At 67.6% G+C, this 56,362-nt stretch carries 58 protein-coding genes (2 of these 58 only partly in view); 29 read left to right on the top strand and 29 right to left on the bottom strand.

The window, feature by feature from the left end; genetic code table 11:
• From phoU to BM337_RS06485, 10 genes are all read left to right on the top strand, one after another.
• Positions 1-99, top strand: partial view of a phosphate signaling complex protein PhoU gene (phoU, locus tag BM337_RS06530; RefSeq protein WP_089815074.1) — the 3' end only. 582 nt of this gene lie to the left of the window's left edge; the window shows 99 of its 681 coding nt (coding positions 583-681); its start codon lies beyond the left edge, outside the window; the stop codon is at positions 97-99.
• Between the two features lie 108 nt (positions 100-207).
• A complete protein-coding gene (acs, locus tag BM337_RS06525; RefSeq protein WP_089815072.1) occupies positions 208-2,133 on the top strand; it encodes an acetate--CoA ligase in 1,926 nt (641 codons plus the stop codon).
• Between the two features lie 182 nt (positions 2,134-2,315).
• Positions 2,316-4,478: a bacterio-opsin activator domain-containing protein gene (locus BM337_RS06520; RefSeq protein WP_089815070.1), complete on the top strand. Its 2,163-nt coding sequence runs from the start codon at positions 2,316-2,318 to the stop codon at positions 4,476-4,478.
• A 193-nt stretch (positions 4,479-4,671) separates the two neighbouring features.
• The gene (gene acs, locus BM337_RS06515) at positions 4,672-6,684 is read left to right on the top strand and encodes an acetate--CoA ligase (protein ID WP_089815068.1); all 2,013 of its coding nucleotides are present in this window, start codon (positions 4,672-4,674) and stop codon (positions 6,682-6,684) included.
• 128 nt (positions 6,685-6,812) lie between these two features.
• The gene (locus BM337_RS06510; RefSeq protein WP_089815066.1) at positions 6,813-8,165 is read left to right on the top strand and encodes a substrate-binding protein; all 1,353 of its coding nucleotides are present in this window, start codon (positions 6,813-6,815) and stop codon (positions 8,163-8,165) included.
• Between the two features lie 134 nt (positions 8,166-8,299).
• Positions 8,300-9,289 carry a branched-chain amino acid ABC transporter permease gene (locus tag BM337_RS06505; protein ID WP_089815065.1) on the top strand — a complete coding sequence of 330 codons (990 nt, stop codon included), beginning with the start codon at positions 8,300-8,302 and terminating at the stop codon, positions 9,287-9,289.
• Entirely contained in the window at positions 9,286-10,476 is a 1,191-nt protein-coding gene (locus tag BM337_RS06500; RefSeq protein WP_089815063.1) for a branched-chain amino acid ABC transporter permease, read from the top strand. Before BM337_RS06505 ends, BM337_RS06500 begins: the two co-directional genes overlap by 4 nt.
• Complete coding sequence (locus tag BM337_RS06495; protein ID WP_089815061.1) at positions 10,473-11,234, top strand: ABC transporter ATP-binding protein; 762 nt, start codon at positions 10,473-10,475, stop codon at positions 11,232-11,234. The genes BM337_RS06500 and BM337_RS06495 overlap by 4 nt, the downstream gene beginning before the upstream one ends.
• Entirely contained in the window at positions 11,231-11,974 is a 744-nt protein-coding gene (locus BM337_RS06490; protein ID WP_089815059.1) for an ABC transporter ATP-binding protein, read from the top strand. Before BM337_RS06495 ends, BM337_RS06490 begins: the two co-directional genes overlap by 4 nt.
• Positions 11,975-11,978: 4 nt before the next feature.
• Positions 11,979-12,659, top strand: coding sequence for a thioredoxin family protein (locus tag BM337_RS06485; protein ID WP_089815057.1), 681 nt, complete (start codon positions 11,979-11,981; stop codon positions 12,657-12,659).
• A gap of 195 nt (positions 12,660-12,854) precedes the next feature.
• Here the strand turns inward: BM337_RS06485 and BM337_RS06480 are convergent, their stop codons facing one another.
• The 4 genes from BM337_RS06480 to BM337_RS06465 all read right to left on the bottom strand — a co-directional run bounded on the left by BM337_RS06480 (position 12,855) and on the right by BM337_RS06465 (position 18,779).
• Positions 12,855-14,810 (bottom strand): methyl-accepting chemotaxis protein, encoded by a 1,956-nt coding sequence (locus tag BM337_RS06480; protein WP_089815055.1) that lies wholly within the window; start codon positions 14,808-14,810, stop codon positions 12,855-12,857.
• Between the two features lie 136 nt (positions 14,811-14,946).
• Entirely contained in the window at positions 14,947-15,654 is a 708-nt protein-coding gene (gene radB, locus BM337_RS06475; protein WP_089815053.1) for a DNA repair and recombination protein RadB, read from the bottom strand.
• 41 nt (positions 15,655-15,695) lie between these two features.
• Positions 15,696-16,538 carry a PH domain-containing protein gene (locus BM337_RS06470; protein ID WP_089815051.1) on the bottom strand — a complete coding sequence of 281 codons (843 nt, stop codon included), beginning with the start codon at positions 16,536-16,538 and terminating at the stop codon, positions 15,696-15,698.
• Positions 16,539-16,607: 69 nt separating this feature from the next.
• Positions 16,608-18,779: a sensor histidine kinase gene (locus BM337_RS06465; protein WP_089815049.1), complete on the bottom strand. Its 2,172-nt coding sequence runs from the start codon at positions 18,777-18,779 to the stop codon at positions 16,608-16,610.
• 184 nt (positions 18,780-18,963) lie between these two features.
• On the opposite strand from BM337_RS06465, the gene BM337_RS06460 reads away from it, so the two are divergent.
• From BM337_RS06460 to BM337_RS06450, 3 genes are all read left to right on the top strand, one after another.
• Positions 18,964-19,839 (top strand): homoserine kinase, encoded by an 876-nt coding sequence (locus tag BM337_RS06460; RefSeq protein WP_089815046.1) that lies wholly within the window; start codon positions 18,964-18,966, stop codon positions 19,837-19,839.
• Between the two features lie 128 nt (positions 19,840-19,967).
• Positions 19,968-20,336: a hypothetical protein gene (locus BM337_RS06455; RefSeq protein WP_089815042.1), complete on the top strand. Its 369-nt coding sequence runs from the start codon at positions 19,968-19,970 to the stop codon at positions 20,334-20,336.
• 170 nt (positions 20,337-20,506) lie between these two features.
• A complete protein-coding gene (locus tag BM337_RS06450; RefSeq protein WP_089815040.1) occupies positions 20,507-20,824 on the top strand; it encodes a hypothetical protein in 318 nt (105 codons plus the stop codon).
• Here BM337_RS06450 and BM337_RS06445 read toward each other — a convergent pair.
• Positions 20,821-22,152, bottom strand: a complete 1,332-nt coding sequence (locus tag BM337_RS06445) for a mechanosensitive ion channel family protein (protein ID WP_089815038.1) — start codon at positions 22,150-22,152, stop codon at positions 20,821-20,823. The two genes, BM337_RS06450 and BM337_RS06445, sit on opposite strands and share 4 nt — an antisense overlap.
• Before the next feature lie 127 nt (positions 22,153-22,279).
• Here BM337_RS06445 and BM337_RS06440 point away from each other — a divergent pair, with 127 nt between their 5' ends.
• The gene (locus tag BM337_RS06440; RefSeq protein ID WP_089815036.1) at positions 22,280-23,236 is read left to right on the top strand and encodes a DUF7983 family protein; all 957 of its coding nucleotides are present in this window, start codon (positions 22,280-22,282) and stop codon (positions 23,234-23,236) included.
• Between the two features lie 83 nt (positions 23,237-23,319).
• Here BM337_RS06440 and BM337_RS06435 read toward each other — a convergent pair whose 3' ends face one another.
• On the bottom strand, positions 23,320-24,657 hold the full coding sequence (locus BM337_RS06435) for a hypothetical protein (RefSeq protein ID WP_089815032.1): 1,338 nt from the start codon (positions 24,655-24,657) through the stop codon (positions 23,320-23,322).
• Between the two features lie 82 nt (positions 24,658-24,739).
• Positions 24,740-25,645: a pyridoxal 5'-phosphate synthase lyase subunit PdxS gene (gene pdxS, locus BM337_RS06430; protein WP_089815029.1), complete on the bottom strand. Its 906-nt coding sequence runs from the start codon at positions 25,643-25,645 to the stop codon at positions 24,740-24,742.
• A gap of 805 nt (positions 25,646-26,450) precedes the next feature.
• On the opposite strand from pdxS, the gene BM337_RS06425 reads away from it, so the two are divergent.
• From BM337_RS06425 to sfsA, 3 genes are all read left to right on the top strand, one after another.
• Complete coding sequence (locus BM337_RS06425) at positions 26,451-27,215, top strand: DUF1405 domain-containing protein (protein ID WP_089815027.1); 765 nt, start codon at positions 26,451-26,453, stop codon at positions 27,213-27,215.
• A 62-nt stretch (positions 27,216-27,277) separates the two neighbouring features.
• Positions 27,278-27,709, top strand: a complete 432-nt coding sequence (locus tag BM337_RS06420; RefSeq protein WP_089815025.1) for a hypothetical protein — start codon at positions 27,278-27,280, stop codon at positions 27,707-27,709.
• Between the two features lie 81 nt (positions 27,710-27,790).
• Positions 27,791-28,543 (top strand): DNA/RNA nuclease SfsA, encoded by a 753-nt coding sequence (gene sfsA, locus BM337_RS06415; protein WP_089815023.1) that lies wholly within the window; start codon positions 27,791-27,793, stop codon positions 28,541-28,543.
• A 26-nt stretch (positions 28,544-28,569) separates the two neighbouring features.
• On the opposite strand, the gene BM337_RS06410 is transcribed toward sfsA, so the two are convergent.
• The 7 genes from BM337_RS06410 to BM337_RS06385 form a co-directional block, all read right to left on the bottom strand.
• Positions 28,570-29,802, bottom strand: a complete 1,233-nt coding sequence (locus tag BM337_RS06410; protein WP_089815021.1) for a hypothetical protein — start codon at positions 29,800-29,802, stop codon at positions 28,570-28,572.
• A gap of 226 nt (positions 29,803-30,028) precedes the next feature.
• Positions 30,029-30,952: an HFX_2341 family transcriptional regulator gene (locus tag BM337_RS06405; RefSeq protein ID WP_089815019.1), complete on the bottom strand. Its 924-nt coding sequence runs from the start codon at positions 30,950-30,952 to the stop codon at positions 30,029-30,031.
• A gap of 46 nt (positions 30,953-30,998) precedes the next feature.
• Complete coding sequence (locus BM337_RS06400) at positions 30,999-31,247, bottom strand: hypothetical protein (RefSeq protein ID WP_089815017.1); 249 nt, start codon at positions 31,245-31,247, stop codon at positions 30,999-31,001.
• A gap of 95 nt (positions 31,248-31,342) precedes the next feature.
• Positions 31,343-31,510, bottom strand: a complete 168-nt coding sequence (locus tag BM337_RS21015) for a hypothetical protein (protein ID WP_177227220.1) — start codon at positions 31,508-31,510, stop codon at positions 31,343-31,345.
• Between the two features lie 114 nt (positions 31,511-31,624).
• Entirely contained in the window at positions 31,625-33,130 is a 1,506-nt protein-coding gene (locus BM337_RS06395) for a sodium:solute symporter family protein (protein WP_089815015.1), read from the bottom strand.
• On the bottom strand, positions 33,123-33,440 hold the full coding sequence (locus BM337_RS06390; RefSeq protein WP_089815602.1) for a DUF3311 domain-containing protein: 318 nt from the start codon (positions 33,438-33,440) through the stop codon (positions 33,123-33,125). The genes BM337_RS06395 and BM337_RS06390 overlap by 8 nt, the downstream gene beginning before the upstream one ends.
• A gap of 109 nt (positions 33,441-33,549) precedes the next feature.
• Positions 33,550-33,897 (bottom strand): tRNA-binding protein, encoded by a 348-nt coding sequence (locus tag BM337_RS06385; protein WP_089815013.1) that lies wholly within the window; start codon positions 33,895-33,897, stop codon positions 33,550-33,552.
• Positions 33,898-33,999: 102 nt separating this feature from the next.
• On the opposite strand from BM337_RS06385, the gene BM337_RS06380 reads away from it, so the two are divergent.
• A complete protein-coding gene (locus BM337_RS06380) occupies positions 34,000-34,728 on the top strand; it encodes a sugar phosphate isomerase/epimerase family protein (protein ID WP_089815010.1) in 729 nt (242 codons plus the stop codon).
• A 227-nt stretch (positions 34,729-34,955) separates the two neighbouring features.
• Entirely contained in the window at positions 34,956-36,419 is a 1,464-nt protein-coding gene (gene dnaG / locus BM337_RS06375; RefSeq protein WP_089815008.1) for a DNA primase DnaG, read from the top strand.
• Between the two features lie 20 nt (positions 36,420-36,439).
• On the opposite strand, the gene BM337_RS06370 is transcribed toward dnaG, so the two are convergent.
• Positions 36,440-36,856, bottom strand: coding sequence for a GNAT family N-acetyltransferase (locus BM337_RS06370; RefSeq protein ID WP_089815006.1), 417 nt, complete (start codon positions 36,854-36,856; stop codon positions 36,440-36,442).
• Positions 36,853-38,244: a DUF92 domain-containing protein gene (locus BM337_RS06365; protein WP_089815004.1), complete on the bottom strand. Its 1,392-nt coding sequence runs from the start codon at positions 38,242-38,244 to the stop codon at positions 36,853-36,855. Before BM337_RS06365 ends, BM337_RS06370 begins: the two co-directional genes overlap by 4 nt.
• Before the next feature lie 170 nt (positions 38,245-38,414).
• Here BM337_RS06365 and BM337_RS06360 point away from each other — a divergent pair, with 170 nt between their 5' ends.
• The gene (locus BM337_RS06360; protein WP_089815002.1) at positions 38,415-39,023 is read left to right on the top strand and encodes an undecaprenyl diphosphate synthase family protein; all 609 of its coding nucleotides are present in this window, start codon (positions 38,415-38,417) and stop codon (positions 39,021-39,023) included.
• A 140-nt stretch (positions 39,024-39,163) separates the two neighbouring features.
• Here the strand turns inward: BM337_RS06360 and uppS are convergent, their stop codons facing one another.
• Positions 39,164-40,081 (bottom strand): polyprenyl diphosphate synthase, encoded by a 918-nt coding sequence (gene uppS, locus BM337_RS06355; RefSeq protein WP_089815000.1) that lies wholly within the window; start codon positions 40,079-40,081, stop codon positions 39,164-39,166.
• A gap of 128 nt (positions 40,082-40,209) precedes the next feature.
• Between uppS and BM337_RS06350 the strand changes: the two genes are divergently transcribed.
• From BM337_RS06350 to BM337_RS06340, 3 genes are all read left to right on the top strand, one after another.
• On the top strand, positions 40,210-40,404 hold the full coding sequence (locus tag BM337_RS06350) for a cold-shock protein (protein ID WP_089814998.1): 195 nt from the start codon (positions 40,210-40,212) through the stop codon (positions 40,402-40,404).
• A 2-nt stretch (positions 40,405-40,406) separates the two neighbouring features.
• The gene (locus BM337_RS06345) at positions 40,407-40,601 is read left to right on the top strand and encodes a cold-shock protein (RefSeq protein WP_089814996.1); all 195 of its coding nucleotides are present in this window, start codon (positions 40,407-40,409) and stop codon (positions 40,599-40,601) included.
• A 152-nt stretch (positions 40,602-40,753) separates the two neighbouring features.
• The gene (locus tag BM337_RS06340) at positions 40,754-41,188 is read left to right on the top strand and encodes a DUF5778 family protein (RefSeq protein WP_089814994.1); all 435 of its coding nucleotides are present in this window, start codon (positions 40,754-40,756) and stop codon (positions 41,186-41,188) included.
• A gap of 93 nt (positions 41,189-41,281) precedes the next feature.
• Here BM337_RS06340 and BM337_RS06335 read toward each other — a convergent pair whose 3' ends face one another.
• Positions 41,282-41,560, bottom strand: coding sequence for a zinc ribbon domain-containing protein (locus tag BM337_RS06335; RefSeq protein ID WP_089814993.1), 279 nt, complete (start codon positions 41,558-41,560; stop codon positions 41,282-41,284).
• Positions 41,561-41,753: 193 nt separating this feature from the next.
• Between BM337_RS06335 and ahbB the strand changes: the two genes are divergently transcribed.
• The 3 genes from ahbB to hemA are packed head-to-tail and all read left to right on the top strand — an operon-like array spanning position 41,754 to position 44,876.
• A complete protein-coding gene (gene ahbB / locus BM337_RS06330; RefSeq protein ID WP_089814991.1) occupies positions 41,754-42,830 on the top strand; it encodes a siroheme decarboxylase subunit beta in 1,077 nt (358 codons plus the stop codon).
• Between the two features lie 55 nt (positions 42,831-42,885).
• Positions 42,886-43,533: a precorrin-2 dehydrogenase/sirohydrochlorin ferrochelatase family protein gene (locus BM337_RS06325; protein WP_089815600.1), complete on the top strand. Its 648-nt coding sequence runs from the start codon at positions 42,886-42,888 to the stop codon at positions 43,531-43,533.
• Positions 43,530-44,876 (top strand): glutamyl-tRNA reductase, encoded by a 1,347-nt coding sequence (gene hemA / locus BM337_RS06320; protein ID WP_089814989.1) that lies wholly within the window; start codon positions 43,530-43,532, stop codon positions 44,874-44,876. The genes BM337_RS06325 and hemA overlap by 4 nt, the downstream gene beginning before the upstream one ends.
• 36 nt (positions 44,877-44,912) lie before the next feature.
• Here the strand turns inward: hemA and BM337_RS06315 are convergent, their stop codons facing one another.
• Complete coding sequence (locus BM337_RS06315) at positions 44,913-45,671, bottom strand: sugar phosphate isomerase/epimerase family protein (protein WP_089814987.1); 759 nt, start codon at positions 45,669-45,671, stop codon at positions 44,913-44,915.
• Positions 45,672-45,781: 110 nt separating this feature from the next.
• Here BM337_RS06315 and BM337_RS06310 point away from each other — a divergent pair, with 110 nt between their 5' ends.
• A complete protein-coding gene (locus tag BM337_RS06310) occupies positions 45,782-46,786 on the top strand; it encodes an NAD-dependent epimerase/dehydratase family protein (protein ID WP_089814985.1) in 1,005 nt (334 codons plus the stop codon).
• A 57-nt stretch (positions 46,787-46,843) separates the two neighbouring features.
• On the opposite strand, the gene BM337_RS21010 is transcribed toward BM337_RS06310, so the two are convergent.
• The 9 genes from BM337_RS21010 to BM337_RS21005 form a co-directional block, all read right to left on the bottom strand.
• Positions 46,844-46,990 (bottom strand): hypothetical protein, encoded by a 147-nt coding sequence (locus tag BM337_RS21010; protein ID WP_177227217.1) that lies wholly within the window; start codon positions 46,988-46,990, stop codon positions 46,844-46,846.
• A gap of 56 nt (positions 46,991-47,046) precedes the next feature.
• Positions 47,047-47,481 carry a VanZ family protein gene (locus tag BM337_RS06305; protein ID WP_089814983.1) on the bottom strand — a complete coding sequence of 145 codons (435 nt, stop codon included), beginning with the start codon at positions 47,479-47,481 and terminating at the stop codon, positions 47,047-47,049.
• Between the two features lie 82 nt (positions 47,482-47,563).
• Positions 47,564-49,072, bottom strand: coding sequence for a phosphoenolpyruvate carboxykinase (ATP) (locus BM337_RS06300; protein WP_089814981.1), 1,509 nt, complete (start codon positions 49,070-49,072; stop codon positions 47,564-47,566).
• A 209-nt stretch (positions 49,073-49,281) separates the two neighbouring features.
• Entirely contained in the window at positions 49,282-50,289 is a 1,008-nt protein-coding gene (locus BM337_RS06295) for an aldo/keto reductase (RefSeq protein WP_089814980.1), read from the bottom strand.
• A gap of 77 nt (positions 50,290-50,366) precedes the next feature.
• Complete coding sequence (locus BM337_RS06290) at positions 50,367-51,137, bottom strand: ABC transporter ATP-binding protein (protein WP_089814978.1); 771 nt, start codon at positions 51,135-51,137, stop codon at positions 50,367-50,369.
• Positions 51,128-51,940 (bottom strand): ABC transporter permease, encoded by an 813-nt coding sequence (locus BM337_RS06285; protein ID WP_089814976.1) that lies wholly within the window; start codon positions 51,938-51,940, stop codon positions 51,128-51,130. The genes BM337_RS06290 and BM337_RS06285 overlap by 10 nt, the downstream gene beginning before the upstream one ends.
• Before the next feature lie 26 nt (positions 51,941-51,966).
• Positions 51,967-52,983 carry an ABC transporter substrate-binding protein gene (locus BM337_RS06280; RefSeq protein WP_089814975.1) on the bottom strand — a complete coding sequence of 339 codons (1,017 nt, stop codon included), beginning with the start codon at positions 52,981-52,983 and terminating at the stop codon, positions 51,967-51,969.
• Between the two features lie 168 nt (positions 52,984-53,151).
• Entirely contained in the window at positions 53,152-53,580 is a 429-nt protein-coding gene (locus tag BM337_RS06275) for a DUF488 family protein, N3 subclade (protein ID WP_218155514.1), read from the bottom strand.
• Between the two features lie 51 nt (positions 53,581-53,631).
• Positions 53,632-53,793, bottom strand: coding sequence for a hypothetical protein (locus BM337_RS21005; protein WP_177227215.1), 162 nt, complete (start codon positions 53,791-53,793; stop codon positions 53,632-53,634).
• A gap of 142 nt (positions 53,794-53,935) precedes the next feature.
• Here BM337_RS21005 and BM337_RS06270 point away from each other — a divergent pair, with 142 nt between their 5' ends.
• Complete coding sequence (locus tag BM337_RS06270; RefSeq protein ID WP_089814972.1) at positions 53,936-54,361, top strand: type IV pilin domain-containing protein; 426 nt, start codon at positions 53,936-53,938, stop codon at positions 54,359-54,361.
• An 84-nt stretch (positions 54,362-54,445) separates the two neighbouring features.
• Here the strand turns inward: BM337_RS06270 and BM337_RS06265 are convergent, their stop codons facing one another.
• Positions 54,446-54,904, bottom strand: coding sequence for a hypothetical protein (locus BM337_RS06265; RefSeq protein ID WP_089814971.1), 459 nt, complete (start codon positions 54,902-54,904; stop codon positions 54,446-54,448).
• A gap of 171 nt (positions 54,905-55,075) precedes the next feature.
• Here BM337_RS06265 and BM337_RS06260 point away from each other — a divergent pair, with 171 nt between their 5' ends.
• Positions 55,076-56,362: the 5' portion of an ABC transporter ATP-binding protein gene (locus BM337_RS06260; protein WP_089814969.1), read on the top strand. The gene runs 672 nt beyond the window's last position; the window shows 1,287 of its 1,959 coding nt (coding positions 1-1,287); its start codon is at positions 55,076-55,078; the stop codon falls past the right edge of the window.

Raw genomic sequence — 56,362 nt, 5'->3', positions numbered from 1 at the left:
CTGACGATCCGCGACCTCGAACGGGTCGGCGACCACGCCGTCAACATCGCCGCCCGGACCCTCTACATGGTCGAGAACGACGCGGACCTCATCTACTGACGACCGTCGCAGCGATCTGACGTCACGTCCTCCCTCCAGCCGGCGTCGCGTTCGCACGCCGATTCGGGGCCCATTTTATTAGGGCGTGGGGCGAGTACGTGGTAATAGATGGACGACGACCCGGTCGTGGAGACGGGATTCACCAGCCGGACCGCGGTGGAACCGCCCGAGCCCTTCGTCGAGCAGGCCAACGTCGACGAGTCGGACGTCGCCGCGTTCGACGCGTCCTGGCCCGAGTGCTGGCGTCGCGCCGCCGACCTGCTCGAGTGGGAGACGCCCACCGACGAGGTCATCGACCGGACGGGCGATCGGGTCAGCTGGTTCCCCGACGGGCGGCTCAACGCCGCGTACAACTGCGTCGACAGACACCTCGCGGAGCGCAAGAACCAGGCGGCGATCAAGTGGGTCGGCAAGCGCGGCGAGACGCGGACGTACACCTACCTCGACCTCTACCACGAGGTCAACGAGTTCGCCGCGGCGCTCCGGTCGCTCGGGATCGAAGCGGACGACGTCGTCACGCTGTACATGCCCGCCATCCCCGAGCTTCCGGTCGCGATGCTAGCCTGTGCACGCATCGGCGCGCCGCACAACGTCGTGTTCGCAGGCTTCTCCGCCCAGGCGCTGGCCGAGCGGATGGACCGGGCCGGCTCCGAACTGCTGGTCACCTGCGACGGCTACTACCGGCGGGGCAACGCCGTCCACCAGAAGAACAAGGCCGACAACGCCCGCATCATGGCGTCCCAGGAGGTCAGCGACATCGTCGTCGTCGACCGCCTCGGCGACGAGGAGGTCCACCTCGGCGACGGCTACCACGATTACGACGAACTCGTCGCCGACCACCACGGCGCGGAGGTCGAACCCGTCACGCGCGAGGCCGACGACGAACTGTTCGTCATCTACACCTCCGGGACGACGGGCCAGCCATCCGGGATCAGACACACCACGGGCGGTTACCTGGCACACGCGGCCTGGACCAGCCACGCCGTCCTCGACCTGAAGCCCGACGACACCTACTGGTGTTCGGCCGACATCGGCTGGATCACGGGCCACACCTACCTCGTCTACGGACCGCTCGCGCTCGGGACGACCACCATGCTGTACGAGGGCGTTCCCGACCACCCCGAGAAGGACCGCGTCTGGGAACTGATCGAGCGCAACGCCGTCGACGTCTTCTACACCGCACCGACGGCCATCCGGGCGTTCATCAAGTGGGGGGCCGACCACCCCGACGCCCACGACCTGTCCTCGCTGCGCCTGCTCGGCACCGTCGGCGAACCGATCAACGCCGACGCCTGGTGGTGGTACTACGAGCACGTCGGGAACGGGGAGTGTCCCATCGTCGACACCTGGTGGCAGACCGAGACGGGGTCGATCCTGGTCTCGACGGTACCCGGCGTCGACGAGATGAAACCCGGCAGCGCCGGCCCGCCGCTTCCGGGCATCGACGCCACGGTCGTCGACGAGACCGGCGAGTCCGTCGCGCCGGAGACCGGCGGCTACCTCACCGTCACGAAGCCCTGGCCGGGGATGCCGCTCGACCTCCCGGCCGACGGCGAACCCGACGACGAGGACTGGCGGTACGTCACCGAAGACGCGGCGCGCATCGACGACGACGGCTACGTGACGGTCCTGGGCCGCATCGACGACACGGTCACCGTCCAGGGCCACCGCCTCGGGACGATGGAACTCGAGAGCGCCATCGCCGACGTCGAGGGGGTTGCCGAGGCGGCCATCGTCGACGTCCAGACCCCGGGCGGGGGGAGCACCGTCCACGCCTTCGTCAGCACCGACGAGGGCCACAAGGGCGTCGATGGGCTGCGCGAGCGGATCACCGCGAACGTCGAGCGGACCATCGGCTCCTTCGCCACGCCGGGCGTCGTCGTGTTCACGCCCGAACTCCCGAAGACCCGCTCGGGGAAGCTCCTCCGGCGGCTCCTGAAGGACATCGCCAGCGGGCAGGAGCTCGGTGACACCAGCGCCCTGCGGAACCCGGAGATCGTCGGCGAGATCGAATCTGCCCTCGACGGCGAGTGAGCGCGGGTCCGCCTCGACCGGCCGTCCTGTCGCCCACGAGTGTTTCGCGGAATTGCACTCGAGCGAAACGGGTGAGCGTCTTCAATCCCGAATCTCACAGATATCACGCTCGTAGCCACGCTCGACGGCCGAACGCTCCGAATGACTTATTTCGCTGTATCGTGTTTGTGCGAAACACACTCATGGGAGCCGCCCGAACCGACGCCGCCACCCACGACGGCGTTACGTTGCGGGAGGAGGACTACCGCGCCATCCGGCGGTGTGCAGAGACGTATCGCGAGTCCCTGTTCGTCCGCCTCTGCGGGGAGGCCGGGCTCCGGCCGGCCGAGATCAGTCGCGTCACGCCGGCGTCGTTCTCCCAGCGGACCACGCGGAACGCCCGGCACCACCTCCTCGCGCTGTCCGACGGGGACGGTGGCGACCGGACCGCGTACGTCCCCGTCGACGTGCGCTCGGCGGTGGACCGGTACGTCAACGAGCACGGCGTCGGCGACGACGAGCCCGTCTTCGACCTGACGCCGCGGCGCGTCCAGATGATCGTCTCCGAGGTGTCGGACCGGGCTGCCGAGGCCACCGGCGACGCCCGGCTCGGTGACGTCTCCTCGCGCGACCTGCGCCGGTACTACGGCCGCCGTCTCCTCCACGGGGAGGGCGTCGACCCGCGCGTGGTGATGGCTGTCGGCGGCTGGGACCACCTGGACGGGCTCCTCCCGGACACCGAATCCGTCGACGCGGGCGCGATCCTCGGCGCGCTGGAGGGAACCAGCCTCGCGGACGGCCCCGGCGGCCTGGGGGGCTGTGACGTCGAACGCGCCGTCGACCAGGCCGGGTCGGGCGTCCTCGTCACGGACCCCGACGGCAGGATAGAGTACGCCAACGACGGCTTCGCGGCGCTCACCGGCCGTACGCTCGACGACCTGGTCGGGCGAGACGCGGCCGTCACGTACGCCTCAGAGGACGACGCGCGAGCACGCGCACACGAGGACGAAGACGGCGACTCCTGGGTCCGTCTCGGCCGGGCCGACGGCGGGGAGGTTCGCGCCTTCCGGTCCGCGACCACAGTCGTGGACGACCGCGGCGCTCCAGTCGGGACGGTCGCGGTGTTCGCCCGCCCCGACGGCAGCGCCGCTGGCGCCAGCGAGGAGGCAACTACGGAGCGCCCGAACGGCCGCCTGGCGGACGCCATCGCCAGCCTCCGGTCGGTCAACGAGGTGCTCCCCTCGGCCGCGGACAGGGGCGAGGCCGAACGCCGCGTCTGCGAGCGCCTGGCCGCGAACGACGCCTACCGTTTCGCCATCGTCACCGGCGCGAGCGGGGACCGCCACGTCGAGCCGCGCACCTGGGCCGGCGTGGACGACGACGCGGCGAGGGCGCTCGTCTCCGCGACGGCGGGTCTCGACGACCCACCGGGACAGACCGCCATCGCCACGGACCAGGTCGTGGTGCGCACCGACGTGCCCGATGACGGGAACGGCCGGCTCGACGGGCTCAGGGACACTGTCGCCAGCGTCGCGTTCGTCCCGCTCACGTACGGCGAGACGACCCACGGGTTGCTGGTGCTCGGTAGCGAGGGGTCGGACACCTTCGGGAGCGACGAGCGAGAGGTGCTGGCCGGCCTCGGCTGGCAGGTCGGGCAGGCGGTGACGGACATCGAGCGCAAGAAGCTCCTGCTGGCCGACAGCGTGCTCGAACTGGAGTTCCGGGTCCGCGACGAGGACGCCTTCCTCATCGACGCCTCCCGGCGGTTCGACGCCACCTTCGAACTCGAGGGGCTCGTCCCGGGCGAGGGCCAGTCGCTGCTGTACTTCGTGACGATGACGGGCGCATCGCCCGACGAGGCGCTCACCTACGCCGCCGACGTCGCGGACGTCGAGAACGCCCGCCTGATCCGGGATTACGGGGAGGGGTACCTCCTGGAGTTCAGCATCGGTGGTGAGGAGCCGGCGACGACGCTCATCGAACTGGGCGGCCACGTCAACGAGTTCGTCATCGAAGGCGGCGTCCAGCGCATCGAGGCGGAGTTCACGGCCAAGACCGACGTCAGGGCCGTCCTCAGCGGTCTGGAATCGTCCTATCGGACGGCCGAACTGCTGTCGAAACAGGAGGTCGAACGCTCCGTCCAGACGGCCGACGGGTTCCGCCGCTCGCTGGAGGACGACCTGACGGACAAACAGCAGTCTGTGCTCACCGCGGCGTACCACGCCGCCTACTTCGAGTGGCCCCGGGGTAGCACGGCCGAGGAACTGGCCGACTCGATCGGCGTCTCCTCGCCGACGCTCCACAACCACCTCCGGAAGGCTCAACAGAAGCTACTGACGGCGTTCTTCGACGAGGCCGAACGGTGATCCCGGCGCGCCCGGACCGGCACTGTCACGATCTTTTTGCTATTTAGACGATCATCTTAAGAGCGTCCTTCGACATGTTCCGGACGTTCTATGCCAACAGGTTACGCGACACGGGCCGCAGCAGACGTGGAGGGTGATCATCGGGCGACCGACCGGGTGGCCGTATCTGACGCGGGCGCGGAGGCGATCTGCCATGAGTGACGACGCCGACGTGGATGCCGAGGCTGAACTGGAGGCCCGGCTGACCGAGCAAGAGTACTTCCGGCCGCCGACGCAGTTCGTCGGGCAGGCCAACGTCACCGACCCCTCCATCCACGAGCGTTTCGACGAGAACTATCCGAAGTGTTTCGAGGAGTACGCCGAGCTCCTGGAGTGGGACGAACACTGGGACGAGGTGCTCGACGACTCCAACCCGCCGTTCTACGAGTGGTTCACGGGCGGGAAACTGAACGCCTCCTACAACTGCATCGACCGGCACCTCGAGGAGCGCAAGAACCAGGCCGCCCTCATCTGGGAGGGGACCGACGCCGAAGAGCGCGAGCACATCACGTACCAGGACCTGTACAACCGGGTCAACGAGATGGCCGCGGTACTGAAAGAGGTCGGCGTCGAGGAGGACGACGTCGTCACCTGTCACCTCCCGATGTTGCCGTCGCTGCCGGTGACGATGCTCTCGTGTGCGCGCATCGGCGCGCCCCACTCCGAGGTGTTCGCCGGCTTCTCCGCGCAGGCGCTCGCGGACCGCATCGACAGCGCCGGGTCGGACGTCGTCGTCACCGTCGACGGCTACTACCGCCGCGGCGAGTTCCTGAACCACAAGGAGAAGTGCGACGAGGCGCTGGAACTCGCGGAGTCCGATCCCGACACCGTCCTGCTGTGGACGCGCCACGACGAACTCGACGACGACGTCGAGATAACCAGCGACGACCCCTACGTCCTGGTCGACGAACTGCTGGAGAACAACGAGCGGCGACGCGTCGAACCCGTCTCCCGCGACGCCGAGGATCCGCTCTTCCTCATGTACACGTCCGGGACGACGGGCCAGCCCAAGGGGTGCCAGCACCGCACGGGCGGGTACATGTCCTACGTCACCGCGACGTCGAAGAACGTGCTGGACATCAAGCCCGAGGACACCTACTGGTGTGCGGCCGACATCGGGTGGATCACGGGCCACAGCTACATCGTCTACGGGCCCCTGTCGCTGGGGACCACGAGCGTGATGTACGAGGACACCCCGGACCACCCGCACAAGGGCCGCATCTGGGAGATCGCCGAGCGCTACGACGTGGACATCTTCCACACGTCACCGACGGCGGTGCGGATGTTCATGAAGTGGGGCGAGGAGCACGTCCAGGACTACGACTTCGACTTCCGGCACATGACGACGGTCGGGGAGCCGATCCAGCCCGAAGCGTGGCTCTGGTACTACAAGTACATCGGCGACGAGGACGCCGTCATCGTCGACACCTGGTGGCAGACCGAGACGGGCGGCCACCTCATCACGAACCTGCCGGCCCTCGACGACATGAAGCCCGGTAGCGCTGGCAAGGCCCAGCCCGGCATCAGTCCGGCCATCTACGACGACGACGGCGAACCGATCGAACCCGCGTCCGGCCAGGCCGGCAACCTCGTCATCGAGGACCCCTGGCCCGGCATGCTCCAGACGGTGTACGGCAACGACGAGCGGTTCATCGAGGAGTACTGGCAGGACTTCTCGGACACCGACTCCGACGACCCCGACGACTGGGTGTACAAGGCCGGCGACGGTGCCGTCCACGGCCAGGACGACTACTTCCGCGTGCTCGGCCGCCTCGACGACGTGATGAACGTCGCGGGCCACCGCCTCGGCACGATGGAACTCGAGTCCGCCGTCGCCGAGGTCGAGGACGTCGCCGAGGCCGCCGTCGCCGCGCGCGAGGACGCCGAGAAGGGCGAAGTACCCGACGTCTACGTCGTCGTGCGCGACGGCGTCGAGGAGAGCGACGCAGTACGGGGCCGCATCGTCGAGGCCGTCGAGGACGAGATCGGGAAGTTCGCCCGGCCGGCGAACGTCATCTTCTGTGACGACCTGCCCAAGACGCGCTCGGGCAAGATCATGCGCCGCCTGCTGGAGAACATCTCCAACGACGAGGAACTCGGCAACACGACGACGCTCCGGGATCCGAGCGTCCCCGAAGAGATCCGCGACCGGATGCGCGGCGACTGAGCCGCCCCGTCGAGGGCATTTATTCCGGGATACCGGCCACCGTACGGCGTATTTTCGCGACCCGTTCGTGTGTGTTTGGAATAATTATACCCAACTATTATGAGGGTACTCGACAGGTGGTACTGTGTATGTCAAGCGATGACAAGAGCGTCTCACGACGCTCTGTGCTAAAACAGGCCGGCGCGACTGGTGCACTCGGACTGGCTGGGCTAGCTGGTTGTTCCGGCGATGGTGGTGGCAACGGTGACGACGAATACCCCGCGCTCGGGAACTACCCGATCGAGGGCGACACGGCGATGTTCGGCTTCAACGTCCCGCTATCGGGGCCGTACTCCTCGGAGGGAGAGGACGAGCTCCGGGCGTACGAACTGGCCGTCAAACACCTCAACAACGGGGGCGGCTGGGTCGACAACTGGGACGACCTCTCGGGCGAAGGCGTCCTCGACTACGAGATCGACTACGTGGAGGGTGACACCGCCACGGACGCTTCGACCGCGGACGAGTCCGCCTCACGGATGATCCAGCGCGACGACGTGATCATGTTCGCCGGCGGTTCCTCGAGCGCGGTCGCCATCGCCCAGCAGGGCGTGGCCCAGCGCGAGAACGTGATGTTCACGTGCTGTCTGACACACTCCAACGACACGACCGGACAGGACTGTGTCCGCTACAGCTTCCGGGAGATGTTCAACGCGTACATGACTGGGCAGGCGCTGACGCCCGTCGTCACCGAGGAGTACGGTGACGACCTGTCGTTCTACCAGCTGTACGCGGACTACTCCTGGGGGAAGACGGTCGAGGAGTCCATCCGGAAGTTCTTCGGCGAGGCCGGCTGGGAGGAAGTCAACAGCGTCGCGACGCCGCTGGACACGAGCGACTTCTCCTCGTACCTCTCGGAGGCCCAGAGTTCGGGCGCCGACGTCCTGTTCCTCAACCACTACGGGCTGGACGGGGCGAACTCGCTGAACCAGGCCATCGACGCGGGTATCGACGAGGACATGGAGATCGTCATGCCGCTGTACAACCGGCCCATGGCGGAGGCGGCCAGTTCCGCCATCGACGGCATCTACGGCACGATCGCCTGGGACTCCCAGATCGACAACGAGCCCTCGAACTCCTTCACCGAATTCTTCGGCGAGGAGTACGACGGCCGCGTGCCCTCGGGGCCGGCCCAGCTCGCGTACTCGGGGACGCTCCAGTACGCTGCCGCGGTCGAACGCGCCGGAACGTTCTACCCGCCGGAGGTCATCCGGCAGCTCGAAGGCTTCGAGTACGACAACATCGGGATGGGCGATGAGACGATGCGTGCCTGCGACCACCAGGCCCAGCGCGCGATCCCGGTCGTCCGCGGGCTCCCGGAGTCCGAGCAGGGCGACGGGCAGTTCTTCGAAATCGTCGACATCACCTCGCGCGACGACGTCGGCTACGGCTGTGACGAAGGACCCGCGTCGCAGTGCGAACTCGGAGAGTACGGAGACGAGTGAACTGTCGGCGGTCTGCTGAACTACCTACATTGACATACCTCATCGACGGAGGCTCACATTACCATGCCTGTTACTGACAATCAAATTCGACGGAGACGGTGCGGCTGTCTCGCTCCCTCCGAGGTGATCGACTCGTGAACATCCTCGGGGATATCATCGTATTGCTGGTCAACGGACTCCAGCAGGGTGCTATCTACGTCCTGCTGGCCATCGGCCTGTCGATCATTCTCGGGACGTTGCGGTTCGTCAACTTCGCCCACGGCGCGCTGTACGTCATCGGTGCGTACGCCGGGCTGTTGATCGCCCAGGAGATCTCGGTCTCGAACGGGAAACTGGCCGACTGGGGATACCAGACGATCGGCCTCGACCTGGGATTCCTGCCCGCCCTGGTGTTCGTTCCCGTCTTCGTCTTCGTCGTCGGGCTCGCCATGGAGCGGTACGTCGCGCGCCCGTTCTACGACCGGCCCGACACGGACCAGATCCTGGTGACCTTCGGGCTCGCCATCGTCGTCCAGGAGGCGCTCCACGCCCTCGTGGGCGGTCGCAGTTACAAACTGGTGATCCCCCCGGAGGCCCTGGGTGTGATCCCGCTCTCGGGACCCACCGACATCCCGTTCACCGCCGTGAGCCTCGGTCTCTGGCGACTCTGGGTCATCGTGATCACGGCCGTCCTCGTCCTGGCGGTGTACGCCATCGTCGAGTACACCGACTTCGGACTGGTCGTCAAAGCCGGCACGCGCGACCCGGAGATGGTGCGCCTGCTGGGCATCAAGATCACCCGACCCTACATCGTCATGTTCGGCATCGGCGCGGCGCTCGCCGGGGTCGCCGGCGTCGTCGGCGCGCCGCTCTCGAACATCAACCCCGAGATCGGGATGTCGATCCTCGTGCCGGCGTTCCTGACCGTCGTCATCGGCGGCGTCGGGTCGATCCGGGGCGCCGTCCTCGGTGGGACGCTCATCGGGATGGTCCAGGTGGCGCTCATCTCGCTCGGCAGCGTCTCGCTGCTCGGTATCACCGTCAACTGGACGCCGTGGGCACAGGTCGGCATCTACGTGCTCGCGGTCGTCGTGTTGCTCACCAGGCCACAGGGCCTCCTCGGTGAGGAGGAGGTGGCCGCATGAGCGACGAGGTCCAGACTCCGACCGAACCGGAGAGCGCAGAGCCCGGCGAACAGTCGCCGTCGCTGTACGAGCGCTGGGCAGCGGTCCGCGAACAGGAGTCCACCGTCGCCGTGCTGACGATCCTCGGCGTCCTCCTGGCGCCGTTCGTCCTGGTGACGGTCCCGGACGCGATCGGTCTCCCGAGCGACCTCACGTGGTACAACAGCCTCATCACGCTCACGCTGATCTGGGCCATCTTCGCCATCGGCTACGACCTGCTGCTCGGGTACACCGGGCTGCTCTCGTTCGGCCACGCGATGTTCTGGGGCACCGCGGCATACGCCGCCGGCATCTTCAGCGCCGAAGTGTTCGGGAGCCCCATCGCGATGATCCTCGCCGGGACCACCGTCGCGGTGGTGCTCGCCTGGGTCATCGGGTGGATCTCGCTGCGCCGCGGCGGCATCTACTTCGCCATCCTCACGCTGGCGTTCGGACAGATGATCTACTACATCTTCCTCTCGCCGCTGTCCACCGTCACCGGCGGCGAGAACGGGTTCACCGGCGTCGAGGTCGGGAACCTGCTCGGCGTCATCGACCTGGGCAGCCAGGTGCCGTTCGTGCCCGTAGCGTTCGTCAGCAACTGGATGTACGTCTTCGCCGGCACCGCGCTCGTCCTCGCGGTCGTCGTCGGCTACCGCATCCTCAACTCACCGTACGGCGTCGTGCTCCGGGCGATCCGGGAGAACGAACAGCGCGCGGAGTTCGTCGGTCTCAACGTCTGGCGATACAAGCTCATGTCCTTTATCATCTCGGGGGCCTTCGCCGGCGTGGCGGGGAGCCTCTACACGATCCAGCGCTCGTACGTGCCCATCGAGAACACGCTACAGTGGACGGTCAGCGGCGACATCGTCGTCATCACCGTCCTCGGCGGCGCCGGCTCCCTGTTCGGCGCGATATTCGGCGCCGGGCTGTACATGTACGTCGCGAACATCGTCAGCGGCATGGCCGGCATCGGCGACTTCTGGCACCTCATCCTCGGCGTCGTCTTCATCGTCGTCGTGGTCACGATGCCCAACGGCATCTGGGGTGGCATCTCCTGGGTGCGCGAGAAGAGCCTCCTCTTACCGGAAGCCCCGACGATCGCACGCCAGAAAGCCGCAAACGGCCGTGACTGGATCACGTCCCTCGTCGGAGGTGAGGACCGATGAGCACCATCCTCGAGACGCGCGACCTCGTCAAGGAGTTCGGCGGCCTCACGGCCACCGACGACGTGAACCTCCAGATACAGGATGGCGAGTTGCTGTCGCTGATCGGCCCCAACGGTGCGGGCAAGTCGACGCTGATCAACCTCATCACCCGGATGCTCGAGGAGACCAGCGGTGACATCCTGTTCGAGGGCGAGTCGATAACGGACCTCGAACCCCACGAGGTCGTCCAGCGCGGCGTCGGCAAGTCGTTCCAGACGGCCTCTATCTTCCCGGACCTCTCCGTGGAGGAGAACGCCAACATCGCCTCGCTGGGGGCCGAACACGGCTCCTTCCGGTTCAACTTCCTCCGGCACCGGGACAGCTATCCGGAGGTCGCCGAGCGGACTCGCGACGTCCTCGACGCCGTCGAGTTGCTCCCGCAGAAGGACGTCACCGCGGCCGACCTCCCTTACGGCGACAAGCGTCGCCTGGAGATCGGTATCGCCCTCGCGAGTGAACCGTCGCTCCTCCTGATGGACGAACCGACCGCCGGCATGTCGCCGGAGGAGACCCAGGAGACGGTCGACCTGATCGAGCGCGTCCAGGAGGAGATGGGGCTGACCATCCTGCTGGTCGAACACGACATGGAGATCGTCTTCAGCATCTCCGACCGCATCGCCGTGTTACACCAGGGTGACATCATCGCCAGAGGGACGCCCGAGGAGGTCCAGGGCGACCCCGACGTCCAGGAAGCGTACCTCGGAGGTGTCGAGCTGTGAGCCTGCTCGAACTCGACAGCGTCGACAGCTACTACGGCGAGAGTCACATCCTCCGCGACGTGTCGATGCACGTCGAGGAAGGCGAGATTTGCGCGCTACTGGGCCGCAACGGCGCGGGCAAGACCACGACGCTCAGGAGCATCGCGGGCGCGCGCCCGCCGACGGTCCGGGACGGCACGATCACCTACAAGGGACGGAACATCACCGACCTGCCGACCGAGGACATCTCGGCGCTGGGCATCTCGCACGTCCCCGAGGAGCGCCGGGTCTTCGCCAACCTCACCGTGGAGGAGAACCTCCACCTCGCCGAGGTCGTCTCGAACCCCTCGAACACCTGGGGCCGGGACATCGACTTCGAACACACCGGCATGACGACCGAGGAGGTGTACGACGACTTCCCGCGACTCGGCGAGCGCGCCAGTCAGCAGGCCGGCACGCTCTCGGGCGGCGAGCAACAGATGCTCGCCATCGCCCGCGCGCTGAAACAGAGCACAGATCTCCTGATGCTGGACGAGCCCTACGAGGGGCTCGCCCCGCAGATCATCGAGACCGTCGAGAACGCCATCGAGCGCATCCGCGACGACGGGACGACGGTGTTGCTCGTCGAGCAGAACGCCGCGGCAGCGATGCAGATCGCCGACCGGTGTTACGTCGTCGACCAGGGTGCGGTCGTGTTCAGCGGGTCCGCCGACGAACTGCGCGAGGACGACGAGACGCGCCAGCGGTACCTGGGGGTCTAACACAGTGAACGAAGCCCAGGTAGACAGCTACGTCGACGCGCTCGTCGCGAAAGGCGTCCTCGTCGAGGACGACGTGACGGGGGAGCTGGCGACCACGGACGAGTTCGAGCAGGACCGCCACGTCTACTACGACACCTACCTCGACGTCACCGAGGCGGAGTTCCACCAGGCCGTCGCCGACACGTTCGGCTTCGACTCGGCCGAGGCCGCCGCCGAACACGTCGAACGCCACGAGGTCACGCGCGAGGAGTTCGCGACGTACCTCACGCTCTACGCCACGCTCGAGGACTGCTCGGTCGCGGAACTCGCCGAGATGGCGAGCATCGTCACCGAAGTCGGTCCCCAGTCGCCGGTGCCAGAATCCGTCGTCGAACTCGACGACGAGTGTTACGGCGACTTCCTCACCACGCACAACCGGGCCGTCGTGACGGTGTGGAAGCGCGGCTGTGCCCCCTGCGACGCGATGAAGGAGGAACTCGACGACGTCCTGGCCGCGTTCCCGGGCGACGCCCGGGTGGCAGGGCTCGACGGCGAACAGTGCCCGGGGTTCTGCAAGGAGTACGAGGTCAACGCGGCCCCCGCGGTCGTGCTGTTCGAGGACTGTGAGATGCTCGACGTGCGGACGGGGCGGACGAAGCCCGAGACGCTCGCGGAGTGGGCCGCGGACGTCTACGACGTCGAGTGAGGCCGGTACCGGGTTCGTCTCCCGGCCGTCCGGCCACGCGATTCGATTTCTGGACAGACGGCGAGTCGACGCAGCCGAGAATTGTCCGTGTGTGAGTGAGTACCTACGCGAAGCGCGACGCGAGAGCGCCTACCGAGTCGAGGAAGAACAGAAGGAGGGAAGGAGGGAAGGACGGTAGGACGGAAGGAAGGAGATTCAGTCGTCGGTCGACAGTTCCTCGACGCTGTCGACGAGTTCCCTGACGGTCTGGGACTGGGAACCGGTCGCGTCGACGATCTGGGCGGCGGCGGCCTCCGCGTCCTCGGCGTGGCTTCGGGCCTCCTCGATGGTGGTCGTGATACCCTCCACGGCGCTGGCCTGGCTGTCGTTCGCGTCGGCGACCTCGTTGATGCCGGAGGCGGCCTCCTCGACCGCCTCGGAGATGTCGTCCAGGGCGTCCAGGGCGTCGGTTATCTTCGTCTCGGCGCGGAGGATCTGCTCGTTGGACTCCTCGACCGTGTCGACGGTGTCGGTCGCCTGCTGCTGGATCGCTTCGATGTTTCCGGAGATCTCCTCGGTGTACTCGCTGGTCTCGTTGGCGAGCGTCTTGACCTCCTCGGCGACGACGGCGAAGCCGCTGCCGCTCTCGCCGGCGCGGGCGGCCTCGATGTTGGCGTTGAGCGCGAGCATGTTGGTCTGCTCGGCGACGTCCGCGATGATGTCGATGATCTCGTTGACCTGGTCCATCCGGTCGGCCAGTTCGCCGACGCTGTCGACCAGGTCGTCGCTCGTCGCCGTCAGCTCGTCGGTCACCGCCTGGGCTTCCTCGCTGGCGGTGGCGCCGTCGTCGACCGCATCCAGCGCCCGCGTCGCCGCGGAGGCGACCTCGCTCGACGTCGCCGCGATCTCCTCCATGCTGGCGCTGACGTCCTGGACGTCGTTGGCGGCCTCCGAGAGGATCTCGTTCTGGGCGGTGACGTACGCCTCGACGTCGTGGGCGGCGTCTGCCGACTGGTCGGTCGCCGAGGCCAGCGAGTTCGCGCTCCGGTCGACGCCCTCGATGAGACCCTCGAGCGCGCTCGCCATCTCGTTGAGTTCGGTGACGACGGCGAGCAGCGACTCGTCGACGTGGTCGCCTTCGTTGTCGAAGGAGGCTCGCGCCGACAGGTCCCCGTTCTGGATGTCGTGCATCGTCTCCTCGAGTTCGGTGACGAGCGCGGCGGTCTGCTCGTGGCGGAGCGCGTCGTCGGTCCGGTCCTGGACCATCTCTACGACGCCGAGCAACGCGCCGTCGTCGTCGTAGATGGGCGCCGCCGAGAAGGAGATGTGGACCTCCTCGCCGTCGGGATCGACCATGACGCTCGTGTCCCGATACAGGGTGAAATCTGCCTCCTCGACCCGCGGCACGTCGTACTCGGCGTCGGTCGCTTCGGGCGCGTCGAGCACCTTGTCCGCGAGCGTTTGCCCACGCCGCCCGTCGGGATAGAAGGCCATACTCGCCATCTCCATGGACTGGGCCGCCGCCTCGGAGACGCCGGTGAGGTCTTCCAGCTGCGAGTTCCAGGTCAGAATCTCGCCCTCCGGGTCGAGGACGAACAGCGGCGTCCCGACGTGGTGGAGTACCCGGTGGTAGTCGAGTCCGTCGCCGGGGGCCGCGTTACCGACCGTCGACGCGCCGTCGTCACCACCGCCGTCCGCCGCGTCGTAGGCCCCGACGCCGGCCGCGAACACGTCCGTCGACGCGCCGAGGCCCTCGACCAGCATCGCCTCGCTCTCGTCGAGCGCGGCCCGCGCTTCGGGGTCGAGTCGCTCCCGGAGTTCGTCGAAGACGGCGCCGACGATGGCCTCGTTGGCCACGCGCTGGGAGGCGACGAACGTCGACGCGTCGATGTCGGCCTCCCGGTAGTCCTCGACGAGCGCGGCGACGTCGGCCTCGTCCAGTTCGAAGAGACCGGTCAGGTGGGCGTCGCCGACGGCCGCCCCGTCGGCCGACCCGTAGAGCGACCCGAGCTCGTCGAGCGACGGGTCGTAGGCCGCCGCGAGCGACTCCCGCGTGCCACCGCCGGCAGCGCCGACCACGGCACCGCCGTCCGGTTCGAGTGATCGGGTCTCCCTGGTCCCCCATCGTCGCGCCAGCCACCTGCGTACGCGTGTGAAGCGTGGGTCTGCCATCAGTAGTGACACCTATTGGCACATCGATCATGATACTCCGGGATAAACCTACCTCGGCCATTATCGATGGGGATAATCCGAGCCCGCGAAACCCTCGCGAGGAGACGGGAACGGCCCGGTCAGCGGCGGCGCCCGGTCACTGGCGAGGCCCGTCCTCGACGCCCTCGAGCCCCGCGTCGGTGACGCGGAAACGGGCGCTCTCGCCGGCCGGCTGTGCACGGTGTTTCTCCAGCGTCGCCCTGCGGTTCCCGCCCCGGAACCGTTCGAGCCGGACGATCGCACCCGACCAGTGGTTGAGCGTGTGGCCGCCGAGCGCCCGACTCCGGTCGCCGTCGGGGTCCGAGAACACCTGGTTCGTGAAACAGACCGCCAGGTCGTGTTTGCGGGCCAGCGAGAGCAGGTGGGTGATCTGGCGGGCCACGTCGCGGAGCGCCTCGCCCTCCTCCTGGGCGGTGCGTTCCAGCCGGTAGAACCCCGTCGCGCTGTCGAGGACGATCAGGTCGAGTTCCGCGGCCAGGTCCGCGGCGTCCTGGACGGCCTGTTCCTGCTGTTCGTAGTCCAGCGCGTCGGAGATGATGATGCGACCGGCCAGATCCTCGATGCTGTCGTCGGTCCGCTCGGCGCGGGCGCCGGCGACCTGCTGCATCCGGTCGGCGGAGAGCCCCTCGGTGTCGATGTACAGCGACGACCGGCCGCTCGCGGCCACCTCGACGGCGGCGCTCAGCGCGAGGTTCGTCTTCCCCGAGGCGGGCGGCCCGTAGATCTGGGTCACCGCACCCCGCTCGAAGCCACCGCCGAACAGCTCGTCGATGGCCTCACAGCCGGTCGGGACGTGTGTACTCACGGGAGAGGGTAGGGGAACGGGTGATTAAACGCTGGCGAAGCTCAGGCCCGCGCCGGGAGGTGACGAGCGAGCGCGTCCGCGACGGCGTCGGGGTCCGCCAGGTCGTCGGTCGCCAGCCGAACGTCCACCCGCCAGGGACGACGGACTTCGATGGCGTCGTCGGTTCGGTCCCAGCCCTCGAACGCAGACCAGGGCAGCAGTCGCGTCCGGAGCGGTTCGTCGACCGCCAGTCCCGCCGACGTCACCCGATAGGTGCGTGACCGGCCGACGACCGACGTGACGAGGCCCAGGGAGAAGCCCATCTGGCAGAGCGTCACCAGCCAGTCGAACCCCGCGACGACGCCGGCGAGCCACCCGATGGCGGAGAGGCCGGCCACGACGCCGGCCACGGCGTACACACGGTTTCGGGGACCCTGCGGCCAGCCCGCCTCGAAGGCCAGCTGCTCGGCGGCGTCCTCGAGGACGGCGTTCGCGTACCGCGAGCGGGCGAGCGCGCCCAGCAGAGTCCCGACTAGTGCCGCGAACAGGCCGAAGAAGGCGCCGAGGACCGAGAGACCACCGGCGTACTCGAAGGTGGCCAGCGCACCGGCGGCGACGACCACCCCCATGACGGCGGGGAGCCACGCCAGCGGTGACGATCCGAGCCGGGGAACCAGCCCGGGATGACGGCTGAAAACCAGGCCGGCCAGTGCGAGCGCACCGACGCCCGTCACGAGGAACGTTCCGTAGAGGACGCCGGGCTCGGTCCAGCCGGTGACCGACACCGCGAGGAGGACGGCTGGCGAGAGTAGCAGGGCGAGGTAGAGGCCCGCGGCGATGCCGAACACGGGGTCCGAGCGCCTGACCGGTGTCGGGTCCGCGACCTGGAGGGCGGGACGGGACATGCGAGGCGCTTGGTCCGGGGGTGAGAAAACAGTTGTTCCCGAAACGAGACGAGGTCGCGACCGTCGCTCTCACTCCGCCGCGGTGGACTGGAACTCCAGAACGGCGACGGTCCCGCGAGGGTCGTTGTCCTCGAACCAGACGGTACCGCCGTAGAGATTCATCACGACGGAGACGAAGTAGAGACCGAAGCCGCTCGCAGTCTGGTTCGTCGCGAGGGCCCGCTCGAAGACCGACTCCTTCATCTCGTCGGACATCCCCGAGCCGTTGTCGGCGACGCGGACCTGGACCCGGTCGGCCGCCAGCTGCGTCGAAATCTCTACGCGCGGTTCGGTCGCGTCGTTGTGGTCGACGGCGTTGCGGATCACAGTGTCGAGGACCCGGCCGGCGAGTTCGTTGGCCCGCACCTGCAGGTCGTCTCCGACGTCGACTGTGACGTCGACGGACTCGAACTCCAGTGCGACCCGCTCGGTCCGCGACCGCAGCAGCGCCGTCAGGTCGACTGCCTCGAAGCGCTCGCTCTCCGTCGCGGTGACGGTGTCGTTGAGCGCTCTAATCTCGTCGCTGAGCGTCGCCAGGTCCTCACACCAGCGCTCGATGACGTCGATGTGGGACTCCTGAGACGGCTCGACGTGTGCGCGCAGGTGGTCGGCCCGTCCCTGGATCACGAGCAGGGCGTTCCGCATGGTGTGGCGGAGGACGCCGTTGAAGAACTCTATCTGCTCGCTCCGGCGCTCGACGGAGGCCCTGCTCTGTCTGAGCGCCCCCTCGCGCTCGACCTGCGAGAGCGCCACCTGGGTCGTCCGCGCGAGGATGGCGGCGAACTGCTCGTCGTCGCTGGCGAAGCCGAATTCCTCGCGCGACCCGATGGCCACGACGCCGTGGTCGCCGAGCGGGAAGAAGGTGAAGACGGTAAACGGGGACCCATCGTCGACGGTGAGCGTCCGCTGCTCCCCGGACTCGAAGGCGTCGAAGGGGACGCTGTCGGGGCCGATCGTCAGGTCCTTGTCGTCGTAGTATCCGGCGGTAGTGTCTGTGAGCGCAGCCGGTTGGAGCGTGGTCTCCGCGTCGTCGACGAGAAAGACCCCGGCGCCGTGGTGGTCGAGGGCCTGTTCGAGGAAGTCGACCGCCAGTGACGCGATTTCTTCGTCGGTGGACGCGGCGATGAACCGCTGGGTCGCCGCCTGGAGGGCTTCGAGGCGGTCCTGCCGACGATGCTGGCCGGTCACGTCCCGGAGGACGACGAGCCGACCCCGCTCGGTGTCGTGCTGGTCGTCGATGGTCTCGACCTGGGGGTCGTAAAAACGTGTGACGCCCCCGTCGGTCGCGTGCTCGGTCGGGACCGAGTAGATGCCCTCCTCGGTGAGCGAGCGGATCAGTCCGGGAGCGACGTCGGAGACGTACTCGCCCTCGACGTCGTCACCGACGAGCGCCGCGGCCGCCGCAGGATTGCTGTCGACGACCCTGTCGTCCCTGTCGAGGACGAGAACCGGGTCGGGCAACCCGGCGATCAGGACGTCGCTCGCGAGCGGCGTCACGGACAGGAAGTTGTGCCTGAACAGCCCCCAGCCGATGATACCGCCGCTGAGAACGAACGTCATCGGCGTGGGATCGAGTCCCGGATGAGACAGGAAGCCGGTGTAGAACGCGACGTTCGCGAAGAACGGGGCGACCGAGCCGACGACGACGGCCGCTGCCTGGCCCCGGTGGGCCGTCCGCGTCCGGCGGAGGAGTCGAAAGAGGACGAGGTAGACCAGCACCATGACGACGTACGCGAACGCCAGGTGGACGGTCTTGGCGGGCCCGACCGGTACGACGGGCGCCGTCACGCCGGCGACCGTCTGGAACGTCACGGCGGCCGGACCGGTCGCGAGCCCGTGGAGCGGGGCGGTCACCGAGAGGAGGATGTAGATCACCGGGTACGCCCAGAGGAGCGCGAGCCACTTCGGCGCGAGCCACTCGTCGTGGCCCCCGTAGGCCAGGACGAACGTGAGTGCGAGCGGTGGGACGTGCGTCGACGAGACCCGGACGATCCGGTCGAACAGGTACGCCTCCGCCGTCGTCGTGGCGACCATCTGGGCGGCGGCGAAGACGCACCAGCCGGCCACGGCAACCATGAGCAGGGCGAACTGCGTCGCTGCGGGTCGCTCGCGGTTGTTCCAGGCGATCGCGGCCACCACCAGACCGACGAACGCGCCTGCGAGGCTCCCGGCGGCGACGAGTGTCAGCGTGTGGGCACCCATAGCAGTCGGTATACCACCTGATTACCAGACGCTGGCTTAGTGCTTCCGGGCGAATTTTCACGTGTGAGACTGACGAGGACGCCACTGTTGGCGAACGGACCAGCCTGTCCTCGCGACGTTCCGAGCCGGCGGCGGACCACCACGGTCCGCTACCTTTTTGCCGGCACTGGGAAAACTGCGAGGTATGCTGACCGTCCGGGCGCCGGCGACGAGTGCCAATCTCGGGAGCGGCTTCGACGTGTTCGGCGTCGCCCTCGAGCGCCCGGCAGACGTCGTCCGCGTGGAGAAGGCCGACCGGACCATCATCGACGTCACCGGCGCGGGGAGCCAGTTCATCCCGGAGGACCCCGAGAAGAACACCGTCGGGGCCGTCGCCGAGGCCCTGGACGCTCCCGCGCACATCCAGATAGACAAGGGTATCCGGCCGGCGTCAGGCCTGGGCTCCTCGGCCGCCAGCGCGGCCGCGGCCGCCGTCGCGCTGAACCAGCTGTACGACCGGGGCCACTCACGAGAGGAACTGGTCCCTATCGCCGCCAAGGGAGAGGCCGTCGTCTCCGGCGACGCCCACGACGACAACGTCGCCCCCTCCATCATGGGCGGGTTCACCATCGCCACGCCCGACGGCGTCACGAAAGTCTCGGCCGACATCCCGCTGGTGGCCTGTCTCCCCGACATCGTCGTCTCGACGCGGGACGCCCGGGAAGTCGTCCCCGACGGCGCCCGCGTCTCCCAGCTCGTCGAGAACGTCGGCAACGCCGCGACGCTGACCACCGGGATGCACCGCGACGACCCCGAACTCGTCGGCCGGGGGATGGAGGACACCGTCGTCACGCCCGCCCGCGCGAAGCTCATCGACGGCTACGAATCCGTCCGCGAGGCCGCCTTCGACGCCGGCGCGACGGGCGTCACCATCAGCGGCGCCGGTCCCGCGGTCATCGCCGCCTGTTACGAGCGCGACCAGCGCGCCATCGGCACGGCGATGCTGGACGCCTTCGACGACACCGGCGCCGACGCGACAGTGTACCAGACGCGCATCGGACAGGGCGCGACGGTGTACTAGTTTTTGGTAGTGGATTGCCTCTCAGTATATTCTATAGTGACTACGGCCCCTCCTGCGCCCGCAGGTTTTGTCCCCTCGATCGACGAATCGAAATAAGCGCATTTTAGCCCCGACCAAGTAACCGCTGCGTGGACGTGTCCCCGAAGAAAATCAAGCTGGCACTGCTCACGCTACTGATGGTGCCCCTGATCGCACTGGTTTTTCTCGCGGGCCTGGCAGACGGGGGGCCGTTCGGGCCGGTTCAGGGGACGCTGATTGCCCTGTTCTTGGCCGGAGTGTACTTTCTGCGGGGCGGTAAGGAGTTCCTCACTGCGGCCCAGACCGGCGTCGCACTCACCGGTTTCGTGCTCGTCATATCCGTCGCCTACGCCGCGGCGGTATACGCCGAGGGCGGGCAGGTGAGTGTGGACTCGCTGGCCACGTTCGGGTTCGTGCTCGTCCTCGCCATCGGGTACACTGTCGTCTCGGGCGTGGCCAAGCGATACCGATACGAGTGACCGTCCGAGAGAGTGCCAGACGGGACAGGGACGAGTCCTCGCTCGACGACCAGCCGGGTCCGACTCCGAACGGCGTCTGTCTTCCCCCTTCGGCCGTGCCTCTACTGGACCCCCCTCGTCACCCACAGTATAGAGGGACATTTATCACGTCAGCAGTGTTACGTGATCGCATGCCACGGATCCGGCCGGAGTTCGACGCGGGGGCTCGGGGGCGGCCGACGAGCCTCGCGACCGCCGGTCGGGTCCTGACGCGGGCGGGCACAGTCGTCGCCCTGACGGCGGCACCGCTCGCACTCGTCACGTTTCTTCTCGTCCTCGGTGACGCGCCGACGATGGACGCCGGACTCGATTCCGCCGTCGCGGCGACCACCGGTCCCCTCGCAATGGGTGGCGGCCTCGGCTGGCTCCTCCACGTCGCGGTGCTCGGAGTGCTCGCCGGGACGTGGGTAGTCGGCGCCGGACTGGTCGTCTCCGGCCTGGCGGACTAGTCGTCTGGTTCCCTGACGGGGTGGTCGTCGACGCTCCCGACGCTGGCGTCGATACCGTCGCCGTCGGCCTCACCGTCCGCGAGCGATCCGTTCGCGTCCTCGGCGGCGGCCGTCGCGTCCCGACCCGAGACGGTCCGCTGGGGGTACGGAATCGTGATCCCCTCTTCGTCGAAGGCCGCCTTCACGGCGGTGACGACGGCCGAGACGGCGCGCCACTTCCGGGGCGGCGAGGGGTGGTCGATCCAGTAGCGGAGTTCGAGGAGGATGGCCGAATCACCGAACGCCTTCGGGACGACCTGGGGCTGGGGCGAGGTCACGACGGCGTCGACGTCTTCCATCGCGTCGAGGGCGACCGCTCTGGCCGTCTCGACGTCCGCCTCGTAGTCGACCCCGACGTCGGTACGGAGTCGGAGCAGTCCCTTCCGGCTCCGGTTCGTGATGGAGCGGTCGCTCACCTGGTCGTTGGGGATGACGACGAACTCGCCGTCGAAGTTCTCCAGGCGCGTGTTGAAGATGGTGATGTCTGTGACGACGCCCTGGTTGTCGCCGATCTCGACCCAGTCGCCGATGGTGAACGGCCGGGAGAACATCAGGACGAAACCGGCGATGAGGGAGCCGAGCGTCTGGCGTGCGGCGAAGCCGACGACGATGCCGAGGAACCCCGCCCCGACCAGCAGACCGCCGACGTTGACCTCCCACACAGCGAGGATGGTGGCCCCCAGCGTGACGAAAATCGTCACCTGGCCGACGCGGAGGAGTATCTCCTCCTGGTGTTCGGTCATCCCGTCGACCTGCCGTGCGACCTTCGCGATGAACCGCTGCAACTGGTCAGAGGCGACGAAGGCGACGGCGACGATCAGCACCGTCTTCACGGCGTCGTACAGGTTGGGTCCGACAGCATTCCGCAGGTCGTCGGCCGTCGTCGAGAGGTCGACCACCCCCCAGACGACGAGAAACGCCGTGACGACGGCGACCAGCACCGTCAGCTGGGCGGTCCGGAGGAGCAGTTCGGCGAAACTGGTTGGGACGTACCGACTGGCTCGTTCGACGCCACGTACGGCCCGGTCGGTCTGGCCCGTCTCGGCGAGCAGCGAGCGAACGCGACCCGCGACGGCGGGGAGAACGAAGATGCCGACGACGAGCGCGCCCGCGAGCACGAGGCTGGCGACGAGGCGCCCCTCGGACGCGACGAGCCCCTCCAGGAATCGCTGGAATCCCGTGGCGACCTCGACGAGCCCGTCCCCCGCCGTGGACTCACCGGACGTCAGGCTCGGCGTCTCCGTCGCGGATCCACCGGACGTCTCGTTCGACGTCGCCGTCGCTTGCATGCCCCCCACTCTCGCCTCGGAGAACTTGGGCGTTACCTTCGTTTGCGAGGATACGCCGTCCGGCGGTTCTGGGGCCGTCGTGACGGCAGGCCAACACGTTAAGCCCGCGGCGCCCCAACGGACGGCCATGACCACCGACGCGACGTGGCAGTCCGTCCGCGACCGTTGCGAGGTGCTCGACCACGACGAGGTGCTCGTCACGCCCAACGACGAGCGCGTGTTCGTCGTCGAACGCATCGAGGACGACCGGGTGACCGTCGAGTTCCTGGACGGCGGGAGCCGCGACCTCCGGCGCGACCAGTTCGACGTCCTCGCCGACTCGGTGGACGACGAGGGGCTCGACCTCGATTCGCTCCCGCCCGGCGTCGGGCCGTACGTCACCGTTCTGAGCCTCGCGCCCCAGTACGCCGTCGAGGGGGCGGGAGCGGGAGCCGGGACGCTCCGGCGGGCGGACGCCACCGATTCCGACCCGGACGACGTTCCCATCGAGAGCCCGTTCGTCCGGTCCCGCTGGGACGTCCGCCGGCCACCCGAGGAGGTCCACGACGACGCTCTGCTCGTCGCCGACTTCCTCGAACGTCACGACGTCACCGCACTGGAGGAGTTACCGGCCGAGGAACTGGTCGACGTGTACGTCCTCCTCTCGGACGTCCAGTGGGGCGCCGACGACCTGCGACGCGACGTCGGCCGCGACCTGCTGGACCACGTCGGCCCCGACGGCCGGTTGCACGGCCAGTACGGGACGGTCTCGCGGACGCGACGCGAGCGCCGGACGCTGAAGGACGAGGACGTCGTGCTGGAGGTGCTCGACGAGGCAGGGGTTCCAAGGGAGTGGGTTCTCGGCGTCGACGAGGACAAACTCGACGTGGTGCTGGCGACGAGCGAGATCGGCGAAGCGGAGGTGTACGACGTCCACGAACAGTACTACGTCCAGAAGACCGGCGTCGAGAGCGACGCCAAGCGCTCGCGACTGCAGGGATTGAAAGACAGGCTCGCGGCACTGGAAGACGAAGAGGCCGCAGAGCTACACGAGGAGATCGACGCGCTCGAAGATCGGATCGACGACGTGCTGGCTACGGGATAGTCGTCCGTGGAGCGATATCGCGGTCCGCCGTCGGAAGCGCCGCAGACGGCCGGGAAGAACGGGCGACGGCGAGCGCGCCGCAGTCACTCGGTCGCGGTTGCGACGGCGGAAGCGTCGCGCCCGGACGACGCGGCGTCACCGAACCGCCGCCCGAGTGTGAACAGCGGCACCCCGAGGGCGGCCGTCACGATGGCGTGTCCCGCGAGCATCTCCGGCGAGACCAGCAGGAGACCGACCTGGTCGACGAAGGGGAGCGCGGCCGCGGCTGTACCGAGTACGACGACTGCAGGGAACGCGAGCCGTCCCGGGTGGTCCGCGCCCGCGAGGACGCCGAACGGCAGGAAGACGAGCGGGCTGGCTAGCAGCGCCAGTACGTTGCTGAAGGGCGCGCCGAGGACGAGGACGAGTGTCCAGGCCGCGACCGTGACGCCAGCGGACCGCTCGCCGATAGGTGGAGAGACCCCGTTCGTTCTTCCGGCCGCGAGCAGCACTGCTGCGGTCAGGAACACCTGCGGAACCAGGAGGACCCCCACTACCGCGAGGACGAAAGCGAAATCCGCATCGACGACACCGCCGCCGACAGCGACGACCGCGTAGAGGCCCGCACCGACCGCGAGGGCCCGAGTCACCCGATTCGGGTCGCCGAGAGCCGCCTGCAGGTGCCGGCCAGCCAGGAGCAGGCCGGTTGCCACGAGCGCGAGCAGGCCTGCCGGGACGAGCGCGAACTCCAACAGCCCCGGAGCCGCCGCTTCGAGTCCGTGCCAGCGGATCACGGCAGCAGTCGCCGTCTGCGAAGCGACGCCGCCGTCCGGGGCGAAGGCGACCACGCTATCGCGGACGAGGACCGTCTCGCCAGCGGTCCAGACGCTCCGGTTCCCCTCACTGGACGCGCCCGATGGCGCGTGCGTGACGACCGTCGACGGAGGCCCCCTGACCGTCACCTCGTCGGCCACGAGACGGGGGTTGCCGTCGGCAGAATCACTGGCGACGGCGTCGAATACGACCACGCCACCGGGGTAGCGCTGCGCAGCGTCGTCGACGGTGAACGTGACGACGACCAGCCGCTCGTCGAGCGTCACCGAGAGGTTCCGCGGGTTGTCGACGACCGTGTACCCGGACTCGTAGGTCCGCTCGACGGTCTGCTCCAGCAGCGTCCGGTTCGCGGCGAAGTGCTCGGCACCCCGCTCGTCGACCCAGACCCGTGCCGTCCAGCGGCTGCTACCCGCCTCGGCGACGCGGACGTCGAGTTCGCTCTCGACCACGGTGACGTTCGCACCGAGGTCCGCCGCGGTCTGTTCGAACTCGTGGCCGCAGACGCCGCAGACGTCCTCTGGCGGCGGCGCCGCGGACGTAGCAGGCGCGACCAGCGGGAGGGCGAGCAGTGCAGCGACTGCGAGGAGGGCGTAGCGGGGCGAACGCATCGGGCGAACGAACTCGCCCCAGGTGACAAATAGCTGGTGACTAGACGGGACTGGTCGAGGCCCTCCTCCGGTCGGCGCCGGTCTAAACGCCGCGGCCCTGCATTTTCTCTTCCTCGGGGAGGTCGGCGTTCGCGTCGCCCTTCATCCCCTTGCCGATATTCGAACTGATCTCCGCGAGCGTCTCGGGGTCGTCCCAGTTGTTGACCGCTTCGACGATGGCGGTGCCCATCGCCTCGGGGTCCTCCGCACCGAAGATACCCGACCCGACGAAGATGCCGTCGCAGCCGTGGTGCATCATCAGCGCCGCGTCGGCGGGCGTCGCGATGCCACCGGCGGCGAAGTTGACGACCGGGAGGCGGCCCATCTCTGCGGTCTCGTGGACGAGTTCCGCGGGCGCCTCGTTCTCGCGGGCCCACCGCTCGCGCTCCTCGAACGTCTTGCCCTGGAGTTCGCGGATGGCGCCCTTGATGGTGCGCTGGTGGTGGACGGCCTGGTTGACGTCGCCGGTGCCGGCCTCGCCCTTGGTCCGGATCATCGCCGCGCCCTCGTCGATGCGGCGCAGGGCCTCACCGAGGTTCCGGGCGCCGCAGACGAACGGCGACGTGAAGTCGCGCTTGTCGATGTGGTACTTGTCGTCCGCGGGAGTCAGGACCTCGGACTCGTCGATCATGTCGACGCCCACGGCCTCGAGGATCTGGGCCTCCTTCGTGTGGCCGATGCGGGACTTGCCCATCACCGGGATGGACACCTCGTCGATGATCTCCTCGACGTCGGCCGGGTCGGCCATCCGTGCGACGCCGCCGCGCTTGCGGATGTCGGCCGGGACGGCCTCCAGCGACATGACCGCGACCGCGCCGGTGTCCTCTGCGATCCGGGCCTGCTCCCGGTTCACGACGTCCATGATGACGCCACCCTTCTGCATCTTCGCGAAGCCGCGCTTGACCAGTTCGGTCCCGCGCTTTAACTCTTCGAGATCGGTTTCCGTCATTGTCGAGGGTTGGATGCGGGGTCACTTAACGCGTGTCCTTCTCGCAACGGGAGTTTATGTGGGTTGGAAGGGCGAGTTCGGGGGGCGACGAAGGATCGACACGCTCGGGAGCAACGAACGAGACTATCGAAAGCACGTCGAAAGCCCTCGGCGCGCTCTCAAGAGACGGAATCGGGACCGCCAACAATCAGAAAGCCCTCGGCGCCCTCCGGTCCCGGGGCTTGCTGCGCCCGGGTTCCCGGAGTCCGCCTCGCCCTTTCAGTCCACCGTCAGAGCAAGCTCTGACGAGCCCTCGTTCGCTTCGCTCACGAGGACTCCAGGGACAGCGCAGCACCGCAGCCCTGCCCTTCCCCTTTCACGCGAGCGAAGCGAGTGTGGGCTCGAAAGACGAGGCGTGCCGAGTCTTTCGGTGGGTCGCGAGGGCGCGACACCGTCGCGCCACTCGCTCCCGGCCGTACCGGGTGGTTAGGAAGCGTGATTCGCGCCGGACGGCGCGAATCCGGGGAGGTTTGGTGGACGAATCGTGAGCGCGTTTCATCGCGCGAGCAACGTAGTTCCTGGTGGACTGAAAGGGCGAGGGGGGCTCGCGCTGGAAGGCAGTCGCTCAGCGGGCACTACCCGAACGGACGTGAGGGTATCCCGCTGAGCGGCCGCGAGCGCACCGAGGGCTTTCGAGGTGTTTGTAGTAGAGCTAGAACTCCTATCGAACAGTCCGAGTACCTCCAATCGGTAGAAACATCTACGCCCTCACCCTCCATCCCGAAACACCGCTATCGTTTTCCTGCCGCGAGCCAAGCACCGTCACATGGCAGCCATCGAGGACGCGGGTCGCCGGCTCGAAGGACTCGTCGCCCGGTATTTCGACGGGCCGTTGCCCCCGAGAGAGGACCTCCCGCGCTACGTCGCGCCCCTTCCCGGGTGGCTGGAGGATCTGGGGCTCCGGCTCGCGTACCCCATCGCTATCGTCAACCTGCTGGGGACGCTGTTCGGGTTCTGGTACTACGGCTTCCACCCCCTCCCACTCTCGGACCCCCTCTTCGTCAGCCAGTTCGCGCGGACGCCGACGGTGATGTGGCCCTTCGTCCCGGACAGCCCGGTGGCGACGCTGTTCATCGCGCTCTCGCTCATCGGCTGGAAACGCGGCTGGCAGGCGGAGTGGATCCACGCGCTGGCCTTCTTCGGCTGTATCAAGCTCGGCCTGTGGACGCCGTGGGTCCAGCTCGTGATCAACGGGCTCGGCGACACGCCGCTGTGGATGTACCACTTCCTCGTCTGGAGCCACGTCGCGATGGCCGTCGAGGCGTTCCTGATCCACCGCTACAGCGACTTCCCCGTCGGCGCGGTGGCCGTCGCCGTCGGGTGGTACCTCTGGAACGACGTCGTCGACTACTTCGTCCCGCTCGTCGGCGACCCGCACCACACCACCATCGGCGCGGAGTGGACCGGGACGGCCTTCGACCACGCGTCGCAGGCCCACGACCTGGCTGCGGCGGCAGCCGTCTTCCTGACCGTGCTGGCCACCTTCCTCGCGCTGACGACGCGGGTCGAGAAGCTCGAACTGGAGCGCTGACGCGGAACACGGGCGCTGACGGTTCCACGGGCTTTATTACGGCACTCGCCGGCCATCCGGGCATGTCCCTGGACGTCAGTCGGCGGTTCCTCGACGACGGCACGGTTCTCGTCACGATACTCGGGTTCTGGGCCGCCGTCGGCTTCCTCTTCCCGCCAGTGGGTCAGTCGTTCGCCACGAACGCGGGCACGGTGATGGCGCTGCTCTACGCCGCGATCCGGGGCGTCGCGCTCGCCGAGCACGCCGCTCCCGCCTACAGCGACCCGACACCGAAGGGCGTCCTCGGCGACAACGCGACGGCGCTGTTTGCGGCCGGTCCGTGGCTACTGGTCGCCTGGCTCGTCGTCAACTTGCCGTGGGTACACGGCGAGTACGTCGGCCAGTTCCTCAGGCTCGTCGCCTTCGCGTTCGGCTGGACCGGCGTCGCCATCGTCGTGACGTATGCGGTGGGAATCGGCGTCGCCGCGCTCCGGGACCTCGGGACTATCGAGTAACGCCGTCCAAGAGGTCCGATCTCGTTCAGCCGCGGCGACGGAACGGAATCCATAGAACCCCGGATTGAGTACGCACTCGCGATGAACGAACGGCTCCTGACGCGCGAGGGCGACCCGGTTATCGGCGAGTTCGTCGAGCGGGACAACCGCTTCGTGATCCGCGTCGACTTCGGCGACGAGGTCGGACGGGCCTTTCTCGGCGACCCCGGCGCGCTCCGGGACGTCCTGGTACCAGGTTACGAGGTCCTCTGTGAACCCGTCGACGACCCGGAGCGGGCCACCGATTACGACGCCATCGCGATTCGCGTTTCCGAGGCAACCACTGCCGACGCCAGTGAGCCGGTCCACGTCAGCCTCCGCGCCGCGCTCGCCAACGACCTGTTCGCCAGCGCGCTCGACGGCGGCCAACTCCCGCAGTTCGACTGGGCCGACGAGATCTCCCGAGAGCCCGCGCTCCCGGACCACGGCCGCACCGACTTCCACCTCGCGACGGACGGCGACGGCTCCCGGGAAGCCTTCGTCGAGGTCAAGTCGGCGACCCACGTCGAGGACGGGGTCGTCAAGTTCCCGGACCGCCAGACCGAGCGGGGCCGGCGCCACCTCCGGAGTCTGGAGTCCGCCCTCGCCGACGACACCGAGGCCCACCTCGCGTTCGTCGTCCAGCGACCCGACGTCGAACGGCTCCGGCCGTTCCGCGAGGTCGATCCCGAGTTCGCCGACCTGCTGGCCCGGGTCAGCGAGGCCGGCGTCGAGGTCCACGCGCTCGTCACGGCGTTCGACCCGCCGCACTACTCCCTGCGCCGAACGGACCTGCCGGTCGAACTCGACGCGTAGGGCCCGGTCGCCCCGGCCACTGCCCCTCACTCCGCGAAGCCGTTCTCGGCGATTTGCTCGCCGATAGCCTCGGGCAGGAACTGTTCGCTGTTGGTCGTCGGTTCGAGCCACCCGCCCTCGCAGTAGTGAGCGGGGTCGTCCGCGCACCGGCCGTCGGCCTCGATGCGACCGACGACGTTGTGGAGGAGTTCGTGGTTCATCGTCTTGCGCTGTTTCAGCTCCGGCCGGTCGCCGTTGACGATAGAGAAGTGGCCGCCGACCCGCCCCATGCCGACGTACCGGCCGGCGTCGAACTCGACGAACATGACGACGCGGTAGGGCCCGTAGGCGTCGCCAGCGCGGGCCTTCCCGTCCTCGACGAGCGCGCGGAAGGAGCTGCTGGAGCCGTCGAAGGTGTGCGACTGCTCGACCGTCCCCCGGTCGTCGACGTGGAGCGTGATCCCCATCGAACCGTCGGCGTTGGGGACCGGCATCTCGGCCCAGTCGTCCTCGATGGCGTCGTACGAGGACGGGCCCGCCGACGCCGTGTCGGTGTACACCTGGACGTAGAGGTCCATCCGCGTCGGGTCGGCGTCGGGAATCGGAACGCCGGTCTCCGTCTCGCCCCTGACTTCCGCGGCGTCGGTGAGGCCGTCACCATCGGTGTCCACCATCGTCGGGTCGGTGCCGATCTCGGCCTCCCGGCCGTCGGAGAGGCCGTCCCCGTCCGTGTCGGGGTCGCTCGGGTCCGTCGGACCGTCCACCTCCTCGCCGTCGTCCAGCCCGTCGTCGTCCGTGTCGGCCACCGTCGCGTTCACGGCCGTCGATTCGACTTCCCGAGCGTCCGAGAGTCCGTCCCCGTCAGTGTCGGCCGCGGCCGGGTCGGTCCCGAGCGCCACCTCACGCGCGTCGTCGAGGCCTTCGTCGTCGGTGTCGACGAGCGTCGGGTCCGAGTCCAGTGCCACTTCGCGACCGTCGTCCAGACCGTCGCCGTCCGTGTCGGCAGTGCTGGGATCGGTCCCGAGCGACCGTTCCCGCCCGTCCGAGAGCCCGTCGTCGTCCGTGTCGGCCACCGTCGGGTCCGTCCCCAGGTCCCGTTCGCGGTCGTCGTCGACCCCGTCGCCGTCGGTGTCGGCCGTCAACGGGTCCGTCCCGTCGAGCAACTCCGTCGCGACCGGGCGCGAGTCGCCGTCGACGTCGAGCACGTTGGTCGTACCGAGGGCACCGGCCGTGCTGGTAAAGAGAAGGGCGGAGACCAGGACCGCGGCCCACTGGGACATCGATTACCTCACAGACACCGATCCCGTTACTTACCACTTTCCTCTCGTTCAGGTTTGTCTTCATGTCTGATACGCCCAGTACGTATCACGGGTGCTCACTGGTTGCGTGTGAGCGACGCAGCTACTGGGTCGCTGACGTTTCGATCGGACCATTGCCGTCAGTGGGTCACTCTCGAACTGAACAGCCAGGAGTCAAATCACGCAGAAGCGACAACGAACCCGTTCGTCAGACGGAGAGCTCGTCGTCCTCGTCGCCGGAGTGAGCGCGGACCCAGAGTTCGCCGATGCGGGAGAGGCGCGTCCGGTAGGACTTGCCGTGTTCCTCCTGCTCGATGTAGCCCTTGCCGCCGGGGCCCAGGCGGTCGACGTTGTAGATGACCTTCGAGCGGAAGCTGTCGGTGTACTCCTCGCCGAGTTCGCGGGCGAGTTCGTGGGCCAGTTCGCTGACGCTCTCGAACTCGCCGTGTTCGCCCAGCGTGAAGAGGATGACTTCCTCGAACGGTTTGACGTTGGAAAAGAGCGCGACGGGGAGTTCGACGACGTGGCTGCCGCCGACCTCCTTGGCACCGATGGTCGTCCCGCGCTCGTCGAACTCGTCGAGCAGGTCCTCGGCGGCCCGGTGGCGCTCGTCGACGCGTTCGGCCAGTTCCTCGTCGTCGACCTCCTCGACGACGTCGTCGAGGAGGTCGCGCTGCTCGCGTAGTTCCTCGGCGAGTTCGGTCTCCAGGTACTTCTCCGGGACGGTGTAGTAGGTGTGGACCCGCTGGCGGTCCTCCTCGCGCTCGACCATGATGGAGTGGGCCGCCGTGGCGAAGGCGAAGGAGACGGTGCGGGGCATCGCGGAGATGTTGACCCACACCGCCGCGTCGTCGGCCCGGTCGAGTTCGGCGTTGATCAGCGCGAAGGCCTGCTCGAAGGCGGCGTCGTAGTCGTAGACGTCCGCGACGACGACGCGTTCGGTCTCGGCGCCCAGCAGATTCCGGTAGTCCTTCTCCAGTTTCTCGGCGAGGTTGCGCGAGTACTCGACGTTGGCCTCGCTGCCCACCGCCCCCTCCAGCAGGATGACCCGGTCCACTTCGAGGTGTTCGCGCACGAGCGGCGCGATGAGCCGGTCGTAGTCGAAGCCGACCGGCACGATGTGGGTCTGCATACCTGACATAGCGGGCCTGTGGGTATAAAAAGGACCAGAATCGATCCTACGCCGTCTCGACGGAGCGGGAGTCGGTCAACACCTTGTACAGCGCCCCGAGGAGGCCACCGAACAACAGCGTCGCTCCCATGGCGAATATCACCAGCGCGAATAGCTTGACAGGGAGCGGAGCGACGACCAGCCCGATCGCACTCAGGTACGAACAGATGCCGACGACGACGGCCACGGCGTAGAGTTTTAGCAGTTCTCCACCGGTCGCGTACCGGAACGCGTCGAGCGCGGTGATCTGACCCATACATTACGGTAGAACTACCGGAGAAAAATAGCTACGATCCGTCCAACAGACCACTTCGGCGTACCAGCCACGGTCGAACTCGGCCGACCTTACGATTACTCCGAGACGGGCTCGAAGTCGTCGTTCCCGCACTCACAGCCCCCGTCGGTTCCGATGGGCCGCAACTCCCCCGACGCGGTAGTCTGGACGGGATAGACGCTCCCACACTCGCTACACCGTCCCAGCGTCTGGGGAGTACCCCCCGAATTGTCACCATTACCCATGAACGATCTACCGACGGAACGGATAATAAATGTCAGTTCCGTAACGGCGCGAGATTTGGACTGGATGACCCGCTGGAAGCGACGTTTCGTGAATCGTTCGGGGCCGTCCCCCGCTCAGTCGCTCTCGACGCCGGAGACGGCGTAGAGTGACGAATCCTCACCGGGCGAGGGGTTCGTCGCGAGCGAGAAGACGACGGTCAACAGCAGGCCGAGGAGCATCCCGACGATAGACGCCGACCAGCCGAGGTAGTACTGGGCCGGGTCGGCGATGAGGAAGACGTTGACGAGGTAGAACAGCTGCGCCCCGCCGAGACCGACGTACATCCCCCAGCGCGTCGTCCGGGGCCAGTACAGCGCCAAGAGAACTGGCAGCGCGAGCTGGGCGAAGCCCCCGAACGCGGTGTCGCCGATCTCCACGAGCGTCCCGGGAGAGTAGAGGCTGGCGACGAACGAGAGCGTCGCGAAGATGACGACGCCCACTCGGGCGACCAGCGCCTCGCGGCCATCTTCGTTCTCGGTCGCGCCCGCTTCGCCTGTCGCGCTCGCACCCGTCAGCGGCCGGTAGATGTCCCGTGTCAGGTACGACGCACCGGACAGCAGCATCGAGTCGCTGGATGACATCATCGCCGCCATCGCCGCGGCGACGACGGCGGCCGTGAACCAGCCGGCGGTGTACTCGTTCAGGATGGCCGGGATCACGTTGCCGTTCTCCGGCACGGTGACCCCGAGACCGGCGGCCCAGGCGCCGAGCATAAACGCCGGCACGAACAGGAGCACGACGAGTATCGGCCACAGCGCGAGCGTACGCTTGAGCACTTTCTCCGAGCGAGCGACGAAGAATCGCTGGTTGATCTGGGGGAACATCGTCACGCCGAAGGCGATACTCACCGCCGTCGAAATCACGTACTGCGGCGAGTAGAGCCCACCACCCAGCGCGAGGAACTCGGGGTTGGCCTCCCCCATGCTGGCCGTCGCCGAACTCAGGCCGCCGACCGCGGAGAGGACCCACGCGACGGCGGCCCAGATGAGCCCGAGCATCACCAGTCCCTGGAGGGTGTCGGTCCAGGCGACGCCGCGCATCCCCGAGACGGCGACGTAGACGATCATGAACAGCGTGATGGCGCCCGCGCCGACCCAGAACGGCACCGCGCCGTCGGTCAGCCCGACGATAGCCTGGCCGGCGCCCTGTTGCTGGATCATGACGTAGGGAAAGAGCCAGAAGATGCTGACCGCGGCGACGCCGCCCCGCAGCCACCGCGAGCCGAAGCGGTCCCCGAGCATCTCGCCGAGCGTGACGTAGCCGTGCTTCTGGCCGACGAGCCACTGCTTGTACCCCAGGACGTACCAGAGGACGGCGAAGATTATCCCGTCCATCAACCCCATCACCAGGATCCACTCGGGCCCGGCATTGAACGCCAGGTTCGGGCCGCCGAAGAAGGTGAACGCCGACAGCAGTGTCGCGAACGTGGTGAACAGGAGGACGACGGTTCCCAAGGTTCGGCTCGCGAGGTAGTAGTCCTCGGCGGTGCGGTCGGTCAGGCGGTAGGCGACGACGCCGATGGCAGCCGCCAGGACCATGTACCCGCCGACGATGGCAAGCTGGAGTGCGGTGTCAGCCACGCCTGGTCACCTCCGCGCTGTCCTCGCCGTCGACCGGGTCCTCCGCCTCGGTCGTCCCGCCGTGTCCGGCGTCGGCCCGAACGATACCGATTCCCCACGCGCGTTTCGTGAAGACGTAGAAGACGACCGACGCGAGCGCCATCCAGCCGACGTGCCACCAGACCCACAGCGGCAGGCCGGCGACGACCGTCGCGTCCCGCCAGAGGAACCACGGCACGGCGAGCGCGACGAGCACGAAGGCTACGGCGGCCCATCCTGCCAGCCGGAGTCGGCCCTCTTGGTCTCCACGCGCCGCGTTCGCGCCACTCATGATTGGCGTATCGTTGGACTGGTCGCACATAGTAATGACGAATCTCTCAGAAGAGACGTATCGAAGAGAAATTCTGTTCGAATCGTCTGATCGGAGAATCCGACGGCCGTCAGTAGAGCCGGGTCCCGTTGGGGACGTCGCGTTCGGGTTGCAGGTGGACGACGTCGCCGTCCGCGTCGTCGACGCCGGTGACCAGACACTGGCTCTCGAACCCGGCGATGTTCACTGTCCCGAGGTTGACGACAGCGAGCACCTGACTACCGAGGAGGTCCTCGTGGTCGTAGTTGTCCGTCAGCCCGGCGGCAGACTGGCGGACCTCCTCGTCGAAGTCCACCTCGAGTTTGTACACGTCCTTGTGCGCTTCGGGGAAGTCCTCGACGGAGACGACTTCGCCGACGCGCATCTCAACGTCTTCCAGGAACTGTGCCGGATCGATGTCGTCCTCTTCGATGCCCATAGCTGGCACTCTACCGCCAACTCGTAAACAGTTGTGTCGGGTCGATGACGGCAACAGGCGCGTCGCCGTAGCTATTTCAGGGCGCGATCCGAAGCAGGTGGCATGCAGACCGCGATTCAGCTGTACACCGTCCGCGATATCGAGAAACCGCTGCCGGAGATTCTCACCGACGTCGGCGAAGCGGGCTACGACGGCGTGGAGTTCGCCTACAGAGTCGAAGACGCGGACCACACCGCGGTCCGGACCGCACTCGACGACGCTGGCCTCCAGGCCGCCTCGGCCCACGTCGGTATCGACGCCATCGAGGACGACGTGGACGCGGTCGTCGCGGCCGCGGACGCGCTCGGCTACGACGACGTCGTCGTACCGTGGCTCGACCCCGAACACTGGGAGAGCGTCGAGGCGGTCGAGGCGACCGCCGCCCGCCTCTCCGGACTCGCCGAGGAGCTGTCGGAAGCGGGCCTGACGATGCACTACCACAACCACGACCAGGAGTTCGTCGAGACCGACGCGGGCGTCGCCTACGAACTGCTGGCCGAACAGACCGACTTCATGCTCGAACTCGACGCGGGGTGGGCGCTCGCGGGCGGCGCGGACCCCGTCGAACTGCTCCACCGGTACCGTGACCGGATCTCACACGTCCACCTCAAGGACGTGAACCTCGACAGCGACGAGGTACCGGCGCTCGGCGAGGGTGACCTCGACATCCCCGCCGTCGCCGAAGCGGCCCACGAGATCGGCGCCGAGTGGCTCGTCTACGAGAACGACGAACCGCGCGACCCCGTCGCGGCGATCCCCCACGGCGCCGACGTGCTGTCGCGGCACGTCTGAGACGGACGGTCGTAACTGTTCCCGGCAGGCATCGTCGTTCGGGGGAGGGCGTGACCGTGACACAGCGTATCTGTGGCGGCGAACCGACACCGAATTACGACAGTCCGTCTGAGACGCTTGGTCGACGTTTTCGCCCGGGTCGGCAGCTATTTCAGTCGCGACACCGAATTTACTACCAATCCACGCGGTGGCGCGAGTGCCGACCGCCGCCGCACCCAGAGGACAGTATGTACGATTCAGCCAAATATCTCATCCACGCCGACATCACCGCCAACGGAGTCGTCGAGCGAAACGACGTCGTCGGTGCCATCTTCGGCCAGACCGAGGGGCTCCTCGGGGAGGACCTGGACCTCCGCGAGCTACAGGACCACTCCAAGGTGGGTCGCATCGACGTCGACGTCGACTCGGAAGGCGGTCAGTCCTTCGGCGAAATTACCATCGCCAGCGGGCTCGACCGCGTCGAGACGGCACTGCTCGCGGCCTCGCTGGAGACCATCGAACGGGTCGGTCCCTGCCGGGCGACTATCGAGGTAAGCGACCTCGAAGACGTCCGGCAGGCGAAACGACGCACCGTCGTCGACCGGGCGACGGACCTGCTCGCCGACCTCGAAGCGGACGCGGTCACCTCCGTCGACATCGTCGACGAGGTCCGCCAGCGCGTCCGGGTCGAGAACGTCACCGAGTACGAAGGGTTCCCCGCCGGCCCGCGCGTCGCCGACAGCGACGCCGTCGTCGTCGTCGAGGGCCGCGCCGACGTCCTCCAGCTCCTGCAGTACGGCGTCAAGAACGCCATCGCCGTGGAGGGAACTGACGTCCCCGAACCGGTCGCCGAGCTGACGAAGCGCCGGACGGTCACCGCCTTCCTCGACGGCGACCGCGGCGGCGAACTCATCATGAAGGAACTCACGCAGGTCGGCTCGGTCGACTACGTCGCGTTCGCCCCGCCCGGCACCGGCGTCGAGGACCTCTCTCGCGGCCAGATAACCGCGGCGCTCCGGGAGAAGGTGCCCGCCGAGACCGTCGTCGAAGCGACCGAATCCAGCCCGTTCGGCGAGCGAGAACCCGACGCGCAGTTATCTGACGACGAGAGTGCGGCCGGCGACGGTACGCCCGACGGCACCCCTGATCCAGCCGGTGACGGGCCCGACGTCGCCGGATCCACCACCGACGAGTCCAGCGCAGGCGACGCCGCCGCGGAACAGGCCACTGGCGAGATGGCCGAGGCGGACGGCGGAACCGCGGGCCAGTCTGCGCACACCGACGCTCCGATATCCAGGGCACCCGGCGACGGCGCGGCGTCGGCCGAAACGGCGTCGACGGTGGAAGTGACGGCGGGGGAGACGACCGCCACCGCCGAGTCGTCGTCCGCGACAGCGACCGACACCGCATCGAGCGAGACGACCAACACGGTGGCGGGCCACGTCCAGGCAGTCATCGCCGACCACACCGGCCGGGTTCGGTTGCTCGACGAGACGGCGCGAGTGCTGGAGGAAGGGGCGGTCGAGGACGCCTTCGGCCTCGTCGACGAACTGGACGCCGTCCCCGAGACGGTCGTGCTCGACGGGCCCGTCACCCAGCGCCTGCTCGACGTGGCCGCTCAGCGCGGCGTCCGGCACGTCGTCGGTGGAAGCGAGGGCGAGTACGTCAAACAGCCCACCAACGTCCGCGTGCGGACGATAGACGACTTCTAGCGGGGCCGGACCCGGCGATACTAGAGGGACCTGGCCAGCACGACCGCGTCGCCGTCGTCGTAGTGGTCCGGCACCTCGTCGACCGCGTCGAAGCCGAAGGTTTCGTAGAAAGAACGCACCCGGTCGTCGTCGGCCCGCGCAGTCAGCCGGATAGTTTCGAACCCCGCCGATCTGAGCCTGTCAAGCAGCGCGGCCAGCAACTCGGAGCCGTACCCCTGGCCCTGTTCGGCTGGTGCGACGGCGAGTTCGGCGACGTACGCGACGTCGTCGCCGTCGACGACGAGCGCGTAGCCGACCGGCCGGTCCGTCTCAGCGACGAGGCATATCGGCGGGCCGTCGACGCCGAGTTCGAGCAGGTCGGGCCAGTGCTCGTCGAGTGCAGCCTCCTGAATCGCACGGAGCGCTCGGTAGTCGGCCGGTTCGGCGGGCCTGATCATGCGAGAACGAGGACGGCGAGCGCCACGCCGACGACGGCCGCCGCGACGGTGGCCAGCAGGTTCACGCCCTGGTTGTCGACGAGGCGGCCCTCGATAGTGGCACCGAGGAGGCTGTCGACGGTCATCCCCGCGACGCCGGCGCCGAGGACGATGACCGCGCCCACCGCGTCGACGGGGTCGAACAGCGCACCGGCGATGCCCGCGATGATGCCGGCACCGACGAGCCCGGCGACCTCACCCTGCCAGGTGATGGCACCGTCGGTTCCGGGGTCGACGCGCTCGAACGTGGTGATGAGCCTGGGGTCGTCGTAGAGCCCGCCGATCTCCGAAGAGAGTGTGTCGCTCATCGCCGCGGCCAGCGACCCGGCGAAGGCAAAGAGGAACAGGAGTGAGTCGAGGTCGGGGACGTCCTGGCTGGCCGCCCAGCCGATGACGGCGACCAGCGCGACCAGCGAGTTCGCCAGGACGTTGCCGCTGCCCCTGGCGCCCTCGTTCTCCTCGGCGATGCCGCGGCGTTCCTTCTCCTCGTAGCGGAACTTCGAGGCCAGTCCCCCGAGGCCGAAGAAGGTGATGAGCATGGCGAACCACCGGAAGTCGCCCAGCACCATCGTCAGCAGGCCGAGGAAGACGCCGGTGAGCATCCCCGGCAGCGACGCGGTGTCGAGCGCGTAGGCGACGTAGCCCAGCGCCACCGTCACGGCGAGCGCGACGGCGATGCGGGTGGTCGTCACGTCTTCGAGGGGCAGATCGGAGAGGAGCCACAGCAAAAGACCGATAGAGACCATCACGAGGGGGTCGTCGCGCTCGAAGAGGACCGACCGGAGGAGCGCCCCCAGGAGCGCACCGCTGGCGGCGAGGAAGGCGACGACCGCGACGAACTCGCCGGTCAGGTCGATGCCGACGAGTCGTGCGGCGACGGCCTGGCCGACGACGGCCCCGGCGAACCCGCCGACGACGAAGCCGGCGGTCGAGAGGATGCGCTCGCCGGTGAACGCGTCGGTGGCGTTGCCGGCGACGTTGCCGACGCCGAGGACGAAGACGCTCCCGACGAACACCCACGTGGGCAGCCCGAACTGACCGGCCAGCAGTGCGAGACCGGCGGCCGCGAGCGAGAACCCGGCGAGGCCGTACAGCGTCCCGTCCTGTCGGTCACCGGGACGGGCGAACAGGTCGAACAGGGCCCGGTCGTCGTCGACGGTCAGCGCGAAGGCGGCGACGAGCACGAACGGTGCCGCCATCGCCGCCGTCGCGACGAGCGACGGTGCCGCCCCGAGCGGCGCGGCGAGAGCGGCGACCGTGTCGGACCCGGTGCCGACGACGACCGGGGCCAGCAGCGCCAGGCTGCCGACGAGTGCGAAGGCCACGGCCCGCCGGACAGTCGATGTCACGTCCCGCCGTTCCGCGGAGAGGCACTTACCCTTTCCGGACTTCCCCACGTCAGCGCCCGCCAGCGGCCCCGCCTGTCGACGTATCACCACTTTCGTGTTCGGAGCGGCGTCGCCGCCGGGGACCCCGTCGAGTAGTGAGTTTTAGGAGTACCCCTGCCGAAGTGACAGGCGTGCCACTCTACGACCGGTACCTCGCTGCCCGCCTCCAGTCCAGCGACGCCGACCTGCCCGAGACGGTCGCGCTGGTCATCACCGAGCGTGACCTGCTGGAACCGGACGCCTACGACACGCTGGAACAGTTCCTCGATCTGGCGTTCCAGTTCGGTACCGAGCAGGTGGTCGTCTACGTCAGCGTCCTCGACGAAGGCGCGGTGCCGACGCTCCGCCGGGAACTCGAACGCGTCAGGGCACCCGGCGAAGTCGCCGTCCGCGGCCCCGACGACGACGAGCAAGTAGACGCACCGGTCCAGATTTCCATCGGCCTCGGCGGGAAACACGAGTTCGCCACGGCGGTCAAGGGCCTCGCCGAGGAGGCCAGGGCCGGCGACCTCGACCCCGAAGACATCGACGAGGACGACGTCGACCGACGGCTCGTCTTCCCGACGGCGCCGGACCTGGTCATCAAGACCGGCGCCGAACGGCTCTCGGATTTCATGATCTGGCAGTCAGTCTACTCGGAACTGTACTTCACCGACGTGAACTGGCGGAACTTCCGCGAGCGCGACTACCTGCGGGCGCTGCGGGATTACCAGGACCGTCAGCGGAGATTCGGCCGGTAGGCCGAATTACGTCGCATCTGTGATGTGACGGCAGTTTGGACGCTGAGCCCCGTGAAGCGTCCAAACGTCGAGGGGCGACCAAAGGGAGTCCCTCGGAGATTCGGTCGATACGCAGACCGGCACTCGTCGGACGGAGCGACTCAGTCCGCAGCCGGTTCGACCTCGTCCTCGATGGCCTCGCGCTCGGCGCTGGGGAGCGCGTCCTTGAACCGCCCGAGTACCTGGCGGGCCTTCGGCGCCTCGGCAGCCCCGACGGCACGCACGAGCGCGAGGGCACGGCGGGCGCGGTGTTTCCGCCACGATTCCTCGCGGTTCTCGTAGGTCCGGATCGCCCGCAGGAAGTCGATCCGGCGGAACTCCGGCCAGTACGGCGCACAGAAGTAGACGGCGGCCTCGTTGCCGTTGGCGTGCCACGGGAGGAAGTTAGAGGTCCGTTCGTCGCCGCCGGTGCGGACGATGAGGTCGACGTCCCGGGTCGGCCCCTCGTAGAGGCGTTCCTCGACGGCGTCGACGTCGACGTTCTCGGGAGCGAGGTCACCGTCGGCGACGGCGCTGGCGACGTCCCGGGCCGCGTTCAAGAGCTGGCTCCGGCCGCCGTAAGCGAGCGCGACGTTGAGGTGGAGGCGGTCGTAGCTCGCTGTGCGTCGCTCGGCGTAGTCGATGGCGTCCTGGACGCGTTCGGGGAGCATCTCTAACTCGCCGATGGCGCGGATGCGGACCTCGTTCTCGTGGACGCGGTCGGCGTCGGCGAACGCGCGGAGCTTCTCCTCGACGAGGTCGAAGATGGCCTCGAGCTGGTCCTCGGGCCGGTTGAAGTTCTCCGTCGAGAAGGTGTACAGCGTCACCTCGTCGATGTCGAGTTCGTCCGACCAGTGGAGCAGCGCCTCTGTCGTCTCGGCGCCCTCGACGTGGCCCTCGGTCGTCTCCTTTCCTTCCTTTCGCGCGTACCGGCGGTTGCCGTCCTGGATGACGGCGACGTGCGACGGCGTCGAAGAGAGTTCCCACTCCAGCATGCGCTCGTAGACTCCCTGGGCGAGCGCGCGGACCCGCGTTAGCATTGTGTCAATGGTTTCAGGCAGTCGATAAGTAGCTTGTGCTCCGCGGACGCCCGTCCTCGGTGTCCGAGCTTGCAGACGGCCCCCTGGCCGCAGGATTTTAATAGTTGAATCGCTTTTAGACGGTTGCAATGGCGACCGGTACGGTTGACTTCTTCAACGACACAGGCGGATACGGTTTCATCGATACCGAAGACTCCGACGAGGACGTCTTCTTCCACATGGAGGACATCGGCGGCCCTGACTTAGAAGAAGGTCAGGAAGTCGAGTTCGACATCGTGCAAGCGGACAAGGGTCCGCGGGCTGAAAACGTGGAGCGACTGTAACCATGGCGACTGGCACAGTCGACTTCTTCAATGATACCGGAGGGTACGGCTTCATAGAGACTGACGATGCCGACGACGACGTCTTCTTCCACATGGAAGACGTCGGCGGCCCCGACCTGGAAGAGGGTCAGGAGGTCGAGTTCGACATCGTGCAGGCGGACAAGGGTCCGCGCGCGGAGAACCTGACGCGACTGTAAGCGGCGTTGCTTCCAGTTGTGATTTCTTTCGGTAGGTAATCGGTGAGTGGCGACGCTAGCAGTGCGTAACTCCTCGAATTCGTTCGAACATGTTCTATGGACTTCGAGCGAGGAATCGTGAGAGGTATGGGGACAGACGGCCGATTCAGCCCATGGGCACGACTGAGGAGGACGGGGAGACGGTCGACCGCGACGCCATCGACAACGACCTCTACCAGCGGACGAAGGCGCTGCTCGAACCGGGCGACATCGAGTTGAACGGCGTCATCGTCCACACGACATACGACGGCCAGGAGGACATCGAGATGATGGAGGCCTCGCTGGAAGTGGGCGACATCATCTCGGAGCACGCGGGCCACGACCCGGCGGACGTGTACGTCTACTCGGGCAACGACGACCCGGACTTCTCCTCGAACCAGCACCAGGGCAAGACCATCGACGGCGACGAGTTCGTCTGGGAGTGCCAGCAGCTGCTCCGCGACGGCGCCTTCCGCCTCATCTTCTACTACGAGGCCAGCGCCGATCAGGAGGGCATCGTCGCGGACGTTCAGGACGCGGGCTACGACGTCACCAGCGTCAAAGGGTGATAGTGGTGGTTGTAAGCCCGTCCCGGCGTTCGACGTGGCCGGTGCCGTCGAACGCCGGTAAGTAGTTACAACCACCACTATGAGAACGGGCCGTCAGACCGCCACGCGAGCGGTACAGGACCGGCAGAACTCGAACGTCGGATCGTTGCGTTCACCGCAGTGTGGACAGATTTCTCCGTCGACAGTGGCGTCGTTCGGCGGCGCTTCGAGCGCGCGATTCGCGTCGGGCGCGACGGTCTGGTACTGATCGACGTAGTTGCCCAGCGAGAGCCGGTCGACGACCCGGTACGCCGCGGCGAACGATAGCGGGACGGCGAGGCCCAGGGCGACGTAGACGAGCAGGTTCGCACCGAGCGTGACGTCGGGGAGCACGAGAAGGTGTTGGTTCGGCAACTGTTTTGACCCATCGAGAGTGAGGACCGAGTGATACGTGACTGGAAGCAACGATGGCCTATCCCTAACTGTGAGGCCGGTCGCCGGAGTCGCTGTCACCCGGCGTGCGGGCCGTCGGCACGGCGAGCGCGCCGCCGGGGCCCTTATGCCGTCCCGGGACCGACGATTGGCCATGACCGAGGATATCGACCCCGTGGACCGGGGTATTCTCAACGCCTTCCAGGGAGGGTTCCCCGTCACCGAGCGGCCGTTCGAACCCGCAGCGGCCGCGCTCCGCGAGGCGGGCATCGACGTGACCGAGTCGGAACTCGTCGACCGTATCGCCGCGATGGACGAGGCGGGGACGCTCTCCCGCTTCGGTGCGCTCATCGACGCCGAGGCCATCGGCGGCACGGCGACGCTCGTCGCGATGCACGCCCCCGAAGAGCGCTTCGACGAGGTCGTCGAGCAGGTGAACGACCACCCCGAAGTCGCGCACAACTACGAGCGCGAGCACCCCCATCTCAACGTCTGGTTCGTCGTGAGCGTTGCCGACGAAGACAGGGTGGCAGAGGTGCTGGGCGACATCGAAGACGAGACCGGCCAGGCGACCTACAACCTCCCCAAACAGCAGGAGTTCCGCGTCGAGGCGAAGTTCCCCGTCGAGGGCCCGCTGGAAGACCTGCCAGACGGCCTCGACCTGTCGGACCTGGGACCGGACGTGACGCCGACGGAGCGTCGTGGGCTGACACCCGACGAACTCGACCTGGTGCTGGAGATCCAGGGCGGCCTGCCCATCACCGCGACGCCCTATGCGGACGTGGCGTCGGTCATCGGCCAGGATCCGTCGTGGGTCGTAGAGACTATCAAACGGTTCGAACAGGAGGGCAAGGTTCGGCGCGTCGGCGTGGTGCCCAACCACTACGCGCTTGGCTACTCGGAGAACGGCATGACCGTCTGGAACGTCCCCGACGACGTGGTCGACGAGGTTGGTCCAGCTATCGCGTCGTTCGACTTCGTCACCCACTGCTACGAGCGCCCGCGCCACGACGGCGTCTGGCCGTACAACTTCTTCGCGATGACCCACGGCCGGAGCGAGGCAAAGAGTGAGAAACGGATCGAGCAGGTTCGCGAGCGCATGGAAGCGTTCTGGGACGTCGGCGACGACGACTGGGACTCGCTGTTCTCGACCCAGATCCTGAAAAAGACCGGCATCCGGATGGACGAGCGCGCCGAAGCGAACGTGATCGATCCGGCAGAGGGTGACTGATGAACGGGCGTGCGGACGATGAACTGGGGCGTACCTACATTGTGGGGTGGGCAGCGTGATTCCGCTGTTCCACGACTTTACGGACGAGACCGTGCTAGTGTTCGGCGGGGGGTCCGTCGGCGCGCGGAAGTCCCGGAAGTTTGCCGACGAGGCCGACGTCGTGGTCGTCAGCCCCGAATTCGCGGACGCCGACTTCGGCGGGGCGGAGAGAGTCCGTGAGGCGCCCGACGCCGAGGCCGTTGTCGAGTGGATCGACCGGACGGACCCCGCGCTGGTCGTCGCGGCCACGGACGACGCGGCGTTGAACGATGCCATCGCCGAGGTCGCGGACGAGCGCGGCGTCCTCGTCAATCAGACTGATGCGAGCGGTGAGCGTGACGCCAATAGCGTCGTCGTCCCGGCGACGGTCGAGGACGGCCCGGTGACGATGGCCGTCTCGACCGACGGCACCAGTCCGGCGGTGTCGAAGTACCTCCGCGAGCGCTTCGAGGAGGAGTTTGCCGGCGTTGGCGAGATGGCAGAACTCACCGCCGAACTCCGCCAGGATCTCAGAGACGAGGGGATGGGGCCGGAGGAGCGCCGCGCGGCCGTCAGGCGCGTTGTCAATTCTGGCCGTGTTTGGAAGGCTTTAGATAGTGGCAGATCTAATCCAAGCCAAGTAGTTTCGGCCGTGATCTCGAACAACACCGGTGATTCGTCGTGAAGCGCGGGACTGGCGTCATTTCGGGCGTGAGTATCTCCCACGAACGCTCGAGCATGGACGACCTCGAAGCGGCGTCCACCGACAGCCAGCGCGGCGCCGTGAAGGCGCTGCTGGCCGACTCGCGGGTCGAGGAGGCGTTCGTCCTCCAGACCTGCAACCGGATCGAAGCCTACGTCGTCGGCGACGACGAGACCGCCGGCGAGGCACTCTCACTGTTCACCGACCGCGTCCCGGCGGACGTCACGGTGTCGATGGGCCACGAGGAGAGCCTGCGCCACCTGCTTCGGGTCGCCGCGGGGCTCGAATCCGTCGTCCTCGGCGAGGACCAGATCCTCGGCCAGGTCCGGGACGCCTACGAGGACGCCCGGGCCGTCGACGGCCTCGGCCCGATTCTGGAGGACGGCATCACCAAGGCGCTCCACGTCGGCGAGCGCGCCCGCTCGGAGACGGCCATCAACGAGGGGACGCTGTCGCTGGCCTCCGCGGCGGTCCGGCTCGCAGCCAGGGAGGTCGCCCTCGACGGCACGACCGGCGTCGTCGTCGGCGCCGGCGAGATGGGGCGGCTGGCCGCCGAGGCCCTCGCCGAGGAGGTCGACCGCCTCATCGTCGCCAACCGAACCGTGCCCAACGCGGAGTACGTCGCCGACACCGTCGACGTGGAGGCCAGCGCAGTCGCCCTCGACGCGCTGGCCGCGGCCGCAGAAGAGGCCCGCGTCGTCGTCACGGCGACGAACAGCCCCGACCACGTCGTCGACGCCGACGCGTTCGCGGACGCCGGGGAGACCATCGTCGTTGACGTCGCCCAGCCCCGCGACGCCCACCCCGAAGTCGACGACCTCCCGGGAGTCACCGTGCTCGACCTGGACGCGCTGGAGACCGTGACGGAGGAGACCCGCGAGGAGCGCCGGGAGGCCGCCGTCGCCGTCGAGTCGATGATCGACGCCGAGTTCGACAACCTGTTGACCCAGTACAAGCGCAAGCGCGCCGACCGCGTCATCTCCGCGATGTACGAGAGCGCCGAGCGCGTGAAGGCCCGGGAGCTGGAGACCGCGCTCGGAAAGCTGGACCTGGACGACGACCAGCAGCAGGTCGTCGAGTCGATGGCCGACGCCATCGTCTCCCAGTTGCTCTCAGCGCCGACCCGGAGCCTCCGGGACGCCGCCGAGCAGGACGACTGGTCGACCATCCACACCGCGCTCCAGCTGTTCGACCCGAACTTCGGGCCCGACGATGACAGCCAGACGCAGCCGTCGTTCGCCGAGGGCGTGGCCGTCGAGGACATCCCGGAAGGGATGCGCGAGGAGATGCCCACCGGGGTCCTCGAGGAACTGAGCGACGACTGAACTAGCGAACGGCCGATTCGGCCGCCAGTTCGTCGGTCAGTCGTCGCCTGCTATCGCCTTCCGGACGTTCTTCTCTGCAGTTTCGAGCGCCTCCATAACCCGGTCTTCTGGCAGTTCGTACTCGATGACGAGCGGCGCGTCGACGTCGGCGTGGTCGTCGAGCAGCCCGACGAGGTGGGGGAGGTCGAGCCGTCCCGCGCCGGGGAGGTCCTCGATCTCGGCCGCTGAGGTGTCCTTCAGGTGGACGCTGTTGATCCGCTCACCGAGGTCCCTGATCACGTCGTCGGGCGCGACGTCCTCGACGAGGAAGTGGCCGGTGTCCACGCAGACGCCCAGGCGCGGGTGGTCGTAGCGGTCGAGCACGCCGCGGACGTCCGCGATAGAGGAGAACACCTGCGAGAGGTCGTCGTGGTGGACCGAGGAGTAGTTGTGGATACCGACGTCTATCTTGTACTCCTCGGCCAGGTCGATCAGCGCTTCGGTGACGTCGTCACGGTCGGGCGGATAGTTGACCGTGACGTAGTCGGCCCCCAGGCGGTCGGCGAAGGCGACGTGCGGACGCGCCTGCCCGACGTCGTCTATATCCACGACGCCGTAGCCGGAGACGTCGATCCCCGCGTCGTCGATCGCGGTCAGGGCGTCGGCGATCGTCTTCTCGTCGTCGTCGGCCGAGAGGTGACGGTCCCAGAGTTCGAGGTGTCGGATGCCGGTCTCGCCGAGTTCGTCCACCAGTCCCGCGAGCGAGTAGTCCTGGAAGACGACGCTCTGGACGCCGACGGCGAAGTCGCGGTCCATGTCGGAACGTCGGCGGGTCGACGCAAAAGGGTGTCGCGGCCCGACCGTTCGTCGAAAACCGATCACCGCGGTGACACAGACCCTTTACCCCGTCCCCACTCAGAGGACGTATGCACGTCCTGATTATCGGCGGCACCGGCCTCATCAGCACCGGTATCACGCGCCAGCTCGTCGACTCCGAGCACGAGGTGACCTGTTTCACCCGCGGTGAAAGCGACGCCAGGGTACCGGAGACCGTCGATTTCGTCCACGGCGACCGGGACGAGCGGGCGGACCTGACCGCCGCGCGCGACGAGGTCGACCCCGACTGCGTCCTCGACATGGTGTGTTTCTCGCCGGACCAGGCCGAGCAGGCCGTCGACGTCTTCGCCGACGAGGTCGAACAGTTCGTCTTCTGCTCGACTGTCGACGTCTACCATCGCCCGCTCGACACGAATCCCGTCCAGGAGGACGCTCCCCGGGAGCCACCGGTCAGCGACTACGGTGCGGACAAGGCCGAGTGCGAGGACATCTTCATGGCTGCCCACAACCGGGGCGACTTCGAGACCACGATCATCCGTCCGTGGTGCACGTACGGCGAGGGCGGCACCGTCCTCCACACGCTGGGGCAGGGGAGCTACTTCCTCGATCGGATCAGGCAGGGCAAGCCAGTGGTCATCCACGGCGACGGGCAGACGCTGTGGGGGCCGTGCCACCGCGACGACGTCGCCCGCGCCTTCGTCAACGCCGTCGGTAACGAGACCGCATACGGCGAGGCTTACCACGTCACCAGCGAGGAGAACATCACCTGGGGGCAGTTCTACGAGACCGTCGCGGACGTGATGGACGCCCCAGATCCGGAGTTCGTCCACATCCCGACGGAAATTCTGGCCGAGGCGGTCCCCGACCGGACCGGCATGCTGCTCGCCCACTTCCAGTTCTCGACGGTGTTCGACAACAGCAAGGCCCGACGGGACCTCGACTTCGAGTACACAATTACCTTCGAGGAGGGTGTTCGGCGCACTATCGAGTGGCTGGAGGAGCGGGACGAAATCGACGACTGGGACAGCGAGAACGACGACGAGATTATCGCCGCCTGGCGCGACGCCACTGGCTCGTTTCTCGAAGGGGTTTAGCCGGGACTATCAAAGGACCGTAATTCACCGAATTCCCAACAGATTTTGCCCACCGGACTACGCGTTTTCTCCCAGATCAGGCTGCCTCTCGGCCCACTCGTCGTCCTCGCCGTACGCATCGTCACTATACTGATCCTCGATAGCACCGAGACTGACGACCGCAGCGACGTCAAATGCAATGGCCTCGTCGGGTTTGATCTGCATCAGTATCGAACTCCCTGTGAGAGGTTTCGTCGGAGAGCGGAAAACACGTTGTGGAATCACTCTGTGAACGACGGGACGAACTCCCCAACCGGGACAAACGAAACGCGGGACCGGATGACGTACCACGGACTGACGAGCACCGCGCCGAGACCGTTGGCGTAGGCGTCGCCGAGCGACATGTACCGGCCCGGCACGAACGACTGCCAGACCTCGATGCCGACGCCGTAGAGGACGGTCGTCCCGAGAACGAGCAGCGCCAGCCGTCGCGTCGACCAGCCCCAGTCCGTCGTCGCGTAGGCGAGGCTTCCACCGAAGGCTGCGTAGGCGAAGAAGTGGCGCCACTTGTCGAGCGGGATGAGTTCCGGCGGTTCGACGATAGGGTCCGCGGGCGGCGTGGTGACCACGGAGAGGTAGAATATAACGCCGGCGACGACGGCTACCCCAAACCACCGAAGCCACGCCGGCAGCAGCGGCAGGCGAACCTCGCGCATGACTCGACAGGGAGACTATCCGACAATAAGTGGTTCGCTCCGCGACCGTCCCGCCGTTCGAGGAAGCGGCGATTGCCGTCCGTCAGTAGACGGCGTCTTCGATCTCGTCGGCGAGATCGTCGAACTTCGAGAGGTGGACGAGCCGTTCGTTCCGGAGGCGCTCGACGTGGGCCTCGTGGTCGTCGAGGGCGTCGGCGACGTCGAAGCGACCGACGTCCATGCCGGGGACCGACGTCGGGACGTCGAGGCCGGTGGCGTCGTCGGTGCCCCAGCTCACGGTGCCGCGGGAGACCTCCCGGAGGAGAGTGACGGTATCGTCGACGCCGACGTCGCGGTCGCCGACGCTGCCGGTGTTGAGGACGAAACACTCCACGCCGAGGTCCGCGATGAGGTCGCGGAAGCGGTTACCCTCCTCGCCCTTCGAGCCGACGATGAAGGGGTTGGTGCCGACCACGCGGATGGACTCGCCGGCCTTCGAGGGGTCGCCGGCGCTGGTCTGGACCGACTCGCCGAGCATGAACGCGGCGGCGGCCTCTTCCGGAGTGAGCTTCGCGATGGGCGGCATCGCGGGGTTCCGGGTGATGAAGAAGACCTGGTCGATCTCGGGGAGGTCGATCTCGTCGTCGGCCGAAGAGAGGTGCTCGCGCTGGATGATCGCGCGCGTGTTGGTGGTGTACTCGTCGCCGTCGAAGTCGACGGTGCCGTCCTCCGCGACGTCGACGTTCTCCAGGACGGCCGACTCGTGGGTCGCCGCGTCGTAGAGGGCGGGCTGTTCGTCGGCGTCCAGGCCGATGGTCTTGATGAACAGGCCCTGGCCCTCGCTGCCGGCGACGGAGCCGTCAGGCAGGAGCGCGCAGACGTCGTCCTGGAGCATCGTTGCCTCCTCGGGCTCCTCGAGGCCGAGGCCGTGGGCCGTCAGCGTCGACTTCCCGGTGCCGGAGAGGCCGAGGAACACCTGGCCGACGGTCTCCATGCCGTCCTCGGTCTCCAGGTCGACGCGCTTGGTGCCGGCGTGGAGGCCGAGGCCGCCCTGTTCCTTCGCGTAGAACATGAACAGGCGGAGGAAGGACTTCTTGGCCTCGCCGGTGTAGTCGCTGCCGAGGACCGCGGTCATCCCCTCATCGGGAACGACGCGGATGGCGACCTCGTCGTGGTCGGGGAGCTGGACGGTGTAGAAGTCCGGCTCGCTCGCCTCGTCGGCGACCGGTTCGAAGAGCTTCGCCCAGGCGAGTGCGATCCGTCCGTACTCCTTCGGCACGAACAGGCGGCAGACGTAGCTGTTCTCGGGATGGCGACCGAGCTGTCGGTCGAGACAGACCATCTCCTCCTCGTGGACCGCGTCGTAGGCCGTCTCGACGTGGCGGTAGTCATCGGCGCCGAACTCGTCGTCGACGGCGTTCTTCGTCCTGTCGGCGTTGCGCGACCGGTGTTCGCTCACGTACGACGGGGAGCCGAACTCCGTGGTCGTTTCGAGCTCGCGCGAGAACTCGCGGAGCTGTGCGAACGACGGGTTGTAGATGACGTTGTCCGCCTCGGCGGGGTTGGGCAGCGTTTCGGCCGGTGGCTGCACCGTCATCCCGAGATCTGACATCGTGTCAGCTACTGCGGCGGCCTACCGTATATATTTTGCATATTTTCCGGAATGTGGGACATTACCAGACATACTTTAAATTATTCTCCCGCGAGTAAACGATTGTGTAGGCAAATGCTGCCAGGACGAAGGTGGCTCCTGACGGCGACCGTCGCCGATCGTAACCGTGGGCTACTGAATCGGACGGCCCGAAATCAGCGGCAGATCACTCACGTACTACTCTGATACAGCGCGCCCGAGTCGTCGTAGCGCGCGTCTTCGATCCGTGCGAACTGGTCGTCGCTCAGTTCGACGTCGAGAGCGCCGACGTTCTCGTCGAGCTGCTCGACCGTTCGCGCACCGACGATCGGAACGCAGTCGAAGTCCGGCTGGTCCATCAGCCATCGAAGTGCGACCTGGGCCGGCGTCGCGTCGACTTCGTCGGCGATGGCCCGGACCTCGTCGAGGACGTGCCAGCCCCGCTCCGAGACGTAGAAGTCCAGGAACCGGTCGTCGAGGGCGGCCCGGGTGTCCTCGGGCGCGTCGAGTTCGTACGTCCCGTCGCCCGCGCGCTCGTACTTGCCCGTCAGGAACCCGCCGGCCAGCGGCGAGTAGGGGCAGACGGCCAGGTTCTGGTCGGCGCAGACGTCGAGGTACTCGGCCACGTCCTCGTAGTAGGCGGCGTGGAACAGCGGCTGGGTGACGGTGAAGGCCTCGTAGTTGTTCACGTCGGCCTGCCAGAGTCCCTTCGTGAGCTTCCACGCGTCGGCCGTCGAGAGGCCGACGTGGTGGACCTTCCCCTCCGAGACCAGGTCGTCGACGGTGCGGAGCGTGCGCTCGATGGGCGTCTCGTCGTCGAAGCGATGGAGGTAGAGGACGTCGAGATAGTCGGTGTCGAGCCTGTCGAGCGACCCCTCGACTTCGGCGCGAACGTTCTTGCGCGAGAGGTTCTCCTGGAAGCGCGAGACGTTCGACCAGTAGCACTTCGATGCGACCACGAAGTCCTCGCGGTCGCGGTCCGCGAGCCACTCGCCGATCCATTTCTCACTGCGGCCCTCGCCGTAGCCGTTGGCCGTGTCGATGAAGTTCCCCCCGCGGTCGGCGAAGGCGTCGAGCAACTCGTGGGCCGCCTCGCGGTCCGTCTCCATCACGCCGTCGTTCTCCTGGCCGAAGCGCCAGGTGCCCAGGCAGAGCGGTGATACCTCGAGTCCCGTCTCGCCGAGTCGCTGATACTCCATACGTGAGCGTCGGCTGGCTCCCGTATAGTCGTTTTTCAGGACGAGAAACAGGCGGGGCGCCCGTGACTCGCGAGTGGCTACGACTCGATGAGGTCGAGAATCCGCTCGTAGTACTGCCCGAACGCCTCGTCGGAGCGCGTCCGGGGCCGGTCGAGGTCCACGTCGACGACTTCCCGGACGTGGCCCGGTTCGATGCCCATGACGACGACCCGGTCGGCGAGTCTGACGGCCTCCTCGACGTCGTGGGTGACGAACAGGATCGTCTTGCCCGTCTCCGACCAGATGTCGAGCAGTTCGTCCTGGAGCATCGCCTTCGTCTGTGCGTCGAGTGCCCCGAACGGTTCGTCCATCAGGAGGAGCGTCGGGTCGAGCGCGAGGGCGCGTGCGAGCGCGACGCGCTGTTTCATCCCGCCGGAGAGTTCCTTGGGATACCTGTCGGCGAATCCGTCCAGGCCGACCAGGTCGAGCAGTTCCCGGACGCGCCGGTCGCGCTCGTCCGCCGGCACGCCCCGCTTCTCGGGACCGAATCCCACGTTCCCCTCGACAGTCCGCCACGGGAACAGGTGGTACTCCTGGAAGACGATCCCCAGGTCCGCGTCGGGGCCCTCTATCGGCTCGCCGCGTAGCGAGACGGTCCCCTCGGTGGCCTCCTCCAGCCCGGCGATGATTCGAAAGAGCGTGGTCTTCCCCGACCCCGACGGACCCACGACGCAGATGAACTCCCCGGGGTCGACCGTGAAGGAGACGTCCGCCAGCGCCCGCACGGGACCGTTCGCCCCGGGGAACTGTTTGCTGACGCCGTCGACGACGACGCGCGCCTGCTCGGGTTCGGTCCCGTCTACCGCCACGCCAGAACCCTCCGCTGGACCGCGCGGAACGCCGTGTCCACGAGGAGGAACATGACGCTCAACACGAGGATGTAGGTGATGACGACGTCGACCTGGAGGTTGTTCGAGGCCCGCAGTATCTCCCGCCCGATGCCGGGGACGCCGAAGATCTCCGAGGCGACGACGAGCATCCAGCACCGACCGATCCCCGTCCTGACGCCGGTGAGTATCTCCGGCGAGGCGGCGGGGATAACGACCGACCGCACGAGTTCGCGGTCCGTCCGGACGTCCAGGCTCCGCGCGACGTCGAGGAGGTCCGCCGAGACGCCCTCGACGCCGCCGTACGTGGCGTAGAAGTTGATCCAGAACGCGCCGACGGCGATGATGAAGGCGGCGCCGACGTGGTTGATCCCGAACCAGGCGATGGCGAAGCCGATGAGCGCGAGCGGCGGGACCGGCCGGAGCGTTCGCACGACCGGGGCGGAGACGTCGTCTGCCAGCCGGCTCCATCCGAGGACGATGCCGGCGAGAATGCCCAGCCCCGTCCCGACGACGGCGCCCGGAACCCAGTGGAGGACGCTGCTCGCGAGGGCGTCCGTGATCGCACCCGAGGCGGCCTCGGCGTAGAACGCCGTTGCGACGGCCGGCGGCGCCGGGAGAACGTAGGCAGGCTGGACGAGCGACGCCAGCCACCACAGTACGACGAACGCCACGATCCCGATCGCGCCGCGGCCAGCGCGGCGGAGATCCCACCCCACGAGCGGGACGAACGTCTCCTCGTCCTCCGTTCCTCGTCCGACATCTTCGCCGACGTCGATTGCCATGGTCTCGATAGTTGGTACGGGTCCGGTTACAGGCCCTCGTAGACGCTGTAGTCGAATATCTGATCGAGGGAGAGCTGTTCGTCGATTTGGCCGTTCTCGTGGGCGAACTCCGCGAATATCTCCGTCCCGTTCTCGATCTCGTGCGGGTCGGTGACGAAGTTCGACAGCGGCCCCTGGAGCGCCGCCAGGGCCTGGTCGGCCGGCATCCCCAGCGAGTCTTCGACGATCTGTGCCGTCCCCTCCGGGTTCGCGTCGATGAACTCCGTCGCGTTCACGTGGGCCTCGAGGAACTGCGTCGCCACCGGGGAGTTCCTGACCTCGTCGCGCATCAACGTCACGGCGGCCGGCTGTCCGGGCATGATGTCGGCGGCCGTCCGGAAGGTACTGACCGGCGAGCCCTCCTGGTCGGCCCGCGTCGGGACCGGTTCCATGATCGACGTCCCGTCGACCTCGCCGTTGGCGATGGCCTGCCACACGGCGTTGGCGCCGCTGATCTCGAGTATCTCCGCGGCCTCCGTGGGGTCGACACCGACCTCCGACTGGAGCCAGTACCGAAGGAGGACGTCCGGCACCGACCCCTGCGGGAAGGTACCGAAGCGGAACTTCCGGCCCTTCTCCTCCTCCCAGACGCCGAAGGCGTCGGCCCCGTGCTCGTCCCACATCGAGTGGAACTCCTCGTGAGCCATGATCGCCATCGGCTCCTTGATGTTCGTCGCGGTCACCTTCGCCGGGATACCCCGGTCGATGACGATCATCGACGGGACGACGCCGAACATGGCGACGTCGAGTTCGTCGCCGCCGAACGCCTGGACGATCGCGGGTCCGTCGGTGAACTCGCGACTCTCGATCGTCGCGTCGACGTCGTCGAGGTACCCCTCGGCCTCCATCACGTAGTACTGCAGGTCGGGGAAGATGGGCATGTGCGCGAGCGTCAGTTCGTCCGACCCACCCAGGTCGACACAGCCAGCGAGACCGACAGTCGCCGCAGCGCCGGCACCCGCGAGATACGCACGTCGCGAGAGCCGTTGCGAGTCACTCGTCATGTCCCTCTCTTACGAAAGGGTATTTAAGACGACCACGCTCCGGGCAAGTCCGACCGCCGTCTACGACGGCCGTTCCCCCGCAGAACCCCGCCGTCCGGTCCCGCAGCCCCCGTCCGACGCTCGCGGGTCTTTTCCCCTGCTCGCAGCTACCGGGGAATAGTGCCGGCACTAGTCGTCACTCCCCGCCAGCACGTCGCGGAGGATCGTCCGATGACACCGCTTCTTGTCGGTGTTCTCGTAACAGACGAGGGCGATGTCAGTGCCGTCGGCGAGCGCGTCACGCAACGCTGCGAGCGCGGTTCTGGCCTCGTCGCTCCTGAGGTGTTCCCGGTACCGCTCGGCGAAGTCGAGTTCCTCCCACGCGGCGTTGTGCGCGCCCTCGTCGCACATCCCGTCGAGTTTGAACCCCTCCTCGCGCTCCTGGAACGCCGCCAGCAGGTCCCGCGGCGGGCCCAGCGCCGGGCGGTTCTCGTCGACCACTCCGTGGAACCAGGGCGTCGGCTTCCGGACGACGCCGACCCGGCGCGCGCCCTCGGGAAGATCCACGAGGTCGTGCTGGATGGCCGCGACGTAGGTGTCGGTAAGTGTGCCAGCCACGGTCGCTCTAGGGTGTTCGGCGCCAATAACTGTGGGTGCCGTCTGACCAGGTCACCGCCCCCACTCGTAGAACCACCAGGCGGCACCGAGCAGCATGAGCCCGACGCCGAGCGTCGACGTCGCGGGTTCGGGAATGACGAACAGGACGAAGCCGACGACGATGAGCAGCGTCGGTTCGAGTTCGTTCCAGAAGCCGCCGAGTGACGAGGACATACCCGTTGATTCGGCCCCCGGACTCAAATGCGTTCGTGGGACCACGTGCCCGAGAGCAGGGCGGGCGGGACGGGACGGCGGCTACAACCGAAGGTGTCTGCGGAACGTTCAGTTATATGTGCCAGCGGGAAACACTCGGTCCATGGGTGTTCGTGACAGCTGGAACGAACTCGGAACGGGTGGAAAGATACTGGTCGGCCTGGTAGTCGGTGGGGTGGTCGTCGTGGTGGGGCTGATCCTGCTCCTCATCCTCGCCGCGGTTATCGGGTCCTTCGTCCTCGGGATGGGGGAGCCGTCCACCGCGACGGCGATGCCGCAGGTCACGTTCTCCGTGGAGTACGACGCGGCTGCGGAAACCGCCGAGATAACTCACGACGGCGGTGACGCGATCCCGGCGGACGAACTCAGCGTCGAGACTGGTGACCGAACGGTCGCGTGGGACGACGGAGACGGTGAGGTGACGGCTGGCGAATCGGTAGCGGTTGACGCCAGCCCGGGGACGACCGTTAGCGTGGTCTGGAACGGCGACGGCGAATCGGCGGTCCTCTCACGAACCACTGTCGAGTGATTTCTCGTACCGTCGACGTCTCTGTTCGCAGATAGTGCCCGCTGCAGTCGATGTGGGACCGTCTCGTAGTTCCGCAGGCGCTTCTCAGACGCCGCCGTCACCGCCGACGTTGTCGAGGAACTCCTCGAAGACCGTCGCGCAGCCGTCACAGAGCGAGAAGTTTGCGTGGGGACCGTCACCACCGCCGTAGGCCGCCTCGCGGTCGAAGTACTCGACGCCGAGCACCGCGTCCCCGTCGACGGCCCGGTCACAGAAGCTACAGTCCTCGGCGACGCGGCGGTAGCCGGCGCCGATGGACCACTCGTCGGCGACCGGCGGGGCGTCGTGGCCGGCCCAGGCGTCGACGAGTTCGTCGACCTCGACGGTGCAGTCCGCACAGACCGCGACGACGCCGTCCTCGGCCGCCGGCGCCGGGGCGGACCGGTCGTCGGTCGGGTAGAAACTGGCGAACCGGCCGGCACTGCCGAGTCGATGCCCGCACAGCGAACAGGTGACGCGCCCCGGCGATCCGTCGCCCTCACTCGTCGGCGAATCCACGCTCATGTCCCCGCCATGAACCTCCCGGGTTAAACCTCTTGCACCGACGTCGTACGGGCGTCTGACGATTCGGCGGACCGGGCCAGACTTCGGCGAGCAGGGGCCGAAACGCGGCCACCGCTCGCCCTGACTGACCAGACAGGTAGGTTTTTCCGAACCGACTCGCTACCGAGTGACATGCCACCGGGACCCGGGAAGGGGGGCGACGAAGAGTTCGAGGACCTCCGGGCCGAGGACGGGAACGCGATGGTTCGCCTGTTCGGCGAGTACGGGCGCGGCGAGCGGGTGCGCTTCGGCGTCGGCGGCCTGGCGAGCGTCTTCTCGACGCTGATGGAGCTCCTCCCCGCCTTCCTCCTCGGCGTGGCCATCGACTCGTTCCTCCTCGACGACCGCGCGTTCCGGCTCCCGTACGTCCCGCAGGCCGTGCTCCCGGATGAGCCGATGGGACAGTTCGTCCTCCTCGCCAGTATCCTCGGGGGGTCGTACGTCATGGGAGCAGCCCTGGGCTGGGTGAACAGCTGGGCGTGGAACGGCTTCGCCCAGCACTTCCAGCACGCGGTCCGGGTCGACGCCTACGACGCGATGCAGCGCCGGGAGCTGTCGTTCTTCGACGACCGCCAGACCGGCGAGGTCATGTCCATCCTCAACAACGACGTCAACCAGCTCGAGGGCTTTCTCACGAACAGCCTCAACACCGGTATCGGCATCGTCTTCCGCGTCGGCGGGATGGGCGCCGTGATGCTGGCGCTCAACTGGCGACTGGGGCTCATCCCGGCGGTCATCATCCCCGCACTCGGCTACGCCAGCTACGTGTTCGTCGAGCGCATCCACCCGAAGTACCAGTCCGTCCGGTCGGCGGTCGGGAAGCTCAACTCCCAGCTGGAGAACAACCTGGGCGGCATCGAGGTCGTCAAGTCCTACACCACGGAGGCCGCCGAGACCGACCGCGTCGCCGAGTCCTCCCGGAGCTATCTCGACGCCCAGTGGGACGCCATCTCGACGCGCATCCTGTTCTGGCCGACGCTCCGACTGCTCACCGCCGCCGGCTACATGGCCACCTTCCTCGTTGGCGGCTACTGGGTGATGGTGAACCGCGGCCTGCTCGGTCCGCCCCTGCCCTTCTTCAACGGTCCGGGACTCACCGGCGGCCTGCTGGTCACGTACCTGCTGTACACCCGGCGGTTCATGTGGCCGATGCGCCAGTTCGGACAGATCATCAACGACTACCAGTACGCGGAGGCCGCCGGCGAGCGCATCGTCGGCCTGCTCGACACGCCGCCGGGGATCACCGACGCCGACGACGCGGCCGACCTCGACGAGGTCGCTGGCCGCGTCGAGTACGACGACGTGAGTTTTGGCTACCAGACCACCGACGGGGAGCAAGAGCAGGTCCTCCGGGACGTCTCCTTCGACGTCGAACCGGGCGAGATGGTCGGGCTCGTCGGCCCGACGGGCGCCGGCAAG

It is taken from the genome of Halomicrobium zhouii (assembly GCF_900114435.1).
Classification (GTDB): domain Archaea; phylum Halobacteriota; class Halobacteria; order Halobacteriales; family Haloarculaceae; genus Halomicrobium; species Halomicrobium zhouii.
Note: the sequence above shows the minus strand (reverse complement) of the source record. Positions and strands in the feature narration are given on the sequence as shown.

Excerpts from the sequence above, each read along its gene's own strand:
- acs (WP_089815072.1), top strand. The coding sequence starts at position 208 with ATGGACGACGACCCGGTCGTGGAGACGGGATTCACCAGCCGGACCGCG.
- BM337_RS06520 (WP_089815070.1), top strand. The coding sequence starts at position 2,316 with ATGGGAGCCGCCCGAACCGACGCCGCCACCCACGACGGCGTTACGTTG.
- acs (WP_089815068.1), top strand. The coding sequence starts at position 4,672 with ATGAGTGACGACGCCGACGTGGATGCCGAGGCTGAACTGGAGGCCCGG.
- BM337_RS06510 (WP_089815066.1), top strand. The coding sequence starts at position 6,813 with ATGTCAAGCGATGACAAGAGCGTCTCACGACGCTCTGTGCTAAAACAG.
- BM337_RS06500 (WP_089815063.1), top strand. The coding sequence starts at position 9,286 with ATGAGCGACGAGGTCCAGACTCCGACCGAACCGGAGAGCGCAGAGCCC.
- BM337_RS06495 (WP_089815061.1), top strand. The coding sequence starts at position 10,473 with ATGAGCACCATCCTCGAGACGCGCGACCTCGTCAAGGAGTTCGGCGGC.
- BM337_RS06480 (WP_089815055.1), bottom strand. The coding sequence starts at position 14,810 with ATGGCAGACCCACGCTTCACACGCGTACGCAGGTGGCTGGCGCGACGA.
- BM337_RS06470 (WP_089815051.1), bottom strand. The coding sequence starts at position 16,538 with ATGTCCCGTCCCGCCCTCCAGGTCGCGGACCCGACACCGGTCAGGCGC.
- BM337_RS06465 (WP_089815049.1), bottom strand. The coding sequence starts at position 18,779 with ATGGGTGCCCACACGCTGACACTCGTCGCCGCCGGGAGCCTCGCAGGC.
- BM337_RS06460 (WP_089815046.1), top strand. The coding sequence starts at position 18,964 with ATGCTGACCGTCCGGGCGCCGGCGACGAGTGCCAATCTCGGGAGCGGC.
- BM337_RS06450 (WP_089815040.1), top strand. The coding sequence starts at position 20,507 with ATGCCACGGATCCGGCCGGAGTTCGACGCGGGGGCTCGGGGGCGGCCG.
- BM337_RS06445 (WP_089815038.1), bottom strand. The coding sequence starts at position 22,152 with ATGCAAGCGACGGCGACGTCGAACGAGACGTCCGGTGGATCCGCGACG.
- BM337_RS06440 (WP_089815036.1), top strand. The coding sequence starts at position 22,280 with ATGACCACCGACGCGACGTGGCAGTCCGTCCGCGACCGTTGCGAGGTG.
- BM337_RS06435 (WP_089815032.1), bottom strand. The coding sequence starts at position 24,657 with ATGCGTTCGCCCCGCTACGCCCTCCTCGCAGTCGCTGCACTGCTCGCC.
- pdxS (WP_089815029.1), bottom strand. The coding sequence starts at position 25,645 with ATGACGGAAACCGATCTCGAAGAGTTAAAGCGCGGGACCGAACTGGTC.
- BM337_RS06425 (WP_089815027.1), top strand. The coding sequence starts at position 26,451 with ATGGCAGCCATCGAGGACGCGGGTCGCCGGCTCGAAGGACTCGTCGCC.
- BM337_RS06420 (WP_089815025.1), top strand. The coding sequence starts at position 27,278 with ATGTCCCTGGACGTCAGTCGGCGGTTCCTCGACGACGGCACGGTTCTC.
- sfsA (WP_089815023.1), top strand. The coding sequence starts at position 27,791 with ATGAACGAACGGCTCCTGACGCGCGAGGGCGACCCGGTTATCGGCGAG.
- BM337_RS06410 (WP_089815021.1), bottom strand. The coding sequence starts at position 29,802 with ATGTCCCAGTGGGCCGCGGTCCTGGTCTCCGCCCTTCTCTTTACCAGC.
- BM337_RS06405 (WP_089815019.1), bottom strand. The coding sequence starts at position 30,952 with ATGCAGACCCACATCGTGCCGGTCGGCTTCGACTACGACCGGCTCATC.
- BM337_RS06400 (WP_089815017.1), bottom strand. The coding sequence starts at position 31,247 with ATGGGTCAGATCACCGCGCTCGACGCGTTCCGGTACGCGACCGGTGGA.
- BM337_RS21015 (WP_177227220.1), bottom strand. The coding sequence starts at position 31,510 with ATGGGTAATGGTGACAATTCGGGGGGTACTCCCCAGACGCTGGGACGG.
- BM337_RS06390 (WP_089815602.1), bottom strand. The coding sequence starts at position 33,440 with ATGAGTGGCGCGAACGCGGCGCGTGGAGACCAAGAGGGCCGACTCCGG.
- BM337_RS06385 (WP_089815013.1), bottom strand. The coding sequence starts at position 33,897 with ATGGGCATCGAAGAGGACGACATCGATCCGGCACAGTTCCTGGAAGAC.
- BM337_RS06380 (WP_089815010.1), top strand. The coding sequence starts at position 34,000 with ATGCAGACCGCGATTCAGCTGTACACCGTCCGCGATATCGAGAAACCG.
- dnaG (WP_089815008.1), top strand. The coding sequence starts at position 34,956 with ATGTACGATTCAGCCAAATATCTCATCCACGCCGACATCACCGCCAAC.
- BM337_RS06370 (WP_089815006.1), bottom strand. The coding sequence starts at position 36,856 with ATGATCAGGCCCGCCGAACCGGCCGACTACCGAGCGCTCCGTGCGATT.
- uppS (WP_089815000.1), bottom strand. The coding sequence starts at position 40,081 with ATGCTAACGCGGGTCCGCGCGCTCGCCCAGGGAGTCTACGAGCGCATG.
- BM337_RS06350 (WP_089814998.1), top strand. The coding sequence starts at position 40,210 with ATGGCGACCGGTACGGTTGACTTCTTCAACGACACAGGCGGATACGGT.
- BM337_RS06345 (WP_089814996.1), top strand. The coding sequence starts at position 40,407 with ATGGCGACTGGCACAGTCGACTTCTTCAATGATACCGGAGGGTACGGC.
- BM337_RS06340 (WP_089814994.1), top strand. The coding sequence starts at position 40,754 with ATGGGCACGACTGAGGAGGACGGGGAGACGGTCGACCGCGACGCCATC.
- ahbB (WP_089814991.1), top strand. The coding sequence starts at position 41,754 with ATGACCGAGGATATCGACCCCGTGGACCGGGGTATTCTCAACGCCTTC.
- BM337_RS06315 (WP_089814987.1), bottom strand. The coding sequence starts at position 45,671 with ATGGACCGCGACTTCGCCGTCGGCGTCCAGAGCGTCGTCTTCCAGGAC.
- BM337_RS06310 (WP_089814985.1), top strand. The coding sequence starts at position 45,782 with ATGCACGTCCTGATTATCGGCGGCACCGGCCTCATCAGCACCGGTATC.
- BM337_RS21010 (WP_177227217.1), bottom strand. The coding sequence starts at position 46,990 with ATGCAGATCAAACCCGACGAGGCCATTGCATTTGACGTCGCTGCGGTC.
- BM337_RS06305 (WP_089814983.1), bottom strand. The coding sequence starts at position 47,481 with ATGCGCGAGGTTCGCCTGCCGCTGCTGCCGGCGTGGCTTCGGTGGTTT.
- BM337_RS06300 (WP_089814981.1), bottom strand. The coding sequence starts at position 49,072 with ATGTCAGATCTCGGGATGACGGTGCAGCCACCGGCCGAAACGCTGCCC.
- BM337_RS06295 (WP_089814980.1), bottom strand. The coding sequence starts at position 50,289 with ATGGAGTATCAGCGACTCGGCGAGACGGGACTCGAGGTATCACCGCTC.
- BM337_RS06285 (WP_089814976.1), bottom strand. The coding sequence starts at position 51,940 with ATGGCAATCGACGTCGGCGAAGATGTCGGACGAGGAACGGAGGACGAG.
- BM337_RS06280 (WP_089814975.1), bottom strand. The coding sequence starts at position 52,983 with ATGACGAGTGACTCGCAACGGCTCTCGCGACGTGCGTATCTCGCGGGT.
- BM337_RS21005 (WP_177227215.1), bottom strand. The coding sequence starts at position 53,793 with ATGTCCTCGTCACTCGGCGGCTTCTGGAACGAACTCGAACCGACGCTG.
- BM337_RS06270 (WP_089814972.1), top strand. The coding sequence starts at position 53,936 with ATGGGTGTTCGTGACAGCTGGAACGAACTCGGAACGGGTGGAAAGATA.
- BM337_RS06265 (WP_089814971.1), bottom strand. The coding sequence starts at position 54,904 with ATGAGCGTGGATTCGCCGACGAGTGAGGGCGACGGATCGCCGGGGCGC.